At 74.8% G+C, this 49,689-nt stretch carries 18 protein-coding genes (1 of these 18 cut by a window edge); 5 read left to right on the top strand and 13 right to left on the bottom strand.

The genetic code is table 11. The annotated features are described in order from the left end of the window. From ACZ6TV_RS37170 to ACZ6TV_RS37120, 11 genes are all read right to left on the bottom strand, one after another. On the bottom strand, nt 1-12,614 hold a 12,614-nt coding region (locus ACZ6TV_RS37170; protein WP_465302893.1), incomplete at its 3' end, for a type I polyketide synthase. Nucleotides 12,615-12,647: 33 nt separating this feature from the next. Continuing rightward, the gene (locus ACZ6TV_RS37165) at nt 12,648-26,855 is read right to left on the bottom strand and encodes a type I polyketide synthase (protein ID WP_465302891.1); all 14,208 of its coding nucleotides are present in this window, start codon (nt 26,853-26,855) and stop codon (nt 12,648-12,650) included. A gap of 84 nt (nt 26,856-26,939) precedes the next feature. Then, nucleotides 26,940-29,966, bottom strand: coding sequence for an amino acid adenylation domain-containing protein (locus ACZ6TV_RS37160; protein WP_465302889.1), 3,027 nt, complete (start codon nt 29,964-29,966; stop codon nt 26,940-26,942). 212 nt (nt 29,967-30,178) lie between these two features. Further along, entirely contained in the window at nt 30,179-31,159 is a 981-nt protein-coding gene (locus ACZ6TV_RS37155; RefSeq protein WP_465302887.1) for a Gfo/Idh/MocA family protein, read from the bottom strand. Nucleotides 31,160-31,173: 14 nt separating this feature from the next. Continuing rightward, entirely contained in the window at nt 31,174-31,962 is a 789-nt protein-coding gene (locus tag ACZ6TV_RS37150; RefSeq protein ID WP_465302885.1) for an FkbM family methyltransferase, read from the bottom strand. Further along, nucleotides 31,959-33,176: a macrolide family glycosyltransferase gene (locus ACZ6TV_RS37145; RefSeq protein ID WP_465302883.1), complete on the bottom strand. Its 1,218-nt coding sequence runs from the start codon at nt 33,174-33,176 to the stop codon at nt 31,959-31,961. The genes ACZ6TV_RS37150 and ACZ6TV_RS37145 overlap by 4 nt, the downstream gene beginning before the upstream one ends. Beyond that, a complete protein-coding gene (locus ACZ6TV_RS37140) occupies nt 33,169-34,014 on the bottom strand; it encodes an ABC transporter permease (RefSeq protein WP_465302881.1) in 846 nt (281 codons plus the stop codon). Before ACZ6TV_RS37140 ends, ACZ6TV_RS37145 begins: the two co-directional genes overlap by 8 nt. Beyond that, a complete protein-coding gene (locus ACZ6TV_RS37135; RefSeq protein ID WP_465302879.1) occupies nt 34,011-34,886 on the bottom strand; it encodes an ABC transporter ATP-binding protein in 876 nt (291 codons plus the stop codon). The genes ACZ6TV_RS37140 and ACZ6TV_RS37135 overlap by 4 nt, the downstream gene beginning before the upstream one ends. Further along, a complete protein-coding gene (locus tag ACZ6TV_RS37130; RefSeq protein WP_465302877.1) occupies nt 34,883-37,879 on the bottom strand; it encodes a non-ribosomal peptide synthetase in 2,997 nt (998 codons plus the stop codon). Before ACZ6TV_RS37130 ends, ACZ6TV_RS37135 begins: the two co-directional genes overlap by 4 nt. After that, on the bottom strand, nt 37,876-38,367 hold the full coding sequence (locus tag ACZ6TV_RS37125; protein ID WP_465302876.1) for a hypothetical protein: 492 nt from the start codon (nt 38,365-38,367) through the stop codon (nt 37,876-37,878). The genes ACZ6TV_RS37130 and ACZ6TV_RS37125 overlap by 4 nt, the downstream gene beginning before the upstream one ends. A gap of 46 nt (nt 38,368-38,413) precedes the next feature. Further along, nucleotides 38,414-41,431: a non-ribosomal peptide synthetase gene (locus ACZ6TV_RS37120; RefSeq protein WP_465302874.1), complete on the bottom strand. Its 3,018-nt coding sequence runs from the start codon at nt 41,429-41,431 to the stop codon at nt 38,414-38,416. Nucleotides 41,432-41,661: 230 nt separating this feature from the next. Between ACZ6TV_RS37120 and ACZ6TV_RS37115 the strand changes: the two genes are divergently transcribed. Genes ACZ6TV_RS37115 through ACZ6TV_RS37100 form a run of 4 tightly spaced genes read left to right on the top strand, consistent with a single transcriptional unit; the run spans nt 41,662 to nt 46,623 of the window. Continuing rightward, on the top strand, nt 41,662-43,113 hold the full coding sequence (locus ACZ6TV_RS37115) for an NDP-hexose 2,3-dehydratase family protein (protein WP_465302871.1): 1,452 nt from the start codon (nt 41,662-41,664) through the stop codon (nt 43,111-43,113). Next, nucleotides 43,110-43,838 carry an aspartate/glutamate racemase family protein gene (locus tag ACZ6TV_RS37110; RefSeq protein ID WP_465302869.1) on the top strand — a complete coding sequence of 243 codons (729 nt, stop codon included), beginning with the start codon at nt 43,110-43,112 and terminating at the stop codon, nt 43,836-43,838. Before ACZ6TV_RS37115 ends, ACZ6TV_RS37110 begins: the two co-directional genes overlap by 4 nt. Then, nucleotides 43,838-46,411 (top strand): non-ribosomal peptide synthetase, encoded by a 2,574-nt coding sequence (locus tag ACZ6TV_RS37105; protein ID WP_465302867.1) that lies wholly within the window; start codon nt 43,838-43,840, stop codon nt 46,409-46,411. Before ACZ6TV_RS37110 ends, ACZ6TV_RS37105 begins: the two co-directional genes overlap by 1 nt. 14 nt (nt 46,412-46,425) lie before the next feature. After that, nucleotides 46,426-46,623, top strand: coding sequence for an MbtH family protein (locus ACZ6TV_RS37100; RefSeq protein WP_465302865.1), 198 nt, complete (start codon nt 46,426-46,428; stop codon nt 46,621-46,623). Between the two features lie 68 nt (nt 46,624-46,691). Here the strand turns inward: ACZ6TV_RS37100 and ACZ6TV_RS37095 are convergent, their stop codons facing one another. Next, the gene (locus ACZ6TV_RS37095) at nt 46,692-46,979 is read right to left on the bottom strand and encodes a hypothetical protein (protein ID WP_465302863.1); all 288 of its coding nucleotides are present in this window, start codon (nt 46,977-46,979) and stop codon (nt 46,692-46,694) included. After that, the gene (locus ACZ6TV_RS37090) at nt 46,976-48,679 is read right to left on the bottom strand and encodes a carbamoyltransferase N-terminal domain-containing protein (protein WP_465302861.1); all 1,704 of its coding nucleotides are present in this window, start codon (nt 48,677-48,679) and stop codon (nt 46,976-46,978) included. Before ACZ6TV_RS37090 ends, ACZ6TV_RS37095 begins: the two co-directional genes overlap by 4 nt. A gap of 420 nt (nt 48,680-49,099) precedes the next feature. Here ACZ6TV_RS37090 and ACZ6TV_RS37085 point away from each other — a divergent pair, with 420 nt between their 5' ends. Further along, nucleotides 49,100-49,689, top strand: partial view of an MFS transporter gene (locus tag ACZ6TV_RS37085; RefSeq protein ID WP_465302859.1) — the 5' end (the start) only. Its footprint extends 685 nt past the window's final position; the window shows 590 of its 1,275 coding nt (coding positions 1-590); the start codon lies at nt 49,100-49,102; its stop codon lies beyond the right edge, outside the window.

Below are 49,689 nucleotides of genomic sequence, written 5' to 3'. Positions count from 1 at the left end.
TCGAGGCCGGCCATGCCGGGGGCGTCCGGACCGCGGCGGCTGACCAGGACGATCCTGGACGCACCTTCCGCAGCCAGCCACCGGGCGACGTGGACCCCGAGGGCGCCGGTACCGCCGGTGACCAGGACCGTCCCCGACGGACGCCAGCCCGGCGCCGCGGACGCTTTGGTGGCTCTGGTGGCTTTGGTGAGGCGCCGGCCGTAGGCGACGCCGGACCGGACCTGGACCTGGTCCTCGGCGCCGCGCAGGACGCTCGGGAGCAGCGCCAGGTCGGCGTCGCCGATGTCGACGAGGCCGCCCCACCGTTCGGGGTGTTCGAGGGCGACGATCCGGCCGAGGCCCCACACGGCGTGCTGGGCCGGGTCGGTGGCGGCGTCGCGGGTCACGCACCACAGGGGCGCGTCGACACCGGCGAGGGCCTGCACGATCGTGAGCGCGTCGGCGGCGCCGGCGGGCAGCGCGACGACGCCCTTGACCGGGCCGGTCCCGAGGTACGTGCGGAGGTCCGCGGCGAGCACGTCACGGTCGGCGGTGGTGGGCACGGCGACCGCGCGTACGTCGGCGCCGGCCTCTTTCAGGGCGCCGGCGACGGCGGTGTCGTCGGTCGGGGCGAGGACCAGCCAGGTGCCGTCGAGGGTCGTCCCGTGGCGGGGCAGGGCGGTCCACGTGTCGTGGTACAGCCAGCCGTCCACGGCGGACTGCCGCCGCTGCCGCCACTGTGTCAGGGCGGGGACGACCGCGTCGGCGTCGATGCCGAGCAGGTCGCTGAGGTCGCCGGATTCGACGGCGGCCCAGAACTCGGTGTCCGGCGGCGTGGCGGGGCGGGCGGTGGGCCAGTACCGCTGCCGCTGGAACGCGTACGTGGGCAGGTCGACGCGGCGGCCGCCGGCGAAGAGCCGGGTCCAGTCCGGGGACCAGCCGGCGATGTGCGCCTGCGCGACGGCGGTCATCAACGACAGCGGCTCGTCGCGGTTCTTCCGCATGGCGGGGATCCCGTCGACCAGCGCGGACAGCACGCCGTCGGGTCCGACCTCCAGGAACCTGGTGACACCCTTCGCCTTGGCGGTGTCGACGGCGTCGGCGAACCGGACCGTCCCGCGGACCTGCCCGACCCAGTACTCCGGATCGGTCACGTCACCCGTCGAGGTGGTGACGATCGGGATGACCGGCGGGTTGAACGTCACCGTCGACAGGAACTCGCGGAACGCGTCGAGCATCCCGTCCATCCGCGCCGAATGGAACGCGTGCGACACCCGCAACCGCTTCGTCTTCTCGAACCGCGTGGCGGTCGCTTCGACAGCCGCCTCGTCGCCTGAGACCACGACCGCATCGGACCCGTTCACCGCCGCGACCTCAGCGCCGTCGACGAGCGCCGCACGCACCGCCTCTTCGGTGGCCTGGACCGCGACCATCGCACCACCGCTCGGCAGCGCCTGCATCAACCGGCCCCGCGCCTCGACCACCTTGCACGCGTCAGCCAAGGACCACACCCCGGCCACGTGCGCGGCGGCCAGCTCACCGATCGAGTGGCCCAGGAGGAAGTCGGGTTTGAGACCCGACGATTCGAGGAGGCGGTACACCGCGACCTCGACCGCGAACAGTGCCGGCTGCGTCCACTGTGTCTCGTCGAGTTCCGCACCTTCCACGTCGCGCAGACCCTCGATGTGCGCGCAAACCTCGTCATAGACGGCGGCGAACACCGGGAACGCCGCGTGCAGACCGCGTCCCATCCCGGACCACTGGGCGCCCTGACCGGTGAACAGCATCGCCGAGCCACCGTCACGGACCCGGCCGCGGACCACAACGTCACCGAGCAGCACCGCGCGGTGCTCGAACGCCGACCGGCCCGTCGCCAGGGAATAGCCGACATCGACAGGATCACCCTCACGCACCTGGGCCACCTGCGCGTCGAGAGCCTCCGGGGTCCGCGCCGACAGCGGCCACGGCACCACCGGCAACACCACCCGCTCTCCCACCACGACCGGCGCAGCGGGAGGCTCCTCCAGGATCACGTGCGCGTTGGTGCCGGAGATCCCGAACGACGACACCCCAGCCCGGCGCCGACGGTCGGCGGCGGCGGGCCACGGCCGCGGCTCGGTGAGGAGTTCCACGGCGCCGCCGGTCCAGTCCACGTGGGACGAGGGTGCGGTGACGTGCAGGGTGCGGGGCAGGGTCTGGTGCTGCAGGGCGAGGACCATCTTCATGATGCCCGCGACGCCGGCGGCGGCCTGGGTGTGGCCGAGGTTCGACTTCACCGACCCCAGCCACAGCGGCGTCTCACGGTCCTGCCCGTAGGTGGCGAGGAGTGCCTGCGCCTCGATCGGGTCGCCGAGACTCGTCCCGGTGCCGTGCGCCTCGACCGCGTCCACGTCGGACGGCCGGAGGTCCGCGGCGGCGAGCGCGGCCCGGATGACCCGCTGCTGCGACGGGCCGTTCGGGGCGGTGAGCCCGTTCGAAGCACCGTCCTGGTTCACCGCTGACCCGCGCACGACAGCGAGGATCGGGTGACCGTTGGCGACCGCGTCCGACAGCCGCTCCACGAGGAGCAGGCCGACGCCCTCACCCCAGCCGGTGCCGTCGGCGTCGTCGGAGAACGCCTTGATGTGCCCGTCCGCCGCGAGACCACGCTGGCGGGAGAACTCGACGAACGCGCCCGGCGTCGACATGACCGTGACCCCACCGGCGAGCGCGAGGCCGCACTCGCCGCGGCGCAGCGCCTGCGCGGCCAGGTGCAGCGCCACCAGCGACGCCGAGCACGCGGTGTCGACGGTGACCGCGGGTCCTTCGAGACCGAACGTGTACGACAGCCGCCCCGACGCGACGCTGGCGGCGTTGCCGGTGCCGAGGTAGCCCTCGACGTTCTCCTCGGCGGCGGCGAGGATCGTCGGGTAGTCCTGGCCGTTGGTGCCGACGAACACGCCCGTGGCGCTGCCGCGCAGCGTGGCGGGGTCGATCCCGGCCCGCTCGAACGTCTCCCACGCGGTCTCCAGCAGCAGCCGCTGCTGCGGGTCCATCGCCAGGGCCTCACGCGGCGAGATGCCGAAGAAGCCGGCGTCGAACCCGGCGACGTCCTGCAGGAACGCGCCGACCCGCGCGTAGGAGGTGCCGGTCCGGTCGGGGTCGGGGTCGAAGAGGGAGTCGAGGTCCCAGCCGCGGTCGGCGGGGAACTCGCGGACACCGTCCCGGCCGTCGGCGAGCAGCGTCCACAGTGCCTCCACGGTGTCCGCGCCGGGGAACCGGCCCGCCATGGCGACGATCGCGACCGGTTCGTCGGCCGGTACCGCCGCCGGACGCGTGACCTGGTCGGTGGTGGCACCGGTGAAGTGGGACAGCAGCAGGTCGGCGAGCGCTTCCGGGGTGGGGTGGTCGAAGACGACGGTGCTCGGCAGGGTGACGCCGGTGTCCGCGGTGAGCGCGTTGCGGAACTCGACGGCGGTGAGCGAGTCGAACCCGAGGTCCCGGAACGCCCGGTCGCGGCGGATCGCGTCGGTGCCGGGGTGGCCGAGGACGGTGGCGGCGTGGCCGCGGACGACGTCGAGGAGGTGCCCGGCGAGCTCGTCGGCGGGCAGGTCCGCGAACCGGCGGCGCCGCACGGGCGCCGCGGCGGCCGGGGCCAGCCCGTCGAGGAGCGGCGCCGGCCGGCCGGCGGCGAACGCCGGCCCGAACGTGTCCCAGTCGATGTCGGCGACGGCGACGGTCGCGTCGCCGCCGACCTTCCCGAGGACGGTCACGGCCGCGGCCGGGCTCATGGGCCGGACGCCGCCGCGGCGGTGCCGGTCCCCGAGGTCCCCGGCCATACCGTCACCCGCCCACGGCCCCCACGCGATCGACACGGCAGGAAGACCGGCGGCGCGGCGCCGCTCGGCGATCGCGTCGAGGGCGGCGTTCGCGGCGGCGTAGTTGCCCTGCCCCGCCGACCCCACCGACCCGGCGAACGACGAGAACAACACGAACGCGTCCAGGTCCAGGTCTCGGGTGGCGGCGTCCAGGTGCAACGCACCGTCGACCTTCGCCGCCATCACCGCGGCGACCCGCTCGGGTGTGAGGCCGTCTACGGTGCCGTCGTCCAGGATGCCGGCGGCGTGGATGACGGCGCCCGGCGTGTACCGGGCGACGAGGTCCGCCACGGCCGCGGCGTCGGCGATGTCGGCGGCCACGACCTCCACGCCGGGGATGTCGAGGTCAGCGGCTCCGGGCGCGTCCGGACCGCGGCGGCTGACCAGGACGATCCTGGAAGCGCCTTCCGCGGCGAGCCACCGGGCGACGTGGACCCCGAGGGCGCCGGTGCCGCCGGTGACGAGCACCGTCCCCGTCGGGCGCCAGCCCGGCACGGCGGCGGCCCGGGCGAGACGCCGGCCGTGGACGTTGCCGGACCGGATCCGGATCTGGTCCTCTGGCCCGCCGAGGACACCCGGCAGCAGCGCGACGCCCGTGTCGTCGACGTCGACGAGCCCGCCCCAGCGGCCGGGGTGCTCCAGGGCGACGACCCGGCCGAGGCCCCACACGGCGCGCTGGGCCGGATCCGTTGCCGCGTCCCGGGTCACGCACCACAGCGGCGCGTCGACACCGGCGAGGGCCTGCACGAGCAGGAGCGTCCCGGTCACGTCGGGCAGCAGCGACACGACCCCGGCGAGGTCGTCGAGGTCGGCGGCCGTGACGTCGCCGGGCGCCGTCACGGTCCGGACGGTGGCGCCGGCCGCCGCCAGCGCCGCCTGGACGTCGTCGGCCGGGGCGACCAGCAGCCAGGTGCCGGTGAGGTTCGCGGCCGCCGCGAGCAGCGGTTTCCAGGTCTCCTTGTACAGGCAGCCGTCCATCGTGGACTCCTGCCGGCTGCGGTGCCGCCAGGAGGCGAGGGCGGGCGCGACGGTGTCGAGGGCGCCGTCGTCGAGGCCGAGCTGCGCGGTGAGCCCTGACAGGTCACCGGCTTCGACGGCGGTCCAGAACCGCGCGTCGGCCTCGGACTGGACGGGGGTGCCGGCGTCGAGCCAGTACCGCTGCCGCTGGAACGCGTACGTGGGCAGGTCGACGCGGCGGGCGCCCTGGAACAGCCGGGTCCAGTCCGGGGACCATCCGGCGACGTGCGCCTGGGCGACGGCGGTCATCAACGACAGCGGCTCGTCGCGGTCCTTCCGCATGGCGGGGATCCCGTCGACCATCGCGGACAGCACGCCGTCCGGGCCGACCTCCAGGAACCGGGTCACACCCTTCGCCCGCAACGACGAAGCCGCATCAGCGAACCGGACCGTGCCACGGACCTGCCGCACCCAGTACTCCGGATCGGTCACATCACCCGTCGACGTCACCGCGATCGGGATCACCGGCGGGTTGAACGTGACCGTCGACAAGACCTCACGGAACGCGTCGAGCATCCCGTCCATCCGCGCCGAATGGAACGCATGCGACACCCGCAACCGCTTCGTCTTCTCAAACCGGGCCGCAACCGTCAGGACCGCGTCCTCGTCACCCGAGACCACCACCGCATCCGGACCGTTGACCGCCGCGATCTCAGCGCCGTCGACCAGCACCGCACGCACGTCCGCCTCAGACGCCTGGACCGCGACCATCGCACCACCGCTCGGCAACGCCTGCATCAACCGGCCCCGCGCCTCGACCACCTTGCACGCGTCAGCCAGGGACCAGACCCCCGCCACGTGCGCGGCGGCCAGCTCACCGATCGAGTGGCCCAAGAGGTGGTCGGGCTTGAGGCCCCACGACTCCAAGAGGCGATAGACCGCCACCTCGACCGCGAAGAGGGCCGGCTGCGTCCACTGCGTCTCGTCGAGCAGGTCACCCTCGACCTGCGCGAGACCCTCGATGTGCGCGCACACCTCGTCATAAGCGGCGGCGAAGACGGGGAACGCCGCGTGCAGGCCGCGGCCCATCCCGGACCACTGCGCGCCCTGACCGGTGAACAGCATCGCGGACAGACCGTCACGGACCCGGCCGCGGACCACAACGTCACCGAGCAGCACCGCGCGGTGCTCGAACGCCGACCGGCCCGTCGCCAGGGAATAGCCGACATCGACAGGATCACCCTCACGCACCTGGGCCACCTGCGCGTCGAGAGCCTCCGGGGTCCGCGCCGACAGCGGCCACGGCACCACCGGCAACACCACCCGCTCCCCCGCCACGACCGGCACAGCGGGAGGCTCCTCCAGGATCACGTGCGCGTTGGTGCCGGAGATCCCGAACGACGACACCCCAGCCCGGCGCCGACGGTCGGCGGCGGCGGGCCACGGCCGCGCGTCGGTGAGCAGCTCGACCGCCCCCGACGACCAGTCGACGTGCGTCGACGGTTCGGTGACGTGCAGCGTCTGCGGCAGCTGCCCGTGCCGCATGGCGAGGACCATCTTGATGACCCCGGCGACACCCGACGCGGCCTGCGTGTGCCCCAGGTTCGACTTCACCGACCCCAGCCACAACGGCGCCTGCCGGTCCCGGCCGTACGCGGCGATCAGCGCCTGCGCCTCGATCGGGTCACCGAGCGTCGTCCCCGTGCCGTGCGCCTCCACGACGTCCACATCGGACGGCTGCAGGTCCGCCGAGGCGAGCGCCGCCCGGATCACCCGCTGCTGCGCCGGACCGTTCGGGGCGGTGAGCCCGCTGGACGCGCCGTCCTGGTTCACCGCTGACCCGCGCACGACGGCGAGGATCGGATGGCCGTTGGCGACCGCGTCGGACAGCCGCTCCAGGAGCAGCAGGCCGACGCCCTCGCCCCAGCCGGTGCCGTCCGCGTCGTCGGAGAACGCCTTGCAGCGGCCGTCGGGGGCCAGGCCGCGCTGGCGGGAGAAGCCGACGAACGTGCCGGGCGTCGACATGACGGTGACGCCCCCGGCGAGGGCGAGGCCGCACTCGCCGCGGCGCAGCGCCTGCGCCGCCAGGTGCAGCGCGACCAGCGACGACGAGCACGCCGTGTCGATCGTGACCGCGGGTCCTTCGAACCCGAACGTGTAGGCGACCCGGCCGGAGGCGACGCTGGGGGCGCTGCCGTTGCCGAGGTGTCCTTCGAGGCCGTCGGGGACCTCGTGGACGCGGGCGGCGTAGTCGCTGTACATGAGGCCGACGAACACGCCGGTCGGGGTGCCGCGCAGGGCGACCGGGTCGAGGCCGGCGCGTTCCAGCAGCTCCCACGACGATTCGAGCAGCAGCCGCTGCTGCGGGTCGGTGGCGAGGGCCTCGCGGGGTGACATGCCGAAGAAGTCGGCGTCGAACGCGGCGGCGTCGTAGAGGAAGCCGCCCTCGCGGGCGTAGCTGGTGCCGCGGTGGTCCGGGTCGGGGTGGTAGAGGCGGTCGACGGGCCAGCCGCGGTCGGCGGGGAACGGTCCGACGGCGTCGGTGCCGTCGGCGACGAGCCGCCACAGGTCCTCGGGGGTCTGCACGCCGCCCGGGTACCGGCAGCTCATGGCCACGATCGCGACGGGTTCGTCGGTGGGGACCGCGGCGGCCGGCGCGGCGGCGGTGACGGTGGCCAGGTGCAGCTCGCCGAGGAGGTGCGTGGCCATGGCGAGGGGCGCCGGGTGGTCGAACAGGACGGTGGCCGGCAGCGTCAGCCCGGTCGCGGCGGCGAGCCGGTTGCGCAGCTCGAGGGCCATGAGGGAGTCGAACCCGGCGTCGAGGAACCCCCGGTGCGGGTCGACGTCGTCGCCGGTGGCGTGGCCGAGGACGGTGGCCGCTTCGAGACGGACGAGGCGCAGCAGCGCCGGGATCCGGGCGTCCCCGGGCATGCGCGACAGCCGCCGGCGCAGGGAGTCGTCGTCGCGGGTCTCTCGCCGGGCGGTGGAGCCGGTGAGTCCGCTGAGGACGGCGGGCACGGTGGCGGCCCGCAGCGCGTCGGGTCGCAGCCGCGCCGGGACGGCGAGCGCGGCCGGGCCGGCGCAGGCGGCGTCGAACAGTGCCAGGGCGTCCGCGGTGGGCAGCGGCGCGACGCCGCTGCGGGCGAGGCGCTGCCGGTCGGCGTCGTCGAGGTGGGCGGTGATGCCGCTGGCGGTGTCCCAAAGCCCCCACGCCAGGGACAGCGCCGGCAGGCCGTCGGCGTGGCGCTGGGCGGCGAGGGCGTCCAGGGCGCTGTTCGCGGCGGCGTACCCGGCCTGCGCGGCGCCGCCGACGATCCCGGCGAGCGACGAGTACAGCACGAACGCCGTCAGGTCCAGGTCGCGGGTGAGCTCGTGCAGGTGCAGGGCGCCGTCGGTCTTCGGGCGGAGGATCGCGGCGACCCGCTCCGCGGTGAGGTCCGTGACGACGGCGTCGTCGGCGATCCCGGCGGTGTGCACGACCCCGGTCAGCGGGTGCCCGGCGGGCACCGCGGCGAGGAGCGCGGCGACGGCGGCGCGGTCGGCGACGTCGCACGCGGCGACGGTGACGGTGGCGCCGTGCCCGGCCAGTTCGTCGCGCAGCGCGGCGGCGCCGTCGGTGTCGAGGCCGCGGCGCCCGGCGAGGAGCAGGTGCCGGACGCCGTGGGCGGTGACGAGGTGCCGGGCGACGTGCGCCCCGAGCCCGCCGAGCCCGCCGGTGACCAGCACGGTCCCGTCGCCGCCGAACGTCGCCGCCGGCGTCGCTCCGGCCGGGGCGGCGCCGGCGCGGGCGAGCCGCGGGACGAGGACGGCGTCGCCGCGGACGACGGCGGACGGTTCGTCGAGCGTGAGCGCGGCGGCGACCGCGGGGCCGTACTCGGCGACCTCGACGACCCCGAACGTGCCGGGGTGTTCCGCTTCGGCGGAGCGGATCAGACCGGCCACGGCCGCCGCCGTGACAGCGTCCGGTCCCGAGGCGGGCACGACGAGCCGGAGCGTGGCGCCGGCGGGCGGGTCCGCGAGCCACCCCTGCACGAGCGCGAGCGCCGCGGCGGTCCGGTCATGCGGGGCGGCGCCGCCGTCGACGGTGGCCACGACCCGCTCGGGGGCGGTGCCGGCGGCGCGGAGCGCGGCGAGGTCGTCGTACCGGTCGACGGTGTCGCCGGCGGCGATCAGGGCCGTGGCGGTCCCGGCCGGGTCGGGGCCGAGGACGGCGTAGCGGTGCCGGTGCCCGCCGGTCGTGTCGGCCGGGACCAGGTCGAGCCGGAACAGGTCGGTGGCGCGGGTCGCGGCGAGCTGCCCGGCGGTCACCGGGCGCAGGTCGAGGGCCTCGATCGACGCGACGGGACGGCCGGTCCCGTCGGCGACGTCGACGGCGACGGTGGTGGCACCGGTCAGGGTGAGCCGCGCCCGGACGGCGACGGCGCCGCTGGTCCGGACGGACACGCCGCGGAACGCGAACGGCAGCTGCGTGCCGCCGCCGGTGTGCTCGGTGAGGCCGAGGGTGTGCAGGACGGCGTCGAGGAGCGCGGGATGGACGCCGAAGCGGGCGACGTCGTCGCGGGCCGTCTCGGGGAGGCTGACCTCGGCGAACAGGTCGCCGCCGCGGCGCCAGACGGCGCGTACGCCCTGGAACGCGGGGCCGTAGCCGAGCCCGGCGTCGGCGAGGGTGCCGTACAGCCCGCCGGTGGGGACCTGGGTCGCGCCCGGCGGCGGCCACTCGGTGAGGTCGGCGGTGTCCCAGCGGTGCCCGGGTTGCAGACGCCCGGTCGCGTGCCGGGTCCAGTCGGCCGTCTCCGCGGTGCTCTCCGCGGTGGTGTCGGTGGCGGCGGTGCGGGAGTACACCGTGACGGGGCGGCTGCCGGTGTCGTCGGGCGCGCCGACCGTGACCTGCAGGTGCACCGCGCCGGGGTCGGGCAGGGCGAGTGGCGTCTCGACGGCGAGTTCGCCGAGGTGCCCGCAGTCGAGCATCTCCCCGGCGCGGACGGCGAGGTCGACGAGGGCGGTGGCGGGCACGAGCGGGACGCCGAGGACGACGTGGTCGCGCAGCCACGGCTGGTCGCGCAGGGAGAGGCGGCTGGTGAAGACGAACCCGCCGCCGTCGGCGAGGCCGAGCGCTGCACCGAGCAGCGGGTGGTCGACGGGCTGCAGCCCGACGGCGCCGGCGTCGGTGCGGGCGGCGGGGTCGTCGAGCCAGAACCGGTCCCGCCGGAACGCGTACGTGGGCAGGTCGACGAGGTCGCGGTCGCCGATGACGGTGCGCCAGTCCGGGGACCAGCCGGTGACGTGCGCCTGCGCGACGGCGGTCATCACGGTCAGCGGCTCGTCGCGGCCCTTCCGCATGGCCGGGATGCCGTCGACCAGCGCGGACAGCACCCCGTCCGGGCCGACCTCCAGGAATCTGGTCACACCCTTCGCCCGCAACGACGAAGCCGCATCAGCGAACCGGACCGTGCCACGGACCTGCCGCACCCAGTACTCCGGATCGGTCACATCACCCGTCGACGTCACCGCGATCGGAATCACCGGCGGGTTGAACGTCACCGTCGACAAGACCTCACGGAACGCGTCGAGCATCCCGTCCATCCGCGCCGAATGGAACGCATGCGACACCCGCAACCGCTTCGTCTTCTCGAACCGCGCCGCAACGTCCAGCACAGCCGCCTCGTCACCGGAGACCACCACCGAATCCGGGCCGTTGACCGCCGCGATCTCAGCGCCGTCGACCAGCACAGCACGGACCGCCTCTTCGGACGCCTGGACCGCGACCATCGCACCACCGGCCGGCAGCGCCTGCATCAACCGGCCACGCGCCTCGACAACCTTGCACGCGTCCGCCAAGGACCACACCCCGGCCACGTGCGCGGCAGCAAGCTCACCGATCGAGTGACCAAGCAGGTGGTCCGGCTTGAGACCCCACGACTCGAGGAGCCGGTACACCGCGACCTCGACGGCGAAGAGGGCCGGCTGCGTCCACCGCGTCTCGTCGAGAACGTCGCCCTCGACCTGAGCGAGACCCTCGATGTGCGCGCACACCTCGTCGTAGGCGGCGGCGAACACCGGGAAGGCCGCGTGCAGGCCGCGGCCCATGCCGGACCACTGGGCGCCCTGACCGGTGAACAGCATCGCGGACCGGCCGGGCGTCACGAGACCGCGGACAAGACCGTCGGAGGCGAGCGCGGCCCGCAGCGAGGCCTGATCGGTGCCGAGGACGACGGCACGGTGCTCGGTCGTGGTGCGGGCGGTCGCGAGCGTGAACGCGACGTCGGCCGGGTCGAGGTCCGGCGCGGCGGCCAGCGCCGCGGCGAGGTGGCGGGCCTGCGCGGGGACGGTCGCGGCGGTACGCCCGGACAGCAGCCACGGCACGACCGGCAGCGCCGGCGGCGCCTCGGCGGCGGGCGGCTCGGTCTCAGGCGCCTCGGCGGTCGGCGGCTCGGCCGGCTCGGGCGGCGGCGCCTGTTCGATGATGACGTGGGCGTTGGTGCCGGACACCCCGAACGACGACACCCCGGCGCGGCGGGGACGCTCGGCGGACGGCCACGGCTGCGCCGACGTCAGCAGCCGGACGGTGCCGTCGCTCCAGTCGACGTGCGTCGAGGGTTCGGTGACGTGCAGCGTCTGCGGCAACTGCCCGTGCCGCATGGCGAGGACCATCTTGATGACCCCGGCGACACCCGACGCCGCCTGCGTGTGCCCCAGGTTCGACTTCACCGACCCCAGCCACAACGGCGCCTGCCGGTCCCGGCCGTACGCGGCGATCAGCGCCTGCGCCTCGATCGGGTCACCGAGCGTCGTCCCCGTGCCGTGCGCCTCCACGACGTCCACATCGGACGGCTGCAGGTCCGCCGAGGCGAGCGCCGCCCGGATCACCCGCTGCTGCGCCGGACCGTTCGGGGCGGTGAGCCCGCTGGACGCACCGTCCTGGTTGACGGCGGACCCGCGCAGCAGGCCCAGGACGCGGTGGCCGTTGCGGCGGGCGTCGGAGAGCCGCTCGACGAGCAGCAGCCCGGCGCCCTCGCCCCAGCCGGTGCCGTTGGCGTCGTCGGAGAACGACTTGCAGCGGCCGTCGACGGACAGACCACGCTGCCGGCTGAAGCCGATGAACGTGTTCGGGGTCGACATGACGGTGACACCACCGGCGAGGGCGAGGCTGCACTCGCCGCGGCGCAGCGCCGTCGCCGCCAGGTGCAGCGCGACCAGCGACGACGAGCACGCGGTGTCGACGGTGACCGCGGGTCCTTCGAGGCCGAACGTGTATGCGATGCGGCCGGAGGCGATGCTGGGTGAGCTGCCGTTGCCGACGTAGCCCTCCATGCCTTCGGGGATCTCGCGGAGCCGGGCGCCGTAGTCGTTGTACATGACGCCGACGAAGACGCCGGTGCGGCTGCCGCGCAGGGTGCTCGCGTCGAGGCCGGCGCGTTCGAAGGCCTCCCACGCGGTCTCCAGCAGCAGCCGCTGCTGCGGGTCCATGCCGAGCGCCTCGCGGGGCGAGACACCGAAGGGGGCCGGGTCGAACTCGTCGGCGTCGTAGAGGAAGCCTCCTTCGCTGCCGTACGACGTGCCGCGGTGGTCCGGGTCGGGGTGGAACAGGTTCTCCAGGTCCCAGCCGCGGTTGTCCGGGAACGGCCCGATCGCGTCGCGGCCCTCGGCGACGAGCTGCCACAGGTCCTCGGGGGTGCGTACACCGCCCGGGTACCGGCAGCTCATCGCGACGATCGCGATCGGCTCCTGCTCCCGTTCCTCGACGTCCTTGAGCCGCTCCCGGGTCCGGTGCAGATCGACCGTCACGCGCCTGAGGTACTCGCGCAGCTTGTCTTCGTTCATCGATCGGGCCTTTCTGGGAACGGGAGGGCGGCGCTACGAAAGGCCGAGATCGTTGTCGATGAAGGCGAACATCTCGTCGTCGCTTGCCGTGTCGAGCCGCTCGACGACCGCGGTGCCGGACCCGGTCCCGCGGTCGGTGAGCCTGGCGAGCAGCACCTGCAACCGGCCCGCGAGCCGGTCCCGGGTGTCCTCGTCGAGTGCCGCGGCGAGCGCCGCCTCGAAGTCGTCGAGGACCGCGAACGGGGCCTCGGCGTCGTCCTGGACGAGGTGGCCGAGGACGTGCCCGGCCATCGCGTCCGGCGACGGGTAGTCGAACAGCAGCGTCGCCGGCAGCCGCAGCCCGGACGCGGCGGCGAGCCGGTTGCGCAGCTCCAGGGCGGTGAGGGAGTCGAAGCCGAGCTCGAGGAAGCCACGGTCGGGTTCGACGGCGTCCGGGCCCGGGTAGCCGAGCACGACCGCGGCCTCGGCCCGGACCAGGTCCAGGACGGTGCGCTGCCGTTCGGCGGCGCTGAGCCGGGCGAGCCGCGCGGCGAGGGTCTCGGCCTGCTCGGCGGGGCCGCCGGTGGTGACGGCCTGCCGGGTGGGCCGGCCGACGAGGCCGCGCATGATGGCCGGCACCGCCTCCGTGCCCGCGACCGCCCGGATCGCGTCGATGACGAGCCGCGCCGGGATGAGGACCGCCTCGTCGACGACGCAGGCCACGTCGAACAGCGCGAGCCCTTCGGCGTGGGACAGCGGTGCGAGGCCACCACGGGCCATCCGCTGCAGGTCGCCGCCGTCGAGCTTCGCCGTCATGCCGTTGCCCTGCTCCCACAGCCCCCACGCGAGGGACAGCGCCGGGAGGCCGGCGGCGCGCCGCTGGTGGGCCAGAGCGTCCAGGAACGTGTTCGCGGCCGCGTAGTTCGCCTGGCCGGTGCCGCCGAACGTGCCGGCCATGGAGCTGAACAGGACGAACGCCGACAGCGGCAGGTCGCGGGTCAGCTCGTCGAGGTTGAGCGCGGCGTCCACCTTCGGGCGCAGCACCGTGTCGACCTGTTCGCGGGTGAGCGCCGAGACGACCCCGTCGTCGACGACCCCGGCGGTGTGCACGACACCGGTGAGGGGGCGGTCGGCGGGGATCGCGGCGAGGACCGCGGCGAGGGCGTCGCGGTCGGCGACGTCGCACTCGGCGATCGTCACCTCGGCGCCCAGGTCGAGCAGCGCCTGCCGCAGCTCGACCGCGCCCTCCGCGGCGAGACCGCGGCGGCTGGTGAGCAGCAGGTGCCGGACGTTGTGCTCACCCGCGAGGTGCCGGGCGATGAGCCCGCCGAGGTCGCCGGTGCCGCCGGTGACCAGGACGGTGCCCGTCGAGTCCCACGTCGCCGACGGGCTGACGCCGGGCGCGGCGGCGACCCTCGCGAGCCTCGGCACGTGGACACCGCCGACGCGGACGGCGACGTTGCCCTCCCCGCACATGAGCGCGGCGGGCAGCGCGGCGTAGGACACGTCGCGGTCGTCGATGTCGAGCAGGACGAACCGGTCCGGGTTCTCGGTCAGCGCCGACCGGACGAGGCCCCACACGGGCGCCCACGCCAAATCCTCGACGGTTTCGCCGCCGGTACTGTGGGTGACGAAGACGAGGCGGGAGCCGGTGAAGCGTTCCTCGGCGAGCCAGGCCTGGACGAGGTCGAGGGCCCAGTAGGTGGCGGTGCGGACCCGGGCCGCCATGTCGGCGCCCTCGGGCCGGTCGGTGCAGGAGACGACGACCCGGTCCGGGACGGCGGCACCGGCGGCGACCGCGTCGCGCAGCGCCTCGAGGTCCGGGTAGCTCTCGACGGCGGCGCCGGTGGTGCCGAGCGCCTTGACGAGCTTGACCGGGTTGAGGCCGAGGACCGCCCACCGCTGGCCGGTGTGGTCCCGGGCGGGCGCGACCGGGTTCATGACCATGTCGACCCGGAACAGCGAGTCGTGGTACTGCGACCGGGCCGCCTTCACCTGGTCCGCGGTGACCGGGCGCAGCACGAGGGTGCCGATGGCGGCGAGTGGCCGGCCGGTGTGGTCGGCGAGGTCGACGGTCACGGTGTCGGTGCCGCTTCCGGTGAGCCGGACCCGCACCGCGGTCGCGCCGACGGCGCTGAGCGACACCCGCTCGAACGAGAACGGCAGGACGCCGCGCCCGGCGACCCCGTCGGCGAACGCGAGGGTGTGCAGGGCGGCGTCGAGCAGCGCCGGGTGCAGCAGGTAACGGCCGGCGTCGGCGCGTTCGGTGTCGGCGAGGGCGGCCTCGGCGTAGACGACACCGTCTCGGCGCCACACCCGCCGCAGCGCCTGGAACGACGGCCCGTAGTCGAACCCGGCGCCGGCGAGGGTGTCGTACAGGCCTTCGAGGTCGACGGGCTCGGCGCCGGCGGGCGGCCATTCGGTGAAGTCCGGCGCGTCCCAGGTGCGGGCGGCGGCGACCCGGCCGGTGGCGTGCGCCGTCCAGGTGTCGTCGCCGCCGCCGGCGTCGCGGGAGTGCACCTGCAGCGTGCGGGTGCCGAAGCCGTCGGCGGCGCCGACGGTGACCTGCAGCTGCAGCGCACCGGGCTCCGGCAGGACGAGCGGGGCCTGCAGGGTGAGCTCCTCGATCCGGTCGCAGCCGACGGCGTCGCCGGCGGACAGGGCGAGCTCGACGAGGGCGGTGCCGGGCAGCAGGACGGTGTCCATGACCCGGTGGTCGGCGAGCCACGGCTGGTCGGCGATCGACAGCCGGTTGGTGAAGAGGTGCCCGCCGGTGTCGGCGAGGGGGACGCCGGCGCCGAGCAGCGGGTGCCGGGTGGTGTCCAGGCCGAGCGCGGCGGGGTCGGCGGCCTCGGCGGGGGCGTCCAGCCAGTACCGCTGCCGCTGGAACGCATACGTGGGCAGTTCGACCTGCCGGCCGCCGGCAAGCACCGCGGCCCAGTCCGGGGACCAGCCGGTGACGTGCGCCTGCGCGACGGCGGTCATCACGGTCAGCGGCTCGTCGCGGTCCCGCCGCATGGCGGGGATGCCGTCGACCATCGCCGACAGCACGCCGTCGGGGCCGACCTCCAGGAACCGGGTCACGCCCTTCTGCTGGACGGCCGCGACCGCGTCGGCGAACCGGACCGTGCCGCGGACCTGCCGGACCCAGTACTCGGGATCGGTCACGTCACCGGTCGACGTCACCGCGATCGGGATCACCGGCGGGTTGAACGTCACCGTCGACAGGACCTCGCGGAACGCGTCGAGCATCCCGTCCATCCGCGCCGAATGGAACGCGTGCGACACCCGCAACCGCTTCGTCTTCTCGAACCGGGCGGCAACCGTCAGGACCGCGTCCTCATCACCGGAGACCACCACCGCGTCCGGGCCGTTGACCGCCGCGATCTCAGCGCCGTCGACCAGCACCGCACGGACCGCCTCTTCAGTGGCCTGGACCGCGACCATCGCACCACCAGCCGGCAACGCCTGCATCAACCGGCCCCGCGCCTCGACGACCTTGCACGCGTCCTCCAGAGACCAGACCCCGGCGACGTGCGCCGCGGCCAGCTCACCGATCGAGTGGCCGAGGAGGAAGTCGGGCCTGAGACCCCACGATTCGAGGAGCCGGTACAGCGCGACCTCGACGGCGAACAGGGCCGGCTGCGTCCACCGCGTCTCGTCGAGCAGGTCACCCTCGACCTGAGCGAGACCCCCGATGTGGGCGCACACCTCGTCATAGGCAGCCGCGAAGACCGGGAACGTCGCGTGCAGGCCGCGGCCCATGCCGGACCGCTGGGCGCCCTGGCCGGTGAACAGCATCGCGGACCCGCCGTCGCGGACCCGGCCGCGGGTCACGGTGCCGGCGAGCAGGACCGCCCGGTGCTCGAACGCCGACCGGCCGGTCGCGAGGGAGTACGCGACGTCGAGCGGGTCGAGGCCGGGACGTTCGGCGACGAACGACTCCAGCCGGGTCAGCTGCTCGCCCAGCGCCGCCTCGGACCGGCCGGAGACGAGCACCGGCACGACGGGCAGCGCGGCGGCACGGACGGCGGGCGCGGTCAGCAGCGCGGGCGGCTCCTCGACGATGACGTGCGCGTTGGTGCCGGAGATGCCGAACGACGAGACACCGGCGCGGCGCGGGCGGTCCCCGGCCGGCCACGGCTGCGCCGACGTGGCGAGCGCGACGGCGCCGGACGCCCAGTCGACGTGCGGGGACGGCGCGTCGACGTGCAGGGTGCGGGGGACCGTCGCGTGCCGCAGCGCCAGGACCATCTTCATCAGCCCGGCGACGCCGGACGCGGCCTGGGTGTGCCCGAGGTTCGACTTCACCGAGCCGAGCAGCAGCGGCCGCTCGCGGTCCTGCCCGTACGTCGCGAGGATCGCCTGCGCCTCGATCGGGTCGCCGAGGCTCGTGCCGGTGCCGTGCGCCTCGACGACGTCGACGTCCGCGGGGCGCAGCCCGGCGTCGGCGAGGGCCTGCCGGATGACGCGCTGCTGGGCGGGACCGTTCGGGGCGGTGAGCCCGTTGGAGGCGCCGTCCTGGTTGACGGCGGAGCCGCGGACGACGGCGAGGACGGGGTGGCCGTTGGCGACGGCGTCGGAGAGCCGTTCGACGAGGACCAGGGCGACGCCTTCGGCCCAGCCGGCCCCGTCGGCGGACGCGGAGAACGCCTTGCACCGCCCGTCGGGTGACAGCGCCCGCTGCCGGCTGAACTCGACGAACGTGTCGGTCGAGGAGATGATCGTGACACCGCCGGCGAGGGCGAGGCTGCAGTCGCCGCGGCGCAGCGCCTGCATGGCGAGATGCAACGCGACCAGCGACGACGAGCAGGCCGTGTCGACGGTCAGCGCGGGTCCTTCGAGGCCGAACAGGTACGAGATGCGGCCCGACGCGACGCTGCCGGCGCTGCCGAGCGCGAGCTGCCCCTCGAAGCCTTCCGGCGCGGTGTGCAGGCGGCACACGTAGTCGTGGTAGTTGGAGCCGACGAAGACGCCGGTGCGGCTGCCGCGGGCCGTCGCCGGGTCGATCCCGGCCCGTTCGAACGCCTCCCATGACGTTTCGAGCAGCAGCCGCTGCTGCGGGTCCATGGCGAGGGCCTCGCGCGGGGAGATGCCGAAGAACCCGGGGTCGAACGCGGCGGCGTCGTGCAGGAAGCCGCCCTCGCGGGTGTAGAACGTGCCGGACCGTTCGGGGTCCGGGTCGTAGAGCCCGTCGATGTCCCAGCCGCGGTCGGTGGGGAACGCTCCGACGGCGTCGACCTCGTCGGTGAGGATCCGCCACAGGTCCTCGGGGCTGTGCACGCCGCCGGGCAGCCGGCAGGTCATCGCGACGATCGCGATCGGGTCGTCGTCCACCTCCCGCGGGCCGGTCTCGACCGCCGGCGCGTCGAGGCCGCCGACGAGTTCGCCGAGCAGGTGGCGGGTGAGGGTGATCGCGGTCGGGTGGTCGAAGACCAGGGTCACCGGCAGCCGCAGGCCGGTGGCGGCGCCGAGCCGGTTGCGCAGCTCGACGGCGGTGAGGGAGTCGAAGCCGAGGTCGCGGAACGCGCGGCCCGGGTCGACGGCGGCGTCGTCGGAGAAGCCGAGGACCGCGCCGGCGTGCCGGCGGACGAGCTGCAGCAGCCGGGCCTCCTGCTCGGCGGCGGGCAGCCCGGCGAGCTCACGGCCGAGCGGGACACCCTGACCGGCGGTCTCGCCGGCGGGTGGCGCGGCCTCCGGCAGGTCGCGCAGGGCGGGGCTGGGCCGCGACGCGGTGAACGCGGGCGCGTACCGGCTCCAGTCGACGTCGGCGACCGCGATGCAGGTGTCGCCGTCGTCGAGGGCGCGGTGCAGGAGGCTGATCGCCTTGCCCGGGTCCATCGGGAGCATGCCCTGGCGGCGGGCGGACTCGCCGGTCCCGCCGGCGGCGAGGCCGTCGCCGGCCCAGACGCCCCAGGCGACGGAGGTGGCCGGGAGCCCTGCGGCCTGCCGCTGCTGGGCGAGCGCGTCGAGGAGGCTGTTCGCGGCGGCGTACGTGCCCTGCCCGGGCCCGCCGAGCGTGCCGCCGAGGGACGAGAACAGCACGAACGCGTTGAGGTCCAGGTCGCTGGTCAGGTCGTGCAGGTGCAGGGCCGCGTCGGACTTCGGTGCGGCGACGGCGGCGGCCCGTGCGGCGGTGACCCCGTCGATGACACCGTCGTCGAGGACGGCGGCGGCGTGGAACACGGACCGCAGCGGCCGGTCCTCGGGCACCTCGGCGAGGAGCGCGGCGAGGGCGGCGCGGTCGGTGACGTCGACGGCGGCGACGGTGACGTCGCAGCCGGCGTCGCGCAGTTCCCGGGCGAGCTCGGCGGCGCCGGGCGCGTCGGGGCCGCGGCGGCTGGTGAGCAGCAGGTGACCGGCGCCCTCGGCGGCGAGCCAGCGGGCCAGCCGCGCGCCGATGCCACCGGTCCCGCCGGTGACCAGGACGGTCCCGTCCGGGCGCCACCGGCCGTCGCGGGCGGCCGGCGCGGTGCCGGCGCGCACCAGGCGGCGCGCGTACGTGCCGGTGCCGCGCACGGCGACCTGGTCCTCGCCGTCCTGGCCGGTGACGACCGCGGCGAGCCGGGCGACGGTGCCCGCGGTGATGTCGGCGGGCAGGTCGACGAGGCCGCCCCACCGGTCCGGGTGCTCGAGTGCGGCGATGCGCCCGAGGCCCCAGGTCATCGCCTGCAGGGGCGCGCTCACCGGGTCAGCGGCGCCGGCGGCGACGGCACCGCTGGTCGCCACCCACAGCGGCGCGGCACACCCCACGTCGCCCAGGGCCTGCAGCAGGGTCACGGTGGCGACGAACCCGGCCGGCAGCGCCGACCCGGCGGCGTGCGGCAGCTCGTCGACGGCCAGCAGCGACAGCACCCGGTCCGGCGCGGGGTCGCTGTCCAGCGCGGTCCGCAGGTGCGCGGCCGTCGTCGCCCGGTCCGCGTGTACGGGCAGCGTCAGCACATCGGCGCGGACCCCGGCGGCGAGCAGCTCGGCGACGAGGTGCCCGGTCCAGGCACCGGCCCGGTCGGCGGCGGGCAGCACGACCAGCCACCGCCCCGCCGGCGTGGCCGGGGCGTCGGTCACGGGCTGCCAGCGGATGCGGTACCGCCAGGCGTCCAGCGCGACCCGGTCCGCCTGCTCCCGGCGCCACCGGGACAGCGCCGGCAGCAGCCCTTCGACGGCGTCGGGTGCCACGTCGAGCGTCGCGGCGAGCTCCCGCAGGTCCTGCTGCTCGACGAGCTGCCAGAAGCGGGCGTCCACGCCGTCGCCGGCGGCAGCCTGGGGCGGGGCGTCCAGCCAGTACCGCTGCCGCTGGAACGCATACGTCGGCAGGTCGACGACGCGCCGCCCGGCGCCGAACGCGGACGCCCAGTCCACGGCGATGCCGTGCACGTGCAACGCGCCCAGCGCCGTGAGCAGCCGGGCGGGTCCGCCGTCGTCGCGGCGCAGCGTCCCGGTGACCACGGCGTCGACGTCCTCCAGGGTCTCCTGGACACCGGGGACGAGGACCGGGTGGGCGCTCACCTCGACGAAGACGGTGACGCCGGCGTCGGCGAGGTCCCGCACGGCGGGCGCGAACTGGACGCTGTGCCGCAGGTTGCGGTACCAGTACTCGGCGCCGCCCACGGCGATGTCGCTCACGTCGGCGCCGACCGTGGAGTGGAACTCGATCCGCGCCGGGCGCGGGGCGACGGGCGCGAGCACGTCGAGGAGCTGCTCGTGGATCGCCTCCACGTGCGCGCAGTGCGACGCGTAGTCCACCTCGACCCGGCGGGTGCGGACCCCGTCGGCGGTGCACGCGTCGGCGAGCTCGGCGAGCGCGCCCACGTCGCCGGAGACGACGACGGACGCGGTGCCGTTGACGGCGGCGACGCTGAGCCGGTCCGCCCACGGCGTGAGCCGCTCGGCCGCCAGGTCCTGCGGCAGCGCGACGGACAGCATCCCGCCGCGCCCGGCGAGGACCGACAGCGCCTGGCTGCGCAGGGCGACGACCCGGGCGGCGTCGTCGAGGGTGAGGATCCCGGCGACGCAGGCCGCGGCGATCTCGCCCTGGGAGTGCCCGACGACGACGTCGGGGGTGACGCCGCGGGACGTCCACCAGGCGGCCAGGGACACCATCACGGCCCACAGGACAGGCTGGACGACGTCGACCCGGTCGAAGCCCGGCGCGCCGGCGTCGCCGCGCAGCACCGCGGTCAGCGACCAGTCGACGAACGGCGCGAGGGCCGCCTCGCAGGCCGCGATGCGCTCGGCGAACACGGGTTCGGTGGCGAGGAGCTCGACGCCCATGCCGAGCCATTGCGAGCCCTGGCCGGGGAACACGAACGCGACCTTCCCGCCGGGCCGGGTGACGCCGGTGACGGTGGCGGCCGCTGGTGTACCGGCGGCGAGCCCGGCCAGCTGCCGCACGATGTCGTCCCGGTCGGTGCCGGCGACGACCGCCCGGTGCGGCAACGCGGCCCGCGCGGTGAGCAGCGACCAGGCGGCGTCGGCGAGCGCGTCGCCGGTGCCGGTCAGGTGGCCGGCGAGCCGCCCGGCCTGGGCACGCAGCGCCTCGTCGCTGTGCGCCGACAGCAGGACCGGCACCGCGGCCGGCTGGACGCCCGCGACGGGCTCCGCCGCAGGTGCGGGGGCGGCCTCCAGGATCACGTGCGCGTTGGTGCCGGACACCCCGAACGACGACACCCCGGCCCGGCGCGGACGGCCGGTGTCGGGCCAGTCGCGGGCCACGGTGAGCAGCTCCACGGCGCCGGCGGTCCAGTCGACGTGCGTGGACGGCCGGTCGTCGACGTGCAGGGTCCGCGGCAGGACGCCGTGCCGCATGGCGAGGACCATCTTGATGATGCCGCCGATCCCGGCGGCGGCCTGGGTGTGCCCGACGTTGGACTTCAGCGAGCCGAGCCAGATCGGGGTGTCCCGGTCCTGGCCGTAGGTCGCGAGCAGCGCCTGCGCCTCGATCGGGTCGCCGAGCGCGGTGCCGGTGCCGTGCGCCTCGACGGCGTCCACATCGGATGGTCCGAGGCCGGCGGCGTGCAGGGCGGCGCGGATGACCCGCTGCTGCGCCGGGCCGTTCGGGGCGGTGAGCCCGTTGGAGGCGCCGTCCTGGTTGAGCGCGGAGCCGCGAACGACGGCCAGGACCCGGTGGCCGCGGGCCCGCGCGTCGCTGAGCCGCTCCAGGACGAGCATGCCGGCGCCCTCGGCGAGGCCCATGCCGTCGGCGTCGTCGGAGAACGCCTTGCAGCGGCCGTCGGCGGCGAGCCCGCGCTGCCGGCTGAACCCGATGAACGCGGCCGGCGACGACATGACGGCGACCCCGCCGGCCAGGGCGAGGTCGCACTCGCCGCGGCGCAGCGCCTGCGCGGCCAGGTGCGTGGCGACCATGCCCGACGAGCAGGCGGTGTCGACGGTGACGGCCGGTCCTTCGAGCCCGAACGTGTAGGCGATGCGGCCGGACGCGACGCTGCTCTCGGTGCCGATGATGAGGTGGCCCTCGTGACCGTCGGGTACCTGCGGCAGGCGGGCGCCGTAGTCACCGCCGGCGGCGCCGACGTACACGCCCGCCGGGGTGCCGCGCAGGGTGGTGTGGTCGATGCCGGCGGCCTCGAACGCCTCCCAGGCGACCTCGAGCAGCAGCCGCTGCTGCGGGTCCATCGCGATGGCCTCCCGCGGCGAGATCCCGAACAGTGACGGGTCGAAGCGGACGGCGTCGCGGAGGAAGCCGCCGTCGCGGACGTAGCTGCGGCCGGCCCGGTCGGGGTCCGGGTCGTACAGGTTGTCGGTGTCCCAGCCGCGGTCGGAGGGCAGCGGGCCGATCGCGTCGCCGCCCTCGCTCAGCAGCGTCCACAGGTCCGCGGGCGACTCGACGCCGCCGGCGAAGCGGCAGCTCATGCCGACGATGGCGATCGGCTCGTCGGCGGCGGCGGCGGCCGTCCGCGCCTCGCCGGCCGGGGCGGTGCCGCCGCCGAGCTCGTGGTGCAGGTGCGCGGCGAGCGCGTCGACGCTCGGGTAGTCGAAGACGACGGTCGACGGCAGCCGCAGCCCGGTGCGCTGGGTCAGCGTGTCCCGCAGTTCCAGGGCCGTCAGCGAGTCGAACCCGAGGTCGCGGAACGAGCGGGTGCCGTCGACGGCGTAGCCGCCCCGGTGGCCGAGCGCGGCGGCGGCGCCGGCCCGGACGAGGTCCTGCAGGGCGCGGAGCCGGTCGGCGTCGGCGAGCCCGCGCAGCCCGGCGTCGCCCGCACCGGCCGTGGGCGTGGCGGCCGGGGCGAGCGCCGCCGCGGCGTCGGGCAGGTCGGCGATCAGCGGTCGGGGCCGGGCGGCGGCGAACAGCGGCGCGAACTGCGCCCAGTCGACGTCGGCGACGACGGCGGTGGCCGCGTCCCGGTCCAGGACGTGGTGCAGGGCGTCGAGGGCGTCGGCGGGGGCCATGAACGTGATGCCGTGCCAGTTCGCCGACGAGCGGACGTCGGCGCGGGCCATGCCGCCGCTCTCCGGGCTCCAGATGCCCCACGCGATCGACGTCCCGGCCCGGCCGCGGGCACGGCGGGCCTGGGCGAGCGCGTCGAGGTAGGCGTTCGCGGCGGCGTACGCACCGTGGTCGCCGCTGCCCCAGACGCCGGCGACGGAGGCGTACATGACGAACCGGTCGACGGTGTCCCGGTCGAAGACGGCGTCGAGGTTCGCGGCGCCGCCGAGCTTCGCGGCGGTCGCGGCGGCGAGGTCGGCGGGGGTGGTGTCGCGGAGGCGGCCGAGGACGCCGACGCCGGCGGCGTGCACGACGGTGCGGATCGGGCCGTGTTCGGCTTCGAGGGTCCCGACGAGCGCGGTGAGCGCGTCGCGGTCGGCGACGTCGCACGCGGCGACGGTGACCCCGGCGCCGAGGGCGGTGAGCTCGTCGCGCAGCTCGGCGACGCCGGGTGCGTCGTCGCCGCGGCGGCTGAGCAGCACGAGGTGGCTCGCGCCGTGCCGGGCGAGCCAGCGGGCGGTCTGCGCGCCGAGCCCGGTGGTGCCGCCGGTGACGAGGGCCGCACCGCGTGGCCGCCAGGCCGCCGGGGCCCCGCCGGGTCCGGCCGACCTGGCGATCCGGCGGGCGTGCACCGCTCCGCCGCGGATGGCGACCTGGTCCTCGCCGCCGCCGAGCACCGCGGGAAGCAGGTCGAGGTCGCCGGTGAGGTCGATCAGGCCGCCCCAGCGGTCGGGGTGTTCGAGGGCGGCGACCCGGCCGAGCCCCCAGACGGCGGCCTGCATCGGGTCGATGACATCGTCGCCGGCGCTGACGGCGCCGCCGGTGACGCACCACAGGGGCGCGTCGACGCCCGCGTCGCCGAGGGCCTGCAGGAGCGTGAGGGTGTCCGTGACGCCGGCGGTGACCGGCGCCGGGCCGGTCGACGGGGTGGTGGACGCGGCGAGGGTCGACACGACCCCGGTGACCCTGTCCCCGGCGGCGGCCAGGAGCCCGGTGAGCGCCGCCCGGTCCACGTGCTCGTCCACGGTGAGCGTGCGGACGGTCGCGCCGGCCCGGGTGAGCGTGTCGTGCAGGGGCTGGTCGCCGGTGTGGGTGACGAGCAGCCAGGTCCCGCCGAGGGCCGGGGCGGCGGCGGGGACGGGTTTCCAGGTCTCGTGGTAGAGCCAGCCGTCCACTGTGGACGTGCGGGTCGTGGCGGCGAGCCAGAACCGGTCCCGCTGGAACGTGTACGTGGGCAGTCCGACCCGGTTGCCGTCGAGCAGCGCGGCCCAGTCCGGGGACCAGCCGGTGACGTGGGTCTGCGCGACCGCGGCGAGCAGCGTGGTGACCTCGTCGCGGCCCTTGCGCATCGCGGGAACCCCGCCGACCAGCGCCGACAAGACCCCGTCGGGGCCGACCTCCAGGAACCGGGTCACACCCTTCGCCCGCAACGACGAGGCCGCATCAGCGAACCGGACCGTGCCACGGACCTGCCGCACCCAGTACTCCGGATCGGTCACATCACCCGTCGACGTCACCGCGATCGGAATCACCGGCGGGTTGAACGTCACCGTCGACAAGACCTCACGGAACGCGTCGAGCATCCCGTCCATCCGCGCCGAATGGAACGCATGCGACACCCGCAACCGCTTCGTCTTCTCAAACCGGGCCGCAACCGTCAGGACCGCGTCCTCGTCACCCGAGACCACCACCGCATCCGGACCGTTGACCGCCGCGATCTCAGCGCCGTCGACCAGCACCGCACGCACGTCCGCCTCAGACGCCTGGACCGCGACCATCGCACCACCGCTCGGCAACGCCTGCATCAACCGGCCCCGCGCCTCGACCACCTTGCACGCGTCAGCCAGGGACCACACCCCCGCCACGTGCGCGGCGGCCAGCTCACCGATCGAGTGGCCGAGGAGGAAGCCGGGCTTGACGCCCCACGATTCGAGAAGGCGGTACACCGCGACCTCGACGGCGAAGAGGGCCGGCTGCGTCCACCGGGTCTCGTCGAGCAGTTCCCCCGACACGTCCCGCAGGCCGGTGATGTAGGCGCACACCTCGTCGTAGGCGGCGGCGAACACCGGGAAAGCGGTGTAGAGGCCGCGGCCCATGCCCGGGAACTGCGCGCCCTGGCCGGTGAACAGCATCGCCGAGGCCGCCTCGGGGTCGGCGGTGCCGGTGACGACGTCAGGGTCCAGGTCGCCGGCCGCGAGCGCGGCGAGGCCACGGGTCAGCGCGGTCCGGTCGGCGCCGAGCACGACGGCCCGGTGCTCCAGGTGCGCCCGGGCGGTCGCCCGCGTCACGGTGACGTCGGCGGCGTCGAGCCCGGGGTGCTCGTCGAGGAACGCGGCCAGCGCGGCGGCCTGGGCCGGCAGCGCCTGCGCGGTCCGCGCGGAGAGGGTCAACGGCAGCACCGGAAGGACCGGAAGCGACGGGGAGCCGGTCTCGGCCGCCGCCGGTGCCTGTTCCAGCAGCACGTGGGCGTTGGTGCCGCTGGCGCCGAACGCGGAGACGCCGATGCGGCGCGGCCGGTCGGTGGCGGGCCACGGCCGCGCGTCGGTGAGCAGCCGCACCGCTCCCGCCGACCAGTCGACCTTCGACGACGGGGCGCTGACGTGCAGTGTGCGGGGCAGGACGCCGTGCCGCATCGCGAGGACGGCCTTGATGACCCCGGCGACACCGGCGGCGGCCTGGGTGTGGCCGAGGTTCGACTTCAGGGTGCCGAGCCACAGCGGCGTCTGGCGGCCCTGACCGTACGTGGCGAGCAGCGCCTCCGCCTCGATCGGGTCGCCGAGGGTGGTGCCGGTGCCGTGCGCCTCGACCGCGTCCACGTCGGACGCTTCCAGGCCGGCGTCGGCGAGGGCGGCGCGGATGACCCGCTGCTGCGCCGGGCCGTTCGGGGCGGTGAGCCCGTTGGAGGCGCCGTCCTGGTTCACCGCGGACCCGCGCACGACGGCGAGGACCCGGTGGCCGGCGACGACCGCGTCGGACAGGCGCTGCAGGAGCAGCACGCCGACGCCCTCGCCCCAGCCGGTGCCGTCGGCGTCGTCGGAGAACGCCTTGCAGCGGCCGTCGGGGGCGAGGCCGCGCTGGCGGGAGAACTCGATGAACGACTGCGGGACCGCCATGACGGTGGCGCCGCCGACGACGGCCATGCCGCACTCCCCCGCCCGCAGCGAGCGGACCGCGAGGTGCAGCGCGACGAGCGAGGAGGAGCACATGGTGTCGACGGTGACGGCGGGGCCGCGGGTGCCGAACGTGTACGCGAGCCGCCCGGACAGCACGGCCGCGGCGCCGCCGGTGAGCAGGTGTCCCTCGACGCCTTCGGGGGCGCCCTCGGTGGCGGTGCCGTACCCCTGGTGGCTGGCGCCGACGAACACGCCGGTGTCGGTGTCGCGGACGCGCTCCGGGTCGATCCCGGCGTCCTCCAGGGCCTCCCACGTGGTCTCCAGCAGCAGCCGTTGCTGCGGGTCCATGGCGAGGGCCTCGCGCGGGGAGATGCCGAAGAAGCCGGCGTCGAACGCGTCGGCGTCGTGCAGGAAGCCGCCGTCGCGGGCATACGTGCGGCCGGGACGCCCCGGGGTCGGGTCGTAGATGCGCTCGAAGTCCCAGCCGCGGTTGACCGGCACGCCGGTGACGGCGTCGCGTTCGCCGGCGACCAGGTCCCAGAGCGCGTCGGGGCCGGTGACGCCGCCGGGGAAGCGGCAGCCGATGCCGACGACGGCGATCGGCTCCCGGTCGCGTTCCTCGAGCTCCCGCAGCCGCCGGTTGGCCTGGCGCAGGTCGGCCGTCACCCGCTTGAGGTAGTCGCGGAGCTTGTCCTCGTTCGCCATCTCGCTCGGCTCCTCGTGACAGCGTGCGGGTGCCCGGCGGCCGGGACGCACGGTGGGTGGTCGGTCGGTCCCTGCGGTCCGGCCTCAGGCGCTGACGGTCTCGACCGGCTTCGCCTGAGCGGGGATCGGCGCGCCCGGTGCCGAAGCGGCGTCGCGGGCGACGGCGGCGACCCGGGCGATCGTCGGCTCCCGCACGATCTCGCCGAGGCGGGCCATGAACAGCGGCTCGGCGGCGGCGCCGACGACGTCGCGGCAGACCGCGCCGACCATCGACAGCATCAGCAGCGAGTCGCCGCCGAGCTGGTGGAAGTCGGTGTCGTCGGCGAGGCGGTCGGGGTCGACGCCGAGGGTCGCGGACCAGATCCCGGCGACGGCGCGGGTGATCTCGTCCCGGCCGGAGTGATCGGCGGCGGGCTCGTCGACGCCCGCGAACGGGTCCGGCAGCGCCTTCACGTCGATCTTGCCGTTGACGGTACGGGGCAGCTCGGCCACGACGGTGACGGTGGCCGGCACCATGTACTTGGGCAGCCGTTCGGCCACGAACGCCTGCAGCTGCGCGGGGTCGGGCGCGTCGCCGACGACGTAGGCGCACAGCAGCTTGTGCTCGCCGCCGGGCCGGCTGCGGGCGATGACCGCGGCCCGGCTGACCGCCGGGTGGTCCTCCAGCGCCTGCGCGATCTCCGCCGGCTCGATCCGGTTGCCGAGGACCTTCACCTGGTCGTCGGCGCGGGTGAGGAACTCGACGACGCCGGTGTCGGTGACGCGGACGATGTCGCCGGTGCGGTAGACGCCGGTACCGTCCGCGAGGCGCACGAACCGGGTCCGGGTCAGGTCCGGCCGGCCGCGGTAGCCACGGGCCAGCTGGACGCCGCCGATGTAGAGCTCACCGGCCTCGCCGGGCGCGACGAACCGGTGCTGCGCGTCCAGGACGTGGGCGGTGCAGCCGGCCGGCGGCACCCCGATCGGCACCCCGGCGGCCTTGTCGGTGCTGGGGTCGAACGTGTGCGCGAGGCACTCGATGGTGGCCTCGGTGGGGCCGTACAGGTTCATCACCCGGCACTCTGCGCCGAACATGTCGAGGGCCTGCAGGGCGACGCTGGTGCGCAGCACCTCCCCGGCGGCGGCGACGACCCGCACCGTGTCCGGGCGCACGTCGAGCGCGCAGATCAGCTCCAGCAGCGACGGCGTCATCGTCAGCACCGTCGGCGCGTCGTCGGTGAGCAGCGTGCGCAGCGTCGCGTGGTTGAGGTCGCCGCGCGGCAGCAGGACCGTGCCGCCCACGAGGAGCGGCAGGAACAGCGTCGTACACGAGACGTCGAACGCGAACGAGGTCAGCAGCGGCATCCGGGTGGACGCGTCGACGCCCAGGTAGGGCGTGGCCCACGCGGCGTAATTGGCGAGCGAGCGGTGCTCGATCTCCACGCCCTTGGGCCGGCCGGTCGAGCCGGAGGTGTAGATGACGTAGATCAGGTCGCCGGGCGCGGTGTCGGGCTCGGTCCAGTCCGCGGGCGGCTCACCGGTCAGCTCGTCGAGCAGCACGGTGGCGCAGCCGTCGGGGACGACGGCGCGGGCGTCGTGCGGGCGCTGCACGAGACAGACCGGGGCCTGCGCGTCGGTGAGGATCCCGGCCAGGCGGGCGTCGGGGTGCTGCACGTCCAGCGGCAGATACGCCGCGCCGGCCCGCACGACACCCCAGATGGCGGCGACGGCGGCGGCGGTACGGTCGGCGAGGACCCCGACGACGTCCTCCCGGCCGACGCCCCGGGCGCGCAGCGCGGTGGCGACGACGCGGGAGCGCCGGTCGAGCTCCGCGTAGGTGAGGTCGCCGTCGGGACCGCTGACGGCGAGCGCGTCGGGGGTCGCGGCGCACTGCGCGGCGAACGCCGGCAGCACGGTGCCGGGCGCGGCGGCGGCGGCCACGTCGGACGGTGACCGCAGCGCCGCCGGGGACAGGATCTCCTCGATCCGGTCCAGCAGCGCGACGGCCTTCTCCTCGATGCCGGGGCCGTCGTGCCAGCTCAGGGTGATCTCGGTGTGCCCGGCGCACTCGACGGCGTCGAGCTCGACGGGGCCGCCGGCGGGGCTGCTGGACAGCGAGTACAGGGCCGTCGCGGTGAACTCGGCGGTGCTGAACTCCTCGACGTCGACCCGGCCGAGGTGGGCCAGGGACGCGTGCGACGGGTAGCGGTTCTGCTTGGCGGCCTTGCTCTCCAGGGCGCCGTTGATGAACCGCAGGACCGGCTGCGGGATCTTCAGCACGGCCGGGTCGAGGCGGGCCTGCGCGTCGCGTTCCTCGGCGAGCATCGTGAGCAGCCGCTCGTGGGTCGCCTCCCAGTCCTGCCCGGCGGGCACGGTGAAGGGCAGGCTGTGCGAGAGGCTGGCGGTGGAGCGGGTCTGCGGTGCGTAGCGGCGCAGGTTGACCGGCACCGCGAACTGGGCGTCGCCGTCGCCGCACAGCGGCGCGATCGCGGTGGCGAGCCGGGCGATGAGGCCCGCGTGGTAGCCGTCGACGCTGCGGCGCAGCCACAGGGTCCGCCGCGGCGTGCCGGGGGTGCGCTCGCCGAGCAGCGCCGGGTACTGCAGGCCCGGCGGGGTCGGCTTCTGCGTCAGCGGCGGCAGCAGGTCGACCTCGGTGACGGTGTCGGTGGCGCCGGTGAGCGGTTCGCCGCGCAGGGCCCGGAACACGTCGGCCGCCCACAGCAGCACCCCGCCGGCGTCCATCACGGCGTGGGAGGCGCGGAACACGACCGCCGGGTCGGGACCGCCGACGTAGAGGACCTCGCACGTGGGCCCGCCGCGGTGCAGCAGCGGCTCCTGCAGCTCCGGCAGCCGGTGTACGGCCACGTCGCCGCCGACCTTCGCGTGCCGGACCGCGGGCGGCCGCCCGGTGTCGACCCACGACCGGCCCTTGCGGGCGAGCCGGGTGCCGGGGCACGCGTCCGACGCGGCGGTGACCGCCTCGGCGAGCCGGTCGGGGTCGAGCGCACCGGTGCCCTCGACGGCGACCTGGAGCACCGGCACGGCACCGCGCGGATGCGCGGCGATCCACCATTCGACGGGCGAGACCGCCCGGCGGAACGTGGTGCTCTGGCGCTGATCGGTGGACGGCAAGTCGGCCTCCCTCTCGCCGCGCCGGCGGCGGGCGGCGGGCGACACCCCAGTCCCCGTCCCGCCCGCCGCTGTGGCGCGTCCACGCCGCATTCGTGCGGCGGCTTCGACTTCTGAGACGAAGTATGGTGCGCAGCCACGGCCCGCAGCGCCGCCGAGGACGATCTCTAGGAGAACCCTTAAGGCCCGGCCCGGCGCTTCTCGCGACGGGGACGTCAGGCCGGGACGCGGGTCGCGACGCGGACGATGTCCTCGACGAGTTCCATGGTGCGCACCATGGACCGCAGCCCGGCGGCCTCGTCCGGGTGGCCGGCGCCGCGGCCGGCGAGGACCGCGTCGGTGAACGAGGCGACCGCACCGAGGAACTGGTGCCCCGCGGGCAGGGTGAACTCCTCGCTGTGGTCCTGCTCGTCGATGCGCAGCACCGGCTGCCACGTCGCGGCCGGTGTGAACGCCTTGTCCAGGGTCAGCCGGGCGGCGCTGCCCCACAGCGAGTACGAGGCGCCGTAGCTGTGCTCGAAGCCGAACTTGACGTCGACGAGGACCCCGGCGGCGGAGACGAGCAGCGCGTGCCCGGCCACGTCGACGCCGGTGCGCCCGTCGACGCGCAGGCTGCCGCCGACGACGGTCAGGTCGTCGCCGAGGAGCAGCTGCGCGGCGCGGATCGGGTAGACACCGGCGTCCAGGAGGCTGCCGCCGCCGAGTGCCGCGTCGTAGCGGATGTCGGTGGCCGGCAGCGGCGGGAAGCAGAAGGAGCCGCTGAAGGACCGTGGCTGCCCGAGGCGGCCCTCGGCGAGCAGCCGCGCGACCGTGGCGTGCTGGGGGTGGTGCAGGAACGTGAAGTTCTCCCGCAGCACCAGGTCGCGTTCGGTGGCGGCGCGCACGAGCTCGCGGGTGCCGGCCGCGGACGTCGCCGACGGCTTCTCCAGCAGCAGGTGCTTGCCGGCGGCGAGGACCTTCAGCCCCCACGGCACGTGCAGCGCGGTGGGCAGCGGCACGTAGACGGCGTCGACGTCGTCGCGGGCGAGCAGCTCGTCGTAGCCGGTGGCGGCGCAGCCGAACTCGGCGGCGAACGCCTTGGCCTTCTCCGGGTCGCGGCTGGCGACCGCAGTGAGCTCCGCCCCCGGGTGCGAGACCAGGGCGGGGATGCTGCGCCGGCGGGCGACCGAGGAGCAGCCGAGGACGCCGAAGCGCACCGTCCGCGGCGCCATCAGGTGCCGGGCCGGACGGCGGAGACGATGTGGACGCTGCCGCCGACGAAGACGTCCTCCTGGAACACCTTCGTGCTGTACCCCTGCCGGTGCAGCAGCTCGACGACGGCGTCGAGGTTGCCGTCGACGGCGTGCACCTCGGCGACGACCCGGCGGACCCCGGGCCACTGCTCGGCGCGCAGGCCCCGCAGCACCGCCAGCTCGCCGCGCTCGACGTCGATCTTGAGCAGGCCGACGTCGGTGACGCCCTCCTCGTCCAGGACGTCGGCGAGGGTGCGCACCTGCACCTCGTACCGCTCGGCGCCGTCGCGGAAGTCGCGCCAGAACTGCTCGCGGGTGTCGTCGTCGACGCCGAAGTTGCTCAGCACCGCGGTCATGTTGCGGTCGTCGTCGGCGTCGTCGCTGACGATCGTCGCCATCATCGTGTGGTTGGGCAGGAACGTGAGCTCGGCGGTGCCGGGCTCCGCGCCGAGCGCGACGTCGAAGACCCGCACGCCGGGCATCAGCCGGGCCGCGTTGTCGGCGACGCACGCGTTGGTGCGGCGGGCCGGCTCGAACGCCAGGACCCGCACGCCGGGGACCTTGTCGGTGAAGTACAGGGCGGTGAGCCCGATGTGCGCGCCGACGTCGATGACGACGTCACCGTCGCCGAGGTCGGCGATGCCGTCGGCGTACGGCGAGTCCTCGCTGAGGCTGGGCCAGACCAGGACGTCCTGCGGGTTGGTGACGGCGACGAGCCGGCCGTCCGGCAGCTCGACGCGCTGCGGCTCGTACTGGGCTGCGGTCATGGTGTTGCCCTCTCCTCGAGATGTTCGGCGGCGCGCAGCGCGGCCTCGACGCAGTCGGCGGCCGCTTCGGCGCCGCCGGCCGCCCGGGTCGCGTCGCGCAGCTCCAGGGCCCGGCGCCGGATCGTGGTGTCGGCGAGCATCCGCTCGATCTCGGCGCGCAGCACGGGCGCGGTGAGCCCGGCGGTGGCGACGACCCGCCCGGCGCCGACCTCGGCGATCCGGTCGGCGTTCGCCTGCTCCTCCGCCATCTGCGGCACGGCGAGCATCGGCACGCCGTGGTACAGCGCCTCCATGGTGCTGCCCATCCCGGCGTGGGTGATGAACAGGTCCGCGTGCTCCAGCACGTGCAGCTGCGCCACGAACCGCCGCAGCTCCACGTTGGGCGGCGGGGTGCCGAGCGCGTCGAGGTCGACGCCGTCGCCGACGGCGATGACGACGTGCCCGCCGAGGTCGGCGACGGCGTCCATGCAGGTGCGGAAGAACTGCGGGTTCTGGTTGTAGATCGTGCCGAGCGTGACCAGGATCAGCGGCCGCCGGTCGTCAGCGCGTTCCCAGGTGCCGAGGAACCTCCGCTCGAACAGGCAGGGCCCGACGAAGTGGTACGCGTCGTCGAAGGTGTCGCCGCGGAACTGGAACTCGCGCGGGATGAACACCACCCGGCGGGCCGCGCCGTCGCCGGTCAGCAGCTGCTTCGGCGTGACGTCGGTGCCCAGCTTGCGCAGGAACCCGCCGAGGCGGGCCAGGAACAGCCACAGGCGCGGCTGCAGGGCGCTGAGTTTCGTGTACCGCTCACTCATCGACCAGTGGTCGTTGGACATGAGCATCGGCGAGACCTGCACCGCCGGGGTCTTCCACTCGGCGGCGAGCAGCCGGCCCCACCAGGCGGCGTTGTCGTAGACGACGACGTCCGGCGGCTGCGGGAACGCGCTGCGCAGCACCGGCAGCAGCGCCTCGGTCTCGGCCAGGCTCGCGCTCATGGCGTCGACGAGGCTCTTGCCGGTGAACTGGAACGAGCGGAAGTCGCCGGGGTGCTGTTCGGTGTACTCCACGACGTCGGAGCTGACCTCGCCGACGCGGGCCACGTAGTCGTGCGTCGTGGCGTAGGTGACCCGGTGGCCGCGGCGCAGCAGCTCCGCGGCGAGGCCGAGGGTCGGGTTGAGGTGCCCCGCCGACGGCGGGGCGAAGAACGCGACGTGCGCCATGCGCTCAGCCACCGTCCCGGGTCTTCGTCCAGCGGAACGTGGCCAGGCACAGGACCGTGCCGAGGACCACCCAGCCGATCAGGGCGAAGGCGACCCAGCCGAGCTGCCAGCTGTGCGCGGCCTCCTGGGCGGCGTAGCTGTCGGGCAGGAACACCGAGCGCAGGCCCTGGCACATCCACTTCAGCGGGAACGCCGACGCGATCCACTGCAGCCACGGCGGCAGGTCGGTGAAGACGAGCGCGGCGCCGGAGATGAACTGCAGCACGAACGCGAACGGCGCGACGACGGCGGGCGCGGACCGGCTGTTGCGCGGCACCGACGACAGCGCGATCCCGCACAGCGCGCAGGCGGTGACGCCCAGCAGGCTGACCCAGCCGAAGGTGAGCCACGCGTCGGTGGTGCCGGGCAGGTGCGTGCCGTACAGCAGGACCGACACGGCGACGAGCACGACGGTCTCCACGACGCTGGTGACGAGCACCATGATGACCTTGCCGATGAAGTACGCGGAGCGGGGCATCGGCGTGGCGGCGATCCGCTTCAGCCCGCCGCGGTCCCGTTCGATCGCGATCGAGATCGCCAGGGTCTGGAAGCCGGTGACCATGAGGCCCGTGGCGATGATGCCGGGCACCAGGTAGTCGCTGTAGGTGACGCCGGGCGCGATCTCGCCGTCGAACATCGAGCTGAAGATGACCAGCGCGAAGACCGGGAACAGCAGGGAGAACACGACGGTCTCGGTGCCGCGGAAGAACTGCAGCAGCTCCATCTGCCCGCGGTACAGGCCGAGGGAGACGATGCGCCGCAGCCGGGCGCGCGGAAGGCGCCGGGTGGGTGCGACGGTCAGGGCGGTCATCGTTCCTCCGTGGTGGCGGCGCTGATCATCTGCAGGTAGACGTCTTCGAGGCTGGGCCGGTGCACGGTCAGCCCCGGTGCCTCCCCGCCGAGCCGGGCGTGCAGGTCGGCGGCGAACTTCGTGGGGGTCGTCGTGTGCACGGTCTCCGGCCCGTCGGGGCCGATCCACGACACGACGGTCGCCTCGGTGTCGCGGCCGCCGAGCGTCTGCGGCAGGCCGATGTCGACGATCCGGCCGCCGACGATGACCGCGACCCGGTCGGCGAGCTGCTCCGCCTCCTCGAGGTAGTGCGTGGTCAGCACGATCGTGGTGCCGCCGGCGGCGAGGTCGCGGATCAGCTGCCAGAAGTCGCGCCGGCTGGCCGGGTCGAAGCCGGTGGTCGGCTCGTCGAGGAACAGCACCTCGGGCCGGCCGATGATGCCGAGCGCGACGTCGAGGCGCCGCTGCTGGCCGCCGGAGAGCTTCGAGGCGCGGGCGTTGCGCTTCTCGGTGAGCCCGACCCGCTCGATGAGGTCGTCGGGGTCCTGCGCGTCGGGGTAGTAGCGGGCGAAGTGCCGCACCACCTCGCCGACGTTGAGGTCCTCGAACTCGCCGGTGGTCTGCAGCACGACACCGATGCGGGCCCGCCACTCCTCGTTGGCCTTGAACGGGTCCTCGCCGAGGACCTTGACGGTGCCGCCGTCGCGCGGGCGGAAGCCTTCCAGGATCTCCACGGTCGTGGTCTTGCCGGCGCCGTTGGGTCCGAGCACGGCGAAGATCTCCCCGCGGCGGACCTCGAAGTCGATGTCGTGCAGCGCGACGGTCTGGCCGTACAGCTTGCGCAGCCCGCGCACCTCGATCGCCGGGCTGGGATCCTCACCGAGCGGCCTCACGGCGCACTCCCCTCATCGTTGGTGTTGCGGAGCGATTCGCGGGCCACGTCGCTGACGCCGTCGAGCGTCGGCCGCCGGATGATCCGGCCCAGCTGGGACATGAAGGCGGCCTCGCCGCCGGCGCCGACGACGTCCGCGCAGACCCCGGCGAGCATGGCGAGCAGCAGCACGGAGTCGCCGCCGAGCTGATGGAAGTCGGTGCCGCCGTCGAGCCGGCCGGCGTCGACGCCGAGCACACCGGCCCAGACCTTGGCGACGGCTTCCTTGACCTCGTCGCTCTCCTCGGCCGGCGCGGCCTGGCCGAGCGCGGGTGACGGGAGCGCCGACAGGTCGATCTTGCCGTTGGGGGTCTGCGGGAACGCGTCCACCCGCTCGATGGAGGCCGGCAGCATGTACCGCGGCAGCGCCGCCGACAGGAATGTCCGCAGCTCGTCCGCGCCGGTGGCGGGGTCCGCGGCGACGTAGGCGCACAGGACCTTGCCGGCGCCGGACGACGCGGCGCGGGCCACGACCACGGCGCGCCGGACGGCCGGGTGCGCCTCCAGGGCCGCGGCGACCTCGGCCGGCTCGACCCGGTAGCCGGCGACCTTCACCTGGTCGTCGGCGCGGCCGAGGCACTCGATCTCGCCGCTGGGCAGGACCCTGGCGAGGTCGCCGGTGCGGTAGGCGCGGCCGCCGCCGGCAAGCTGCACGAACCGTTCGCGGGTGAGGTCGGGCCGGCCGCGGTAGCCGCGGGCCAGCTGGACGCCGCCGATGTAGAGCTCCCCCGCCGTGCCGTCCTCGACGGGCCGCCGGTCGGCGTCCAGGACGTGGGCGGTGCAGTTCGCGGCGGGCCGGCCGATCGGCACGGTCGCCGAGTCGTAGCGCCCCTCGTGGTAGGCGTGCACGACGCAGCCGACGGTCGCCTCGGTGGGCCCGTAGTGGTTGAACAGCCGCGTCGCGGTCCCGAATTGGGCCCGGGCGCGCGCGGCGACCGCGGGCCGCAGCGGCTCGCCGCCGACGACCAGCAGCCGGAACCCGGCGGGCGCGACGTCGAGCCGGCCGATGAGGTCGAGGTGCGACGGGGTGAGCTTCAGCGCGTTGGCGCCGGACTCCTCCAGCAGCTGCCGCAGCGTCACGTGGCTCGGCTCGTCCGGGACGAGGACGAGGGTGCCGCCGGCGAGGGTCGAGGAGAACAGGGCGGTGTTGGGCAGGTCGAACGCCGGCGAGGTGAACAGCGCGAAATGCGTGTCGGCGTCGACGCCCAGGACGCGCCCGGTCCAGTCGACGTAGTTGGCGAGGGCGGCATGCTCGATCTCGACGCCTTTCGGCGCGCCGGTCGAGCCGGAGGTGTAGATGACGTACGCCAGGTCGCCAGCGGACGGTTTCGCGGCCGGTGCGGCCGCGCCGGCGGGCAGGTCGTCGAGGACGACGGCGGTGCAGCCGTCCGGGGTCCGGCCCGCGTCGCCCGCGCGCACCAGGCACACGTCCGCGCCGGCGTCCCGCAGCAGCGCCGCGACGCGGGCGTCGGGGTGCCCGGCGTCCAGCGGCAGGTACGCCGCGCCCGCCTTCAGCACGCCCCACAGCCCGGTGACCGTCCACATGGAACGGTCGGCGAGGAGGCCGACCACCGTCCCGCGGCCGGCGCCGAGCTCCAGCAGCCGGGCCGCGACGACGTCGGAGCGGGCGTCGAGCTCGGCGAACGTCATCGACCCGCCGGGCCAGCGCAGCGCCACCCCGTCCGGGCGGGCCCTGACCACCTCGGCGAGCCGGTCCACGACGGTCCAGGTCGGCGCGACGGCCGGCGCCGCGCTCTGCCGCGGGGCGGACGGCGCGGGCGGGTCCAGCGCCGCGGCGACGGCGTCCAGGGCCGCCTCCATGCGTTCCCTGACGCCGGGGCCGTCGCGCCAGGTGAGGGTCAGTTCGGTGCGGCCGCCGCACTCGACCGAGTTGACCTCCGGCGAGCTGACCGCGGCCAGCAGCGGCAGCAGGTAGGTGGTGCGCGCCTCGAACGTGCCGGTGGAGTGCTCGGCGAGATCGGCACGGCCCAGGTGGGACAGCACCGTCGCGGACGCGTGCTTGTCCTTGCGGCCCGCCTCCATGAAGCGGATCAGCGTCCGCAGCGCCGGGACGGGCATCTTGAGCAGGTTGGGGTCGAGCCGCCAGGTGACCTCGCGGCGCTGCGCCATCGCGGCGAGCAGCCGCTCGTGCAGCGCCTCCCACGGCTCGCCGGCCGTGACGTCGAACAGCTCCGTCTGCAGCAGGTTGCCGGTGGTGCGGGTCTGCGGGGCGTGCCGGCGCAGGTCGAAGGCGACCGCGAAGCGGGCCATGTCCAGGCCGTAGGCGGCGCGCAGCGCGGTCGCGACCTTCGCGGTCAGCGCCGGGTGGTGGCCGTCGACGGTGCGCCGGGCCCAGACCGTGCGGTGCCTGCCCCGGCCGGGGCGGCCGAGCGGCGACGGGAACCACACGTCGGGCTTGCTCTCGGCGTTGGTGATGCCGAGCTTGTCGAAGACGTCGCCGTCGGTGATGGTGCCGGTGGCGCCGAGGAGCGGTTCGCCGCGCAGCGCGCGGAACACGTCGGCGATCCACATCGACTTGCCCTTACCGTCCATGACGGCGTGCGAGGCGCGGAACACCAGCGCCGGGGTGTCGCCGGGGCACCACAGCACCTCGCACCAGGCGCCGCCGGCGGTCGGCAGCGGGTCGTGCAGCGCGGCGAGCTCCGCGACGGGGCCTCGGTGACCGTCGATGACCCGTACACCTGGAGCGCGACCGGAGTCGACCCACCACTGGCCTTCCCGTCGCAGCCGGGTGCCGGGGTTCGCCGCCGCGGCCGCTTCGACGGCGGCGGTCAGCTCGGCGACATCGACGGTCCCGGCGCCTTCGACGACGGTCTGGATGACGGGCGGGATGCGGCGCGGGTGTGCGACGAACCACCAGTCGGTGGCGGACACCGCCCGCCGGTAGGTGGTATCCACGGCTGCCGTCGCGGCCTCGCGGAGGTCGGCCGTCACCGGCCGGCTCCGCCGGTGGCGACGCTGACCAGCGCGGCGGTGAACATGGTGTCGGCGTGGCGGCGGGCCAGCAACGCGAACGCCGCGGTGAGCACGGCCAGGTCCCAGCCCGGGAACTGGCCCTGCACCTCGGCGTGCAGCGGCCCGCTGCCGCCGGCGGGGACGGTGACGACGATCTGCACCCCGGTGCCGGTGAGCACGCCGGTGAAGCGGCTGCGGTCGCGGGTCACCTCCCACCGCGCGTCCGGCAGGCCGGGGACCAGGGCGGCGGTGGTGTCCAGGCGCAGGACCGGCGCCTGCTCGGCACCGGCGCACGCCGACCGGCGGCGCATGCCGCCGCTGTGCACGGCGGTGGTGCCCGCCGCGGTGCCGACCTCGCCGTGGCGCACGCGCCGGTCGGCGGCGAGGGAGCCCAGGACGGTCCCGTCGGGCCCGGTGAGCACGTAGGCACCCCTGGCGTTGTCACGGCTGAGCGTCAGTGCGGTCATGGTGCCTCCCCGGGTCGTGCTGATGGGTTGATCCGGCCGGCCCTCGTCAGCCGGCCGCGGGCACCGCCACCGGTGCCCCGTCTCGGGCCTGGCGGGCGATGTCGCTGACCCGCTCCAGGGTCGGTTCGCGGATGATGCTGCCGAGCTCCGCCATGAACGTCCGCTCGGCGCCGGCGCCGACGACGTCGCGGCACACCCCGGCGAGCATCGCCAGCAGCTGCACGGAGTTGCCGCCGAGGTGGTGGAAGTCGGCGGCCTCGTCGAGGCGGGCCGCGTCGAGGCCGAGCGTCGAGGCCCAGACGCGGGCGACGGCCAGCCGCACCTCGTCGCCGGTGCCCGCGGCGGGCGACCCGGTGCTGCCGGTGCTGCCGCTGCCGGCGTGCGGGTCGGGCAGCGCGGCCACGTCGACCTTGCCGTTGGCGTTGTGCGGCACGGCGTCGATGACCGTCGTGGCGCTCGGCACCATGTACCGCGGCAGGTGCTCGCCGAGGAACGTGTCCCAGTCGGCCGCCTCGGCGCCGGGCTTGAGGACCACGTAGCCGTAGAGCTGCTTGTGCTCGGCACCGGGGCGGGTCCGCGCGACGACGACCGCGGCCCGCACCGCGGGGTGCCGCTGCAGCACGTGGGCGATCTCGGCCGGCTCGATCCGGTAGCCGTTGACCTTGACCTGGTCGTCGGCGCGGCCGATGAACTCGAGCTCACCGTCGGTCCGGACCTTGGCGAGGTCGCCGGTGCGGTAGACCCTGGTGCCGTCGGCGAGGTACACGAAGCGTTCGCGGGTGAGGTCGGGCCGGTTGCGGTAACCGCGGGCCAGCTGGGCGCCGCCGAGGTACATCTCGCCGGGCTCCCCGGCGGCGACGAACCGGCGCTGCGGGTCGAGCAGGTGGATGGTGCAGTTGTCCATCGGCACGCCGATCGGCACCGCCGGGGCCGCGTCGTCGGCGTCGGCGCACTCGTGCAGGGTGAGCCCGACGGTCGCCTCCGTCGGGCCGTACATGTTGAGGATGCGGCAGCCGGGTCCGAACATCGCCCGGGCCCGCGCGGCGACCGGGGAGCGCAGCTGCTCACCGACGACGACCAGGGTCCTGAACCCGGCCGGGCGCAGGTCGAGCTGGCCGATGAGGTCCAGGTGCGACGGGGTCAGCGACAGCGTGTCGGCGCCCGAGTGCTCCAGGAGGTGCCGCAGCGTGAGGTGGTTCGGCTCGTCCGGGACGAGCACCAGCGTGCCGCCGGCCAGCATCGGCGTGAACAGCGCGGTGTTGGACAGGTCGAACGCGAGGGAGGTGAACACGGCGAAGGCGGTGTCCGGGCCGCAGCCGAACCGGGTGGTGGTCCAGTCGACGTAGTTGGCGATGGCGGCGTGCTCGATCTCCACGCCCTTCGGCCGGCCGGTCGAGCCGGACGTGTAGATGACGTACGCCAGGTCGCCGGGCGCCGGGGTGACACCGACCGCCGGGACCCCTTCGGTGGCCAGCTCGCCGAGCAGCACGACGGTGCAGGCGGGACCGGCGACGGACCGCTCGGCGTAGTCGTCCTGGACCAGGCAGACCCGCGCGCCCGCGTCGGTGAGCAGGCCGGCCAGGCGGGCGTCGGGGTGCTGCACGTCCAGCGGCAGGTAGGCGGCGCCGGCCTTCAGCGCGCCCCACATGCCGACGATCGCCCACATCGAGCGGTCGGCGAGCAGGCCGACGACGTCGTCGCGGCCGATCCCGAGCTCCCGCAGCCGGGCCGCGACCACCTCGGAGCGGGCGTCGAGGTCGGCGAAGGTCAGCGAGCCGCCGGGCCAGCGCACCGCCTCGGCGCCGGGGCGCTCCGCGACGACCTGCCGCATCCGCTGCACGACCGTCGCCGGGTTCGCGGCCGTGCCGGTCGCGTTGCCGTCCCACTCGCGGGTCCGGCGCGGCGACAGGGCCTCGGCGACGGCGTCGAGGACCGCACCCATCCGCTCGGCCGCGCCGTCGCCGTCGCGCCACGTCAGGGTCAGCTCGGTGCGGCCGCCGCACTCCACCAGGTTGAGGTCCGGTGGGCTCGCGGCGGTGAGCAGCGGCACCGGGTACAGGGTGCGCGCGGCGAACCCGTCGGTGCACAGCGACTCGGGCTCGATCCGGCCGAGGTGCGCCAGGACGGTGGCGGACGCGTAGCGGCGCTTGTCCGGCGGGCTCTTCTCCATCGCCTTGACCATCGTGCGCAGAATCGGCCTGGGCAGCTTCAGCAGCCCCGAGTCGATGCGCCCGCTGACCTCGCGGCCCTCGGCCATCGCGGTGAGGACCCGCTCGTGGAACGCCTCCCACGGCTCGCCGGCGGTGCAGTCGAACAGCTCGACCTGCGACAGGTTGCCGGTGCTGCGGACGCCGGGGACGTGCCGGCGCATGTCGAACGCGACGGCGAAGCGGGCCGCGGGCAGCTCGTAGGCGGCGGTGAGCGCGGCGGCGACCTGCGCGACGAGTCCGCGGTGGTACCCGTCGACGGTGCGCCGGGCCCAGGCGGTGCGCTTCGGGCCGCTCGGCTGGCCGAGGGGCGAGGTCCACTCGATCTTCGGGTTCGGCGGCTTCTCCGCCGGCGCCGGGAAGCGGTCGAAGATGCCGTCCTCGGTGAGGTCGTCGGGCGCGCCGAGCGGCGCCTCGCCGCGCAACGCCCGGAAGACGTCGGCGATCCACAGCGCCATCCCGGGCCAGTCCATGACGGCGTGGGAGGCGCGGAACACGACGGCGGCCGGGTCGCCGGGGCAGTACAGCACCTCGCACCAGGCGCCGTCGGGTGTCGGCAGCGGGTCGTGCAACTCGTCGACGTCCACGACGCCGGTCCCGTCCGCGGGACCGTGCCCGAGGTCGCCGACCACCCGGACCCGCGGCGGGGTGCCGCCGGCGAGCCAGGCCTTGCGGGTGTACCGCAGGGCCGTGTCGGGGCAGGCTGCGGCGACCGTGGTGACGGCGGCCCGCAGGGCGTCGGCGTCGATCGACCCGGCGCCTTCCACGACGGTCTGGATGACCGGCGAGATCGTGTCGGGGTGCGCGAGCCACCACCGGTCACTGGCGGACACCGGCTTCCGAACGTTCATGCTCATCACACAGTCCTCGCTTCGGTGCCGCCGGTTCGGTCCGTTTCTAACACCGTCCGCGCTGGTGGATTCCTTAGAGCAGGCCGAGATGCGGGGCCAAGACTGTGAAGACGACCAGTAGTGCTGTGCATCCGCTGCCACGCCACCGCAGGCGTCGTAGCGTGCGATCGGCGTGGTGGAGCCGGTCGCCGCGCCATGCCCCGCAGCCGTGCGGCCGCGGGCCCGGGAGGTGGCGCATGAACTCACTGTCTTCACTGCTCGACCGGAGCCGGGTGCCCGCCGGAGCCGGCGGCCTGGCGCTCGCCGAGCGGTTCACCGCGTCGGCGGGCGCCGAGGGCCGTTTCCTGACCGCCGCACAGTGCCTGCAGTGGCTGGCCGAGCAGCGGGAGCTGCAGGCGTACGCCGTGGAACGCGTCCCCTTCGACAAGCTGCAGGGCTGGCGCTTCACCGACGACACCGGCAACCTGGTGCACCACAGTGGACGGTTCTTCACCATCGAGGGTCTCGAGGTCGGCCTGCGGCCGTTCCGTGTGCCGACGTGGACGCAGCCGATCATCGTGCAGCGCGAGATCGGCATCCTCGGCATCCTGGTCAAGGAGTTCGACGGGGTCCTGCACTGCCTGATGCAGGCGAAGATGGAGCCCGGCAACCGCAACCTGGTGCAGCTCTCCCCGACCGTGCAGGCCACCCGCAGCAACTACATGCGGGTGCACCAGGGCCGCGCGATCCCCTACCTGGAGCACTTCGTCGCGCCCCGCCGCGGCCGGGTGGTCGCCGACTCGCTGCAGTCGGAGCAGGGCGGCTGGTTCCTGCACAAGCGCAACCGCAACATCGTCGTGGAGGCGGCGGCCGAGGACGACGTGGAGGTCCTGCCCGGCTTCTGCTGGATGACCGTCGGCCAGGTGCAGGAGCTGCTGCAGCTCGACGACGTCGTCAACATGGACGCCCGGACCGTGCTGTCCATCATGCCGTTCGCCCGGCCCGACGGCACCGGCGGCGAGGACCCGTTCCGCGCCGCGCTGATCCGGTCCGTGGACCCGGAGGCGTCGACCGTGCACACGGTGACCGACGCGATCAGCTGGCTGACGGAGAACAAGGCCCGCTTCGAGCTGACCCAGCGCCGCATCCCGCTGCTGGACACCGCCGGCTGGCACCGCGGCACCGACGAGATCGCCCACGTCAACGGCGGCTACTTCAGCATCGTGGGCGTCGACGTGCGGGCCAAGGACCGCGAGGTCGGCGCGTGGATGCAGCCGCTGCTGCGGCCCGCGGCGCCGGGCCTGCTCGCGTTCCTGGTCCGGCGGATCGACGGCGTGCTGCACGTGCTGCTGCAGGCCCGGCCGGCCGCCGGTGCGCTGGACATCGTGGAGGCCGCGCCGACGGTGCACTGCACGCCGCAGACGTTCCGGACGCTGCCGACCGCGCACCGGCCCCAGTTCCTGGACTACGTGCTGGACGCGCCGCAGCGGCAGATCCGCTTCGACACGATGCTGTCGGAGGAGGGCGGCCGCTTCCTGCACGCGCTCAACCGCTACCAGATCATCGAGGTCGAGGACACGTTCCCGGCGACGCCGCCGCCGAACTTCATGTGGCTCACCGTCCACCAGCTGATGACGCTGCTGCGCTTCGGCAACTGCCTCAACGTCGAGGCCCGCAGCCTCCTCGCCTGCCTGCACACCCTGTGGTGAAGGCGGCACCCGCCGTCCTCGGCATTCTCGGGGGCATGGGGCCGCTCGCCTCGGCGGCCTTCCTGCAGACCGTCTATGAGGTCGCGGTCGAGCAGGTCGCCCCGACGGCGGAGCAGCAGCTGCCGCGCTGCCTGCTCGACTCGGACCCGGCGATGCCGGACCGGACCGAGGCGATCCTGTCCGGCCGCACCGAGGAGCTGACCCGGCTGGTCTCCGACCGCATCGAGGCCCTCGTGCGGCTCGGCGCGACCCGGGTCGTGATGACCTGCGTCACCGCCCACCACCTGGTCGACCGGCTCGCCCCGGACCTGCGGGACCGGCTGATCTCCGTCGTCGACGCGGTCTTCGCCGAGCTGGACGTGGCCGGCGAGGGACGCTTCCTGATGCTGGCCACGACCGGCACCCGCAAGGTGCGCACCTTCGAGCGTTCGCCGCACTGGGCGGCGGTCGCGCACCGGGTCGTGCTGCCGCCGCCGGACGCCCAGGACGAGATCCACTACCTGCTCTACCGGCTGAAACGCGAACCGGTCAGCGCCGCGCTGGCGGACCGGTTCCAGCGCCTGGCGGACCGCTTCGACTGTCAGGGCGTCATCGCCGGCTGCACCGAGATGCACCTGGTCACCCGCTGGACGCGGACGCACGGCGGGGGGCCGGTCGTGCTCGATCCCCTGCTCGGCATCGCCACCGGCCTGAGGAAACTGACGGACGACGAGGAGACTGACTGATGTTGCCCACCGCTTCGCAATACTGGCGGGACCTCCTGCAGGACTTCGAGGAGCCGACCAGGCTGACGCCGCGGCGCTCGGCGCACCGGCCCGCCGGGACGGTGCACGCCGCGTCGATCGGCTGGGACGCCGCGCAGACCGCCGCGCTCGCCGCCGTCGCGGACCGCACCGGGCTGCGCCCGCAGGACCTCGTCGTGGCCGCGTGGGGGCTGCTGCTGGCCGTGCAGTCCGGCACCGACGACGTCGTGCACGGCGCGCTCGTCGACGGCGACACCACCGACGCGGTGCCGGTGCGGGTCAGGCCCGTCCCGGCCCGGCTGCTGTCGGCGCACCTGCGGGACGCGGCCGGGCAGTACACCGCCAACGTCCAGCACGCCGGGCTCCCCGCGGAGCAGCTCGCCGACGCGTCCGGGGTCGCCGCCGACGTCCCGCTCTTCGACACCCTCGTGCGCTGCGGCGCCCCCGGCCCGGACCCGGTGGACCTGGTGCAGCTGCAGGTCGACCTGGACGGCACCGAAGCGCGGCTGCGCCTGAGCGCGCCCGCCGACCTGCTCACCGAGGACGACGTGCGGCTGCTGCTGGTGCACGCCAGCCAGCTCCTCGCCGCGATCGCCGCCGCGCCGGTCACCGCGCGGCTGCGGGACGTCGGCCCGCAGTCGCAGTTCGAGCTGCACCGAGCGGTCCGGCAGTGGAACGCCACCGGCACCCCCCGGGAGCCCGGCCGGCGCATCCACGAGCTGTTCGAGCGGCAGGCCGCGCTGACCCCCGACGCGGTCGCCGTGCTGCAGGGCGCCGACCGGCTGACCTACGCCGAGCTCGACGCCGCCGCCGGCCGCCTCGCCCGCCGCCTCGCCGCCGCCGGCGTCGGCCCCGGCGACTACGTCGCCCTGCACCTGTCCCGGACCGTGCAGACGGTGGTGGCGCTGCTCGGCGTGCTCAAGGCCGGCGCCGCCTACGCCCCCATGGACCCGGCACAGCCGGTGGAACGCATCCGGGGGCTGCTGCAGACGCTGCGCGTGCCGGTCGTGCTGACCGATCCCGCCGCGCTGGCCACGGTGCGCGCCGTGACCGAGCCCGTGCCCACGGTCCGTGAGGTGCTGTGGCTCGGCGCCCCCGATCAGGGACCCGCCGGCAGCTGGGGGCTCGCCGAGGCCGACGCCACGCCGCGACCCGCCCGCGACACCGACATCGCCTACGTCATCTTCACGTCCGGCTCGACCGGCACCCCGAAGGGTGTCGTGCTGACGCACGCCCCGGTGGTGAACCTCATCGACTGGGTCAACGAGACGCACGCGATGGGTCCCGCCGACCGGGTCCTGTTCATCACCTCGCTCGGCTTCGACCTGTCGGTGTACGACGTCTTCGGCGTCCTCGCCGCGGGTGGCAGCATCCGGGTCGCCTCGGACGCCGAGGTGCGCGACCCGCAGCGACTGCTGTCCATCCTGGACAGTGAGCCGATCACCTTCTGGGACTCCGCGCCGGCCGCCCTGCAGCAGCTGGAGCCGCTGTTCGCGCTGCGCGCGGCGAGCACCGAGAGCCGGCTGCGCCTGGTGTTCCTCAGCGGCGACTGGGTGCCGCTGACGCTGCCCGACGCCGTGCGCGGCGCGTTCCCCGGCTGCGAGGTCGTCGCGCTCGGCGGGGCGACCGAGGCCGCGATCTGGTCCAACTCGTTCCCCGTCGGTGCCGTCGACCCGGCGTGGACGAGCGTGCCCTACGGCCGCCCCATCGCCAACGCCCACTACTACGTGCTGGACGCCGCGCTGCGTCCCGCCCCGGTCGGCGCGCCCGGCGACCTGTACATCGGCGGCGACTGCCTGGCGCTCGGCTACCACGGCGACGCCGAGCTCACCGCGGCGAAGTTCATCCCCGACCACCTGTCGGGGCGGCCCGGCGCGCGGCTCTACCGCACCGGCGACCGGGCCAGGTACTGGGCGGACGGCACCATCGAGTTCCTCGGCCGCCAGGACCAGCAGGTCAAGGTCCGCGGCTTCCGCATCGAGCTCGGCGAGGTCGAGGCGGCCCTGGCGACGCTGCCCGGGATCGCGACCGCCGTCGCCACGGTCCACGGCGCCCGCGCCGGCGCGCAGCTCGTCGCCTACGTGGTGCCGGAGCCGGGCCTCTACCCGGACCCGCGCGACGTCCGCGAGCACGTCGCCACGCTGCTGCCCGCGTACATGGTGCCGGCGCACGTGATCACCCTGGACGAGCTGCCGGTGACCGCCAACGGGAAGCTGGACCGGCGGGCCCTGCCCGAGCCCGGCGAGGACGGGCCGGCCCGCCCGCCGTACGTGGCGCCGTCGACGGCGGCCGAGAAGGCGATCGCCGCGACCTGGGCGGAGCTGCTGGAGGTCGACCAGGTCGGGCTCGACGACAACTTCTTCGACCTCGGCGGCCACTCGCTGCTCATCACCCAGCTCATCGCCCGCATGAAGGCGACCCTGGAGATCGACGTGCCGGTCCGCGCGGTCCTCGATCACCAGACCGCCGGCGCGTTCGCCGCGGTCGTGGAGGCGGCGCTGATCGCCGAGCTGACCGCGCCCGTGGAAGACGACGCCGCCGTCGCGGCGGTCTGAGGAGGATCCCGAGGATGAACGACGCTTTCCGGGTCGTGCGCAACGACGAGGAGCAGTACTCCATCATGCCCTCGGACATGATGAACCCGCCGGGCTGGCGCGACGAGGGCACGATCGGCAGCCGCGCCGCCTGCCTCGCCCGCATCGGTGAGGTGTGGACCGACCTGCGTCCGCGCAGCCTGCGCGAGTCCGTCCCGGCGCACACCGCCTGAGCAGGCCGAAAGGGCCGGCACCCCCCGGAGGAAGGGGGTGCCGGCCCTTTCGTCGTGCGCCGGTGCGGTCAGTCCGAGGGGGTGGCGGACCGGTCCCGGGCACTGATCAGGGCGGTGCGCAGCGTCGCGGACACGGCGCGCGCCTGGGCGAGGGCGTCCTCGATGCGGCCGACCCGCCCGGCGCCGCTGCACCTGGCGACCTGCACGACCCCCCGCAGCTCGTCCAGCAGCTGGGCGGCGTGCCGCAGGGCCGCATCGTCCAGGGAGTCCAGAGAGTCCAGGGAGTCCAGGGAGTCCGCGGAGTCCAGCGGGTCCGGCGACGGCACGGGCGGCAGCAGCGCGGGCGGCGCGGTCACGTGGCCCGCCGGTACAGCGTGCCCTCTTCCCACACCATGTCGACCTTGTCCCAGCCGATCGCGGTGGCGACGTCGGGGAAGAAGCCGCTGCCGTTGAAGTTGGCGCTCGTGTTGCACAGCACCGGGACGCCGCTGACCTCGTGGTACGCCCGCAGGATCTCGGTCAGGTCGGGGTCCGTCGCGGGGCTCACGGTCTGCAGCCGCGCGGTGCCGTCCAGGTGCAGCACCGCCGGGATGCGGTCGACCCAGGCGGGCCGCACGTCGTGCTCGAACAGCATGTACGGGTCGGGCGTCCCCGGCGAGAAGATCTCCGGAGCGTGCTCCTCCAGGCAGATCGGCGCCACCGGGCGGAACGGCTCGCGCCGCTTGATGTCGTTGAGCTTGTCCTTCATCGCCGGGTCCACCGGGGCGGCGAGGATGCTGCGGCCGCCGAGGGCACGCGGGCCGAGCTCGGCACGGCCGTTGAGGACCACGACCGGCGCGCCGGTGGTGTGCAGCAGCCGGCCCAGCTCCGCCGGGGTGCACGGCGACGCGGACCAGCCGTCCGGGATCTGCGGCGTGGGCTGCAGGCGCGGGCCGGAGCGCACGTGCCAGTCGATGGCGCGCAGGCCGCCGGTGACGCCGAGGTGCGCGCACGCCGTGCCGATCGCCGAGCCCGAGTCGTCCGGGAACGGCGGCACCCACATCGCCTTGATCATCGGGTGGCCGCGCAGCGCGCTGTTCCACTTGATGTTCAGCGCGCAGCCGCCGGCGAAGCACAGGTTCCAGGGCGAGTCGCCCTTCCATGCCCGGATCTTCGCCGTGACCCGCTCCATCAGCAGTTCCTCGAGGAACTGGTGGACGGTGGCGAGCACGTCGTCGTCGCCGACGCCGATGCGGGCCACGTCGGCGGCGACGTCGGTCAGGAACGCGTGGACGTAGCCGTGCGACGGCTCGCCGTTGCTGCCGCAGCCGATGATGGCGGCGCGGTACTGCCGGACCCGCTCGGTGTCGGCCTCGAAGTGCTCGTGGAACCGCTCCGCGAGGATGCCCTTCACCGCGTCGTTCGCCGTGCCGTAGGCGATGTACGCCATCAGTTTGCCGGCCACCGACAGGTCGTCGACGTTGCGGGACTTGTCCCGCCGCGCGTAGGGACCCCAGTGCTGCGACGCCATCGAATACGTGTGGCCGATCAGCGGGAAGACCTCGCCGCCGGGCTCGATGCGGCCCTGGCCGTCGACGCAGTACAGCCGGGGGAAGCAGCCGCCGTCCCAGACGAGCACCATCGACGGCTCCTGCCGGACGGCGAACGGGCTGGTGCTGTAGGCGACCGACAGGTGGCTGGCGACGTGCACGAAGCTGGTGAACGGGCGCACGGTGCCGTCGATGTTGAGCTCGCCGCGGTGGGCGGGGCGGCCCGGGTCGGGCACCGCGGGCGTCTCCCGGTAGGGCGCGACGGTCAGGTCGACGGCCCCGGCGACGGTCTGCACCTTGATGTGCCCGTTGCGGGCGCCGTCCCAGCCGTCGACGACCCAGTGGTCCACGTCGGACACCTGGTAGCCGTAGTCGGCGAGGATCCGCGGCACCAGCTGCAGGTCGTCGAAGTTGCTGTATCGGGAGTTGTTGTCGAGCTTCTGCATCTCGATGTTGAACTCGAGCCGGTCGCCGTCGATCAGGGCGATCCCGCCGCTCTGGGTGAATTTGAGCCCGGCTGTGATCACGTAGGCCTCCTGTGCCGTGCCGCTCGGTGCGTGTCGTTTGGGAAGGTCGCCCGGCGTGCGGCACCGCCGACCAGGACCATTGGAACGGCTCCGAGCTTGGGAAATTGCTAGGCCGCGGCACAGGCCGGCGCAGCTCGTCGCGTGGCGCCGCCGGCGAGGACACGGCTCGGCCGACCACCGCACGGAGCAGGTGACCGGCCTGGCACCCCTCGTGCCCCGCCGGGGCGTCACCCCGGCCCGGCGGGAACACGATGCGGCCATCAGACCGCAGCTCGGCGGACCCGCTCAAGACACCGGCGGCAGCACTAGGCGAATCGCCAGTCCGGTCCCCCGCATCGCCGCGGAAGGCCCTGCCCGGCCCGCGGCGACGGTATCGTCAGCCCCCGACAGCTGCCGACGGGGACGGGCGAGGCGCGCCGAATGACTGTGTCCGGGATCGACGTGCTCCAGCCGGTGCCACTGCGGCGCAACCGCGACTTCGGCATCTTCTGGGCTGTGCAGGCCCTCTCGACGCTCGGCAGCTCGTTCTCGCTCGTCGCGATCCCGCTGCTGGTGCTGCACGCGACCGGCTCGGTGGCGCAGATGGGGCTGATCACCGGTCTGTCCGGGGCCGGCACCGTCGCCAGCGGCCTGTTCGCGGGCGTCCTCGTCGACCGGGTCGACCGGCGGCGGCTGATGATCTGGTGCGACCTCGCCCGGCTGCTGCTGTACGCGACCGTGCCGGCGGTGTGGTGGACGGCCGGCGAGCACGTCTGGCTGCTGTATCCGGTGATCGCGGCGGCGGCCGTGTTCCAGATGGTCTTCGACGTGGCCTGCTCCGCGGCGGTGCCGAACATCGTCGCGCGGGAGCAGATCACCGCCGCGAACAGCCGGCTGCAGGCCACCTACGGCGCCGGTTACGTGCTCGGGCCGATGGCGGCGGGGCTGATCGCGGGGCTGGCCGGGCCGGTGACCGCGATCGCCGTGGACGCCGCGACGTTCGGCGTGTCCGTGGTGGGGCTGCTGCTGAT

It is taken from the genome of Dactylosporangium sp. NPDC051087, assembly GCF_055586325.1.
Note: the sequence above shows the minus strand (reverse complement) of the source record. Positions and strands in the feature narration are given on the sequence as shown.

Excerpts from the sequence above, each read along its gene's own strand:
- ACZ6TV_RS37165 (WP_465302891.1), bottom strand. The coding sequence starts at position 26,855 with ATGGCGAACGAGGACAAGCTCCGCGACTACCTCAAGCGGGTGACGGCC.
- ACZ6TV_RS37150 (WP_465302885.1), bottom strand. The coding sequence starts at position 31,962 with ATGACCGCAGCCCAGTACGAGCCGCAGCGCGTCGAGCTGCCGGACGGC.
- ACZ6TV_RS37140 (WP_465302881.1), bottom strand. The coding sequence starts at position 34,014 with ATGACCGCCCTGACCGTCGCACCCACCCGGCGCCTTCCGCGCGCCCGG.
- ACZ6TV_RS37125 (WP_465302876.1), bottom strand. The coding sequence starts at position 38,367 with ATGACCGCACTGACGCTCAGCCGTGACAACGCCAGGGGTGCCTACGTG.
- ACZ6TV_RS37120 (WP_465302874.1), bottom strand. The coding sequence starts at position 41,431 with ATGAGCATGAACGTTCGGAAGCCGGTGTCCGCCAGTGACCGGTGGTGG.
- ACZ6TV_RS37115 (WP_465302871.1), top strand. The coding sequence starts at position 41,662 with ATGAACTCACTGTCTTCACTGCTCGACCGGAGCCGGGTGCCCGCCGGA.
- ACZ6TV_RS37105 (WP_465302867.1), top strand. The coding sequence starts at position 43,838 with ATGTTGCCCACCGCTTCGCAATACTGGCGGGACCTCCTGCAGGACTTC.
- ACZ6TV_RS37100 (WP_465302865.1), top strand. The coding sequence starts at position 46,426 with ATGAACGACGCTTTCCGGGTCGTGCGCAACGACGAGGAGCAGTACTCC.